This window comes from Bradyrhizobium sp. LB14.3 (assembly GCF_040547985.1).
Lineage (GTDB): Bacteria > Pseudomonadota > Alphaproteobacteria > Rhizobiales > Xanthobacteraceae > Bradyrhizobium.
The window spans coordinates 1-52,371 of record NZ_JBEPQT010000036.1; the positions used below are offsets into that span (position 1 = coordinate 1).

Below are 52,371 nucleotides of genomic sequence, written 5' to 3' on the forward strand. Positions count from 1 at the left end.
GGCTGGATTGGAGGTTGGTCCGCCCGGAAGAAGCGCGGCGTCCCCAGGCGGCTGGATAACTGCGGCAGAATGACTCGGAAGCTATTTTGAATGTGGCACGCGCGGCGGCGATGTGCTCGAAGTAGCGCATGAGCATCGCGGCGCTGCGCGACGAAAATGAACAACTGAAAGCGCTTTTGGCGCAAACGCAGGCGGCCTTGAGCGAACATCAGGCGGCGCTGGCGACGTCGGAAGAGGCGCGGCGTCGGTTGGAGGTCATTCTCGGCGAATTGCGACGCGAGAAGTTCGGCGCGACGTCCGAGAAGCTGCGGCCAGATCAGTATCACTTGCCGCTGGAAGACGTGGAGATCGCGCAAGGCATCCTGGACGCGGCGCAGGAGAGAGCCGAGGCTGTGATCAAGGGCCGATCGCGGAGCGCGCCGGATCAAGGTTCTCATCGCAATCGCGGCTGCCTGCCTGCCCATTTGCCGCGGGTGGAACGGATCATCGAGCCTGCGAGTACGCTTTGCCCGTGCGGTTGCGGCCCCAAAATACATCTGTCGCCGCTGCTCCGGCCCCGTCGTGCAGGCGCACGCACCGGAGCACGTCGTGCCCGGCGGGCTGCCGACCGAAGCGGCCATCGCGCATGTGATCGTCTCCAAATTTGGCGACCATACGCCATTTTACCGTCAGGCCGAGATCTATGCGCGCCAGGGCATCCGGCTTGATCGGGCGACACTGGGCAACTGGTCCGGCCGCGCCTGCTTCCATCTTCAGCCCATCGCGGAACACATGCGCCACCACCTGGCCATGGCGGATCGGCTGTTCATGGACGAGACCAAGGCGCCGGTACTCGATCCGGGGCGCGGCCAAACGAAGAAAGGCTACTTCTGGGCGATTGCCTCAGACGACCGCGGCCACAGCGGCCCAAGTCCGCCGATCGTGCTGTTCCGATATGCCCCCAGTCGCAGCGGTGCCTTCGCTGAGCAGTTCCTGGATGGCTTTGGCGGACGCTTCCTGCAATGCGATGCCTATGACGGTTATGATCGACTGACCGAAGTCGCTCGACTGCAAGGGCCTTGGACGCTCGTGCATTGCTGGAGCCACTTGCGCCGACGCTTCGTCAAATTGGCCCGCAATAGCAAATCGCCGATCGCCGAGGCCGCCATTCGGCACATCGCACAGCTTTACGCCATCGAAGCCATGGTCCGCGGTGCATCGCCGGACATCCGGCTCGCCGCACGAAAGGAGCATTCGTTGGCTCTCGTCGCCGCTTTGAAAATGTGGTTCGAGAAGCAGCTGTCGATGATCTCCAGCGGTTCGACGCTCGCCGAGGACATCCGCTACGCGCTCAATCACTGGCAAGATCTGACCCGCTTCCTCGAAGACGGGCGCCTCGAGCTCGACACGAACCCGGTCGAGAACGCCATCCGGCCAGTCTGCCTGACCAGAAAAAATGCGCTCTTCGCCGGTCATGAGGTCGGAGCCGAAAACTGGGCCTTGCTCGCCTCGATCGTCGCCACCTGCAAGCTCAACGACGTCAACCCGGCCGCCTACATCGCCGAAACACTCGAGTCGATCATCGACGGCCATCCCCATAGCCGCATCGAAGACCTCATGCCGTGGCGATTCCGCAAAACGTCAAGCCAGCCTCAATAGGGTTGCGGCTAAGCGCTTACGAGGAATTTCGCGGCGCGGGTTTTACGTCTTCAAGACCGCGGCCCGTCTGGAAGGATCTCGACGTAGGAAATGGGTGTTGAGTCGCACTGCGTGAGGTTGCAGATTGAGGAACTCAGACGGCGAAGTCCCGTATCGGCCAGTACTAGGAAAATTAGGCGCGCACCCTCGTTTAGGCCCCATCCTCAAGAGCTAGTTCTGAATGAAGAACATCGCCGAATGGGCTTCACACCTACCATAGCCACCTCGCTCCTAAAAGGTTTGCGGTATGTTGAGGAGGGTCTGATGCTCAGCTCCTTGAGCATCCGGCTAAATATGTTCGCAATGCCCGCCTCAACCTCATAGGCCAGGACACGTTCGCGGCGCCATTCCGCAGATGCGTCGTCAGAAGGTATGCAACCGCTTTGTGGCCGGTGACGTCTTCAAAGAGCTTGAAAAGCGGGAACGACAGCCGAGCCTGCGTGCTCAAAACAGCAGCCCGGCTCGAGCATCGCTTCCAAGTCCGCTGAGCACAAATGCATCTAGCCGATGCTTTGGCCATCAGTGTGAAGGCGCCGTTGGAGACCAGGAAGACATGGACCATAGAGGTGTGTTTTGGGTGCATCCGCCACCAATTCTGCCATGATTCGTCATCCCTTGAGGAAAGCGCGAGATGAGGCAAGGTGAATTCACCTTTGGCTTCGGTTGGACAGGTTCGGAACTTTTGCGCGGCGGCAGGCAGAACTGGCACCTTCAACGCTGTTTCGTATGCTAATCGCACGCCGCAGTGAACATCCATTTTGGCGTTTCTGATCGATATTGCCAAAACATCCGGCTTTTCGTCCAGCAAAAAGGCTGCAAAGTTTTGGAATATCCCGCTATTGGTCGCGCCGCGACTGACCAAGGAGCGTAAGGTTGCAACGTCGACGTCAATGGCATCGGCAAGCTAGCAAGCTTCTCGGCTACCAGCGCCGCCATGCCCATCGTCATGCTATTATTGACAAGTGTGAGCTTATGGCCCTGCCCAATATCACCCACATGGACGATGTTCTCGCAAATGCGGTAAGAACGCGAGCCGCGATAGGAAACGTGTTCTGATCCGATCCAACGATGGCGTTGAGGCGCCCTGCTCTGCTTGTTCAGGGGGGCGTGTTACGGGGCATCTATGAAGTGCAATGCATGCTTTTTGGCCTGTTCGGCTAAAGTGAGGGTGGAAGCAGGATAGGACGTGGTGTATCAAACTCTGTCGGGGCAAATTTGCAAATAGCCCATCTTGCCCAAGGCAGACTTCCTCGACCTCGCAACTTGCTGGCAGTGATAAAACGACGGCACTTACATGCCGGGCCAATTCAGAAACTGCGGTGTGCTCATGAGCACCCAAGCCAGTCAAGCGTTCCGCGCCAACATGGGTTCTGTTGACTTTGACATGCAATTCAGTGCCATGACGCAAAAGGACTGATTCCAATGCCTGTTCATGCGCCTTGCGCCGATTAGGCCGATTCGTTGTCTGACTTTCCCAGCCGTTGCAGTTGACGGAGTTTCAGTCATGCTCTGCGTCGTTATGAGTTTTGAAAAAGGCCACGCTCCTGCAGAATGGGCAGCAGCTTATGATGGTCCTCGATAAGATAATCCGGCTGCGCCGCTCGCAGACGCGTCTCGGAAACAAATCCGCCCGTAATGGCTATGCTGATCAAGCCAAGTTCGCGTGCAATATCCGTTTCGACAGGCATGTCCCCGACGATGAACGTTGAGCTGGGGTTCAGATTGTATGCTCGCATATACAGACGAAGCCGCTCTCCTTTGCTTATGCCTTTATATTGAGTAGCGCGGCTTTCAAAAGCCAGAACCTCCGAGACACAATCTTCGATTCCATGTCTTCGTAATTGGGTAATAAGGGGATCGACTATATGGTTACTGACAATAATGCTGGAAACCTCTTGTTGACGTGCCGTTTCCAAAATGCAACGCGCGCCTTCGCGCAGATCGGCTTTGCTCGCCAGCGGTTCGTAAGTGTCGTGAAAAATAGCGCTGTCATGGCTATCGACCGTTTCGATTTCACTCTCAGACATTCCTAGATTGCGGAAAAAAACCGTAAGTGGAACATCGAAATGATCCCGAAAAGTTTGCATGTCGATGGCAACCCGGCCGAAGCGGCCCAAAATGGTGTTCGTCGTTTGTAGCAGGGCGTCGGCGTCGTCGAGGAGAGTGCCGTTCCAATCGAATACAAGAGCAGGTTTCATCATGGCCTCATGCTGCAGACGTTTTCGTTGAGGTGAGATCGGCTATCAATCTGTTCGAAGTCTCGTCTGCGCGGTTTTGCCCCGCCAGGGGTCGGCATCTCGAACGTAAGCGCAGAAAGATCGATTCCCTCATGTCGCCGCGGCAGCATGGAAGGCAGATCTTCAAAGGGCACATACGCGCCGGTAGCAGCGTTGATCGATAGAGCAATTTTGCGTTCGATCACCCGGATCGTTTGCGGCGCGATCCTATGAAAGCGCAGGCTATGTTGCCGCGTTTCGGGTGCCAGGCGTTTCCATATTTTCCAGAACGCTAGCTCATCTATCGTCTCGATACCCCTGCCGTAGTAATTTGGTGCAACGATAGGCGGCGAACCGATTGCCCAATGCACAGCCTTTGCCCGAGCGGCAAGAAGCATCTCCGTCACTGCGCGGCTTGTATCGCCATGAATAAGAGCTTCGTCGCCTACGACGATGATTCTATCCGTGACGTCGTTCGTTGCGACGCGGTGCTTTTGCCAGATGAGCGATTTGCGCTCGCCAAGAGACCCGATAAGTGTGCGCCGAGAACGGTTTACTGCGATCACCTGGTGCCGTTGGACGAGCGCACGTTGCTGCTTGGCCAGCGTTGCAAATAGACCGTCGGCATACGGTGTCCCGGTGCGCGGAATGGAAGAAACGATTATGGTACCGGAGCTTGTTTCGACCGCTAATCGCGGCCAGACAATTCGGCCCGAGGTCATGCCTATATCATGACCAGTTGATAGATGAGATTGCGATTGCACCAACGACCTAGCATTTCCCAGATAAAGCGTCTCGTAGGCACAAAGCTTGGGACTGTGTCGAGCCTGGCCCACAAAGTGCTCAAGGCAGTCTCCCGTTCTGCCGTTCACATGCTTGATGTGACTTGGCCGAATTTTGCCGACTCGGCCTTGTAGCCCAGAGAAAGCACTGTTTTGTGAGGCAAAAAGTAGAAAACCATCTTCGGTTTGCATGAATTCCAAAGGCCGCAAACCCCCGCGATTGCGGAAGGCGGTCAGATTTCCTAGGCCATCCAACAAGAGTGCACTGACGGCTCCGTCAACACCCTTGTCAATGTCTTGGAAGACCTTTTCGTAGTTAACCGGCAGACCGTGCTGCCAATAATCTCTTTGACAAATGCTCTCGATAAGCTTGAGCAAGAGCTCCGCATCGGTTTTTCCGCTGATGGAATGACCTTCAGCGTGCAGTTCTTTCCTAAGTTCATCAGCGTTGACCAGAGCCCCGTTCAAACAAGCCGTCAAACGACGGCAGGAGGTTTTATGATTGTCAAAGGGCTGGAAGTCGGCGTCACTCCTCTCTCTGTGAGAGGGAGTGCGAACGTGTGCTATAGCTACATGCGGTCTGAAATCCGCGTCCTGCTCAGCAAAATCAACACCTGCTAGTGTGCCTGCTGGCTGGCATGACTTTGTATGTTGAAACCGTTCTTCATGCATAAACGCGGCAACGCCGAACCCCTCCTGTCCACGGTTTTCAAGCTTCGGCAGCATGTGCTTGAGCTCATCGTAAACCGTCCTTAGTGAGCGGCTTGAAGGCAACAGAAATGCGCCTGCAACACCGGACATGCTATCTCTCCTTGGCCGACGATTATGGATGTCGCCCGTTGCCTGTTGTTGTTTTCCACCCTGTCCGGTTGCAGACATCCAATGTCTGGAACCGACACCGAGCGGAGGTAATCCGTCGGCTCGCGCGAAGCACATGGTTTTGCGCCTCAGCAAGCAAGGCTCGTACCAAGTCCTCTTTCGCGGGCAGGAGGCTTCGCCGAGATTGGCAATCGAAGTGTGTGATTCAAAACAGCCGCCCTGATCCGGCTGCCCGACTTCCGAGAGTGCGGCCGCCAAAACTCAGCTTTGCTGGGCACGGTGCCTGATGGGCGCTATCCCGCGGTGCTTGCCTAGCAGCCGCAGCAAAGAGCGTTACGCGACTGTTGCCGCGACGGGAAGGTCTTTGTCCAATCCTCAAGCGGCCAGTCCCAACCGTAACGCTGGAGAACGAAGACGTTCAGTGAACTGGACGCCCCACCGAGGACCATCGGGCCCTGTTTGCTGACTGAATTCGTGCGCGCTCCGATCTCCTTGATGTCACGGAGCGAACAGCGCTGTCCGCCGTTGTTGCGGCTTGAAGGAGTAGACGCTCCGTGACGGCATCGATGCGCAAACTGAAGGCTATTGAAGCGTCACATAAATGAGGGCGTTTGTGAACGAAGCTCGCGCGATCGGGCTAAACTTCACTGAACGTAGTTTCAGGCACATGGCGCAGACGCGAGCGAGGTCGGCAAGGGGACTGGATCATGTTTTGACGTCTCTAGCAGTCTGCTGAAGAACCCCCTCGCCACGGAGGCGGCTTGATGATTCACTTTATCATCTCGAATCGCCGGGCGCGGCAGGTTTACGGATCAGGGCGGCCTGTTTTCGTACATCGCACCGGATAAGCGTGTGCCAGCGAACCATCCGCTGCGGAAGGTCCGGGAACTTGTCTGGGATGTTTTGAGTGATTTGAACTGCAGCCTTGGAAGGCTCTACGCCAGCGAGGGGCGTCCTTCGATCCCGCCGGAGCAATTGCTGAGCGCCTTGCTGCTGCAGGTATTCTACAGCATTCGGTCGGAACGCCAGTTGATGGAGCAACTGGACTACAATCTCTTGTACCGCTGGTTCGTGGGACTGTCGCCGGACGATCCGGTGTGGGACCCGACCACCTTCACCAAGAACCGGGAGCGGCTGCAGAACGGCGATGTGTTCACGAAGTTCATGACCAGGCTTCTGAACCATTCGCAGGTCAAACCACTATTGTCGGACGAGCATTGTTCGGTGGACGGAACGCTGATCGAAGCCTGGGCTTCGCAGAAGAGTTTTCGTCCCAAGGACGGCAGCGGCGACGATGATGATGGCGCCAACTTCCACCGCTAGAAGCGCAAGAACGACACCCATGCGAGTACCAGTGACGTGGACTGGCCATGACGGCAGGCCATTCGGCGCATGGATGACCCGCGTGGGATGACGCTGATCTTCGCAAGCGTGCTTGGTTGTGGATGCCGCCACTCGACCAATATGGAAGCGGTTTTTGGGCTTGGATTGCGACAGCCTAGTCGCCTGGGTTAACGGTATTGCTTGATGCAGCAAGACGAGCTCCTCCTGCGTGAATGGTCCAAGGCCAACGGCATCAACCCGCCGCTGAAGTCACGTGACGACCTGCCGCACGGCACCAACCCGCCCTTGCAAAAAACAAGCCCCGGCCAGGGCCGGGGCTTTCGATCCGCCGTTCGTACTGCTGATCAATATTTCAGAAGAAAGGGGCCGCCGAACTTATAGTTGATCCGTGCAGTCACAAGATCGAAATCCTGGCGGATGCGATCGATTCCGCCTGCGGGCGCGGGGAAGTGCACCGTTGCGGGCTGCATGAATAGGTGGTCGTACTCGAGGCTGACCGACCAGCTCGGTGCGAAGCCGTATTCGATGCCGGCTCCCAAAGCGCCCCCCCGAAGAACGTGCTGCCTGCTCCCAAGCTGCGCGCCGGTGAGGGTCGAGCTAATCTGATACGTGTTGCTCGTCACTGCGGCACCGCCTTTGGCGTAAAGCAGTACGTTGTCGAAGGCATAACCTATCTGCCCCGTTACCAGGCCGAACGCATCAATCTTGCTCTGGTTGTTATCCGCAAACGCGACGTTGTCATTCGACCCAATCAAATCAGCCCAGTTCCCCTGGCCTTCAACACCAAGCACGATCTGGCCGATCTGCCCTCGATAGCCGATCTGGCCACCCACGGTACCGCCGGTCGCATCATGGCAGCCCTCAGGCGTGCCGCCATTGAAGTCCCAGCAATTCGCGCTTGAGCCCAAGCCGCCGTTCAAGCCGACGTAGTAGCCGCTCCAGTCGTAGATCGTAGCCGCAACAGGCTGCGGAGCTCTGGCATAGAGAGGCTGGAAGGGCTGCGCAGCCAGATCCGCGCCGAATGCGGGCGCCACCGCGCCGAGTGCCACAATGCTTGCAGTCGCAAGCAACAAGTTCTTCATTTCTGCTCTCACGTCTTGAGTGCCCCGAGCCTCGCGCGTCTTAACAACATTCGCACGAATAGCTGTAGCTGCACGGCAACATTTGGGCCGAAAGGAATGCTTGAACCGAACCCTGCGTCAGGTTGCGGCGTTGCGGATCACGCCTAGCAATGCTCTTTCGCGTGCGAATTAGATTGCGGAGGCGACGGCGAAAAGCGTGCTGCTGATCTCACCGGATGAAGCGCACCGCAACCCAAATGACGTTCAGCCACACCGCAACCGAAAAGAGCAAAGCGCTTTGCAACGTCCTTGCTCTTATCCTGTGACGCCATCGAAGGAGCTGCGATGAGCAACCGGTGAAGCGCCGACCCCGTACAACAGCTATCACTTCATCGTAATCTGCGAACCCGAAGTGAGAGCGACGCTTCCGAATGTACGCCAGCCGCTCAGTGGGTGAGAGGCACTGCGCCCACACCTCCCACGCCTCATCATCAAAACACGCGCTATTCTCAAGGACCTTGGCGAGGCGCTCGTCAGGTTTCATGATGCATCCGCGGTACTGACTATCGGCGATCGAGTTCTAGGAGGGGAGCATAACCTTCGAAACCTCTCAGTTTAGGTAGGCGAGTTCAGGGATCTGAATTTGGCCAGGAAACATTTGTCACCGTCAATGCGGCGCTGATCCTGCGCGAGATGAAATTCGAAGTGGTGCGGTGGCTCTGGATCACCCTTCTGGCCCAGTGCAGATCGCCACGGGCATTGAAGCGGCGTAGATGCCGCAGGAGAGTGAAAGGTGCTCTTGTCGATGCTGTCGCAATCGTGCTCGCCGTCGCATTCAGTTCAAGCGCTGGCTCGCGTGCCAGACATATCTTCTCCGCAGTGTGCACCAGCGCTGATTAGATTTCGGTCCGGCAATGGCTTCCGCGCATGCTAAGATCACACAAAGATACGTTGAAAGTCCAGGGCCGGTTGCGAATACATGGCCGATCCGATCATCCGTGAACGGCCGGCTCGCAGTCTTCACCGTCTGTGTCTAGGGTCAAATCGGCCAGCAGTCACACGTTGCACCGCGCTGTTGGGACTGGCTGCACGCGAGCACGCGTGTGCCCTACACGCCGCCTCCCGATTCTGTGCTCGACGAACTGACGGCGCTCGGCCTTCGCCCTCTTGTGGCAGATCGGCAATTGCCTTGCTTGAGCAAGGCCGAATGCCGCATTAGGAACCACGGTGTGCGGGAACTCGGAGCGGCGGCGGAGCAGAACTGCCGGAAGCCTTGGCTTGCGAGAGACCTCAGGCACGCCGCCAGCGCGCGCGGGTCCCTCGTTGAAGCAGGGCACGATGACATCCACGCAGGGCAAAGCACCGTTGTCGGCCGGGTCGTACGGCGGCAGTGAGGCGCCGATCGCTGGAGCGGGTCATGCATCAAGGCATCTTGGGATGAGCGCTGCAGATGCCGACCTCGTTAAAAGGATCCTGAGGGCGCCGCGGTTCGCTGGTCATGAACATTTTCATTGCAAAGTCGAGCGACCTGTATGCTCGATCGCGGCCCGCCTGCGGCAAATCAGGAGTTGCGTCGATCGCAGCGCGCGCGTCGCTCATAATCTTATCTTTTGCGGAAAGAAGCTTTGCATCTAACATTACATGAAGCGTCTCTCGAATTTCAGGTGCGATCGCGCTATCGCCATCGATCAATTCTCGAAATTTCCAAAACATACGCTCGACTGCTACCGTCGACCCGAGGACTGACATCAGTCTTGGTGACATCATTGGCTATCTCCTTCTCCGGCCAAAATCTGGGACTATCCCAGCGAAATTAGACCTGTCCGCGTTTGGCACCGGCGCGCGAGGCGACCCTGAACAGCCGAATGACTGGGATGCATGTCCGTTGCTACGCCCTAGCGGGCGTGAGACGGACGTTCAAGATGTGCTCAGCGGAACTCGCAAGTGTGCGATTTGCGAGCACGGCATTTATTTTTCTGTGCTCCAAGCCGTAACCCGGTCGCGTGCGGTGGCTCACGTGCAAAACTGACATGGAGGGTGTGCGCCGCTTTCCCTTTGCCACAATACATGCAGCGGCATCGGAGTTGGACGTCTGCCACGCGTCCGTTCTTTTTCGCTTTCTCACCCGGTTCGCTCTGTTGACGAGGCCGAATCGACTGAGTGATCCCGGTTACGAAGGTGGGTCATCCGATATCCAGGTGCTCGGGGCGCCCACGCATTTTGTGATTGCCTGGGTGCATCGACATCGAGCCTCCCAATCCGGCGATGGTGTGTTGGTCGTGCGCCACGTTGACCTGGATCATCTCTTGATTCTCCATTGGTCGTCCGGTCGAGCTCAGAAAGAGCAGCATCTGAAACGCGCAGATCATTTCCATGTGCTGGATTCCGTATCTCGGATTGGTTCATTTCGGCTATCATAACTGTCCTCGCCACTGCACGGCTATGCTGTGCAAACCGTGCATTTCACCCACCAGCGGCCACCGCGCTTCTCCGCGCGCAGCTTGCCGCGGCGGATCCGAGAGAGCACGCCTTCGGGGCTTATGTGGTTCATCGCTGCGAATCGCTGAACAGTGAGGTAGTCCTCATGCAGAGGTGGAGGGGTGCTAATTCCGTGCGCAGCCAGCAGAATGCGCAGCGAAGCCAGCTCCGCCAGCACGATCTCGAGCTTACGCGCGATCTCCTCTATCTGGTCGGAGCGCTGCCGGGACCGCGTCACGACAGGCGCGCCCGTGCGATAAGCCACATCTTCGATTCGTGTGGAGTGCGATCGACGAAGTGGCGCGCCAAAGCGGGATGAGCGTGAGCCAACTCACCTGGCCAAGCGAACCACTGCGCGGCCAATGTCAACGCACGCAAAATGGGAGACAGGGCATTTATTGCCGTTGAGACTACGGTTTGGTGATGTAGTCGAAAGGGTCTCATGCGCGTAAGAGCCACTTGAGCCACAAGAGCGGCCTGACAAATGCATCCGGCTGCGGGTGCTCATGGGCCTCGGTGTTGCCATTTATTGCCTGGTCAAAGGGGAATTTATTGGGTCGCAGGCTCACCGTCAGTGCTCTGCCGCTATGAGTTCGGAGTGAATCGCAGTTGCTGTGTTGAGGCAGGCATCCAGTGACAGAGATCCAAAGGCGAGCTGACAAAGGAGATAGTTGGCGCCTGCCTCTTCCACGTGATCGAGAAGAGTTTGGCGCACCGAAGCGCGCGTTCCGACAACGCACAGTTCACTCTCAATTGCGGCATCCAAGGTTAGGGGCAGGTTGGATGGAGGCGGGATGTCATTGAGGTCGTACAGGAACTTAAAGCTCTTGAGCCAGGTTTCGTAGGCTGGCGCGGCGAGGGACCGGGCGGCTGCTTCAGAGCTGGCAATTACGACCATGCGCAGCAATGCGAGAAATGGTGCTGAACCGTTGGCGTCATGCTTGGCGTTTCGATGAGCGCGATATTGATCTGTTACCTTGCGAACGGCAGAAGAGGGCCCCATGCACGCCAGATTAGCGCCATTCGCCGCCGCCCAATGCGCGGACTCTGGCCGATTTGTAGCAATCCATGTCGGGGGACAAGGACTCTGATGAGGCGAAAGCGTCAAAGGAACGTCGCTCAGCACAAAATGTTGCCCCTGGTATGAGAGTGGGCCGCCATTCATCGCGTTAGCGAAGATTTGGGAAGCTTCCTCGTAACGGCTTGAGGCAACATCGGCTCCAACCCCAAAATAACTCAGTTCGATCGGTAGGGAGCCGCGACCAAGACCGACCTCGACCCTACCGCTGCTCAGGTGATCCAACATGCAGATCTCCTCGAATGCCCGCAACGGGTGGTAGAGGTTGAGGAGCATGACCAATGGACCAACGCGAAGTCGCCGTGTGCGTTGTATGACGCTTGACAGAAACAAGTTCGGCGATGGACCGCGTCCATGCGGGGTGCAATGATGCTCCGCCAAATGATAGGCATAGAAACCGAGCCGGTCGTAGGCCTCCGCCAGCGCGAGGCGGTCCCCGTATTGCCGGGCGATATCGGGGCCGTCCTCGTCAAGATGATCAAAGATGCCGCAGGTCAGGTTTGAGGGAAGAACGTTTCTCACTCAGTTATCTCCTATACAGAGGACCGGAGTCCGCCCGGCTTTGGGGTGCAAGAGGCGCTCGCTGGCACTGCGGTGCATATGCTGCGAAGCCGTTCTCAACAGCTCGTAATGCGCCGACCGAACAAAAATTGAATCTGGCTGCGTCCCGAAGCTGCATCATGTGTGGGTCCGGATCGATTATGAACGGGGATCTGTGACCTGAGTGGAAGGGGGTCACTCGCCACCGCGTCCCACTTTCTTAAGAATGCTGCCGACAGCCGCAAGGAACGAATCCATCTGACGCTTTGTACCGATGCTAACGCGAATGCACTCTTGCAGGCCGGCATCCGGAAAGAAGGCAACGAGGACGCTCTGGTCTTGCAACGCCGCCTGCCACCATCTGCCACACTGGCCTACCGGCACACGGGCGAGGAGGAAGTTCGCGTGGGAAGGCGTTACGGAGAACCCAAATTCTGAGAGGGCGGCCGCTACGCGCTGACGCTCAAACCTGACGTGGCGATGGTTCTCCTCGTAGGCGTCGCGATGCGCAAGGACGCTCATGCCTACGGCATGAGCGACCACATTCATGTTGAAAACATTCTGGATGTTGCGAAGCCGCCCAATCAGCTCGGGATGGCCGAAACCGAAGCCGACGCGAATGCCTGCGGCGGAATGACTCTTGGAAAGCGTGCGCAGGACCAGAAGATTCGAATGGCGCTCAATGAGGCGTAGGCCGTCCTCAGGTGCGAAATCGACATAAGCTTCGTCCAATACGATCAATCGGTCAGACCGTATAACGAGGCGCTCGATCTCAGCGACCGGAACAAAGGTTCCGGTCGGATTGTTCGGATTGGCCAGCAAAATGAACTTGGCATCTTTAGCCGGACCGAAAAGCAGCTCGTCCATCGGCAAGCAGTCGGGTTCAGACCAGGGAATTTCAATGAACCGGGCCCCTTGCAACATGGCAAGCTTGCGATTGAATGAGAAGCCGGGCGACATCATTGCGATGCCGTCGCCCGGGGCAAGAAAGGCTCTGTAAATGAGACTGAGGAGTTCAGACGATCCATTGCCAGCCATCACGCGATCAGTGGCAATCCCGTAGGCCGCTGCGGCCGCTTGCCTCAAGCTGATATTGTCGTCTTCTGGATAGCGGTATTGCACCTCAAGAGCTGCAATTGCGCTTCGCATCACGATGGCTGGCAAAGGAAATGGGTTCTCATTCGTATTCAGTTTCACGCAAGTATTGTCGGGGGTGGGCCGCCCGGACGGCAGAGCATCCAATTCGCGAGCCACCGGCGAGAGCGAGGAAAGCATATTTTGCAGTTTTGCATCCAATTTGATGTTCTCCCTTTTGTCGACGAGAGCAGTTGGCGGCCTTCATCGAGCCTACGTGATGCGCGCGCTGTGTTCGGAGCCGGGAAGCGCGAGGCGTGCATGAAAGTGAGGGTGGGGTGCCATAGGCGGGCTCAGATCTAAGCGCCGCACCGGATCAGAGTCCGGCTCAAAGTCCGGCAGCGATCAGTGCGGATCAGGAGGGCGCATGGCGTTATCCCAGCGAATACCTGTTTCACGAGGGGAGGGAACGCCACGTCCACTCGGCCGAACAGCGCTGCTAACGTGGCTTGAACTCGCGTAATCCGCAGACAGACTGCGCACCCCTGACATGTTGCCACAAGCTACGTTCCTTCTAAAGAGGTCCTGGCAGCTCACTCCCGAGAGCGAGGTGCGCATCAGTGTCACTAGGTGGAAAAAGCCACCGATGTTCGTCGGCCGTACGATTGTGGAAGTGATGCTCACTCCAGTGGTACCAGACGAATGGGAACGTACTCTTCGGGCGGCCGCTCGGGCGCGCACGACAGCCGTGATAGCATTGGCGCGAGGGCGAGAAATGCCGCGACTGCGGCGACTGCGACGCACGTGACCAGCGCGTAATCGCCAGGCCGACGATGGTTCATCATTCAACGCTCCGTGCGGTGTTGGTGCGGGCGCTCAGGTCTGCGCGACCCTTCGACGGTATTGTCGCGCCAGCGGTTAACGACGAAACCAGGAGGGGCATTGTCTCCCTTGAAGTCGAATCGAACCGTTGCAATGGCCCTTTCGACTGAGCCCGAGGTTCGGCCGCAGCGACCCGCCTGGCATCGAAGGTGCCCGCCCGTCTGACCGAGCCTGCCCATGCTTGAACTGCGGCATAAGCGTAGCGTGCAACCTGCGGCAGATTCGCTTGGACCCTTGAGCTTGGCGACAGCGGCTGCCCCTGCAGCATTCTTCGTCGAGTCCGGCATGAAGGTAAAGAGCGTGCCGTTTGCGGAGTCGCCGGCAATGGCCACAGACGATCATTCACCGACTTGTTCTCGCCCAGCGCTCTCACCGGGAAACTTCCGAAAGTGATGCAGATCATTGGAGTCTCCATCGGCCTAGCCGGCGCTCTGTCCGTCGCCGCCGCCGCTGCGTCGATGCTTTTAGAGGTACAATTAGACGCTACGTAGGAATCAAGTACTTCGTAGCGTGCTCGTCGAGGTTGGCAGGGCGAAAGTCCAAGAGTGCCGACAACGCACATTCGCAGGCGAATTGCTACGGGCCAACGATCCTCAGTCAGACAAGGATCAGCATCAGCTCATTGAGTTAGAGACATTCGAGCAACCGCGTCCGAGCAGCCGGGTGCGTCAACTCTTTCCGAGCTGGTTCTCCAGCGCGGCGAGGGCGAGATCCAGGTATCGCATGAGGCTCGCATCCCAGCCGGCGAGATTGTGTGGTTCGGTCAATCGCGTCAGCACCTTCAGTATCATCGAGACGGTCGAGTCAACTCCTGCGATCTCAGTCAGCAGCAAACGGGCCTGACGCGCGACCGCATTTGGTCGCTCACTGCATGGCGGCTCCCCCCGATCCATGCAGCTTCGTAGCTCGTCCCGAATCTTCCGCCACCGATCTTCGCGGCTAGCGTTAGAGGCGCACGTGCAGATGGCCGAGGGGGTACGCTCCTCAATCCGCGACATTGCATCTAACGTGGCTGGCAACTCGCCTACACTAACTTCTGTCTCACCTTGCGTCGTCATATTGCGCAATCGATCCCGTAATAGTGTCGCCCGCGCGACGTAACCTTCAATTCGCTCCAGATGGTTGCGCAATAGATCCGTGAGAGACGTCCGTCCCTCGATGGCTTTGCGGATCTCAGGAAGCGAGAAGCCGAGCTCACGTAGCGCCCGTATCTGAGAGACGCGTTGTAGGCTTTCACGATCGTACATGCGGTGACCGCCACCGGTACGTTCCGCGACCGTCAACAACCCGGTATGTTCGTAATGATGCAGAGTGCGTACCGTTACGCCGGTCGCCTCAGCAAGTTCTCCAATGCGCCATCGGCGCCGTCGTGGTGTGGCGTTTGTCATGGTCCTCAATTTGCAACCTACAACCTGACGTCACGTGAGAATCAAGCGATTTCAATGATCTAGATGATGGTCTCTTGCTGCGAACCCCAGAAGCACTGAGCGCATGCTGTTGATCAACCAGCCGAGACAAGTGCAAGCATCAAGTTCACCAGCGACGCCAATTCGTCCCTCGCTGCGCGTTGCATCACAAGTCTGGCGATCGCCGCGCGATTCTCGCTGGTTCGCATGCATGTCGGTAAAGACGCGATTGCTCGATCGAAAAGGTTTCCCAAGCTCGCGAGATCCTCGGGATCGTAGACTCCGCTCGGCTTCTCCAAGAGTAAGCTCCTTTGATTGCCACACCTTCGCTGCACGTGACGAAGCCGTTTGGCTGTGGTGGGGCAAAAAGGAGACGGAGCGGCGACGTGCGCGAAAGAATGTGACAGGTGCGTTCGTGTGGTGCCGTTGTGCAACACGGCCTTTGCTTCCCGTTTGTCCAACACTGCTCTAACCGAAACTGTGCAATTTCTGCTGGACGCCGCCCCAGCAGTGGCCATCTGCTATCTGATCGCCACGCGAAGCGAAAGCAGGTACATGCAGCCCGCTTGCTCTTGCGACACAGCTTCGCGAATCGCGGCCCGGACACGGTACTGATCTGATCAGATGGGCCTCTTTTGGTCGCAATCCTTGCTGTGATCTATCGTTGAGCCGAGCGTTGATTGATCAATCATCGCAGATTAGTCCTACCACCACATCGTGGCGTGGCCCCCCGCTCGGCGCCTAACAGCGTCTTCGACACGCTGCTAGTCCTGTTGAGATAGCTTTGTGGGCGCGAAGGCGTTGTTCGCGCGTGGCAACATCGGTTTTGGAATGCCAAAGATGATGGCTGCTCTTCAACGGCGCAAGTCTGCGACGCAAAGCGCCGGATAAGGCGCGCCGCAAAACCATTCCCGGCATGTATCTCAACGCAGGCGCCTGCTCGCGCGGCTGGCGAAACGCTACTCGCGATTGAGGACCAAGCCCCGAAGGATCGCTCCAGTATCCGTTGAACGTGGAGGCGCTCAAAACGGCTCAACGGGCCCCGGCGCCGCGCGGCCACGCCTGGGAAAACAAGGAGGTGCCATAGCTCCTACAGCAATAGCTCGCATATCACACGTGAGCCGGATCAGTGTTGCGCAGCGCCGCGCAGCTGTCGCGGGTAATGGCTTGCTCGTTCGGAAGCTCACTCAGTTTCATTCTCGAACAGTATCGCTTTGGTGTGCGAGCGCTGGACATAGATGCTTTGGATAAGAAAGGCAAATCATGTTACCGCACCGAAGTAGCTCTTCGGGGTCACCGGTAAGAGGCCGTAACTCGGGACAAACGGCGCGGCATCCCGCGCGCCACCCGCCACGACACTTTCGAAAATAACACGATTGTCGCGAGATCCGAAAGGATGTCCCACGGTCCGGTGTGGCTGGATTGACCATGTCGCCCGAAATGATCAAGAGCTGCAGGTGGAGCAGGGCTTGGCGAATGGGAGCGGCGAGCGCTTCCGTGCGCCGTACATTGGCACAGTTGCCGTCCTTTCATCATAAACACTCATCCTCCACGTACGCGCGCAGCGGAACAATTTCGCGAGCTCATGGCGAGTGGATCCAGGTTGATCCTGGCGCGATGGTCACGGCAGCGCGGGATCCATAGCGCCGCCGGCGCGATCAAACTACGCTCAAGCGCGCCAATGTCGACAGGCCGAACACCAGCGAGGACCGGAGCTTCGAGCCTGGCGTAGATCTGGTTAACGAAGAGTAGGTCGCAAACGGCCGAACAATCCTAGAAGTGACATTGGTTGGTCTCGGACGGAGAGATCATCATGGATGCCTGTTGCAAGAACATGTCGCGCATCCAAATGCTTGCAGGATCAGTATTATGAATGGCCGGCCATTGGACGGCCTCGGTGAATGTGAGAAGTCGCAGCGGAGGTTCGATGACCCGCAGGGGCATCGTGTTTGCGAAATGGCTGACCAGTCTTGAGGGCATGCTCGCGATACGGTTGGTGCCCAATAACATAGGCGGAATCATACCAAAACCTTGCACAGCCACCTCGGTGCGTATCTTGAAACCATGCTCGAGCAAGAGCCATTCGTGGAAGGAGGGCCTCAGGGAGCGCCCGAACTGGGCTTCCACGTGTCCGATCGACGTGTACATCTCGAACGTAAGTCGCGGAGCCAGCTGCTTGTTCATGGGGCAGCCCACGCAAACGAAAGTGTCCTCGAACAGCGCCGCCTTGGGATGCGCGCTCGACATGAACATCTCCGGATACACCAGAAAATCGACTTCACCGCGCCGGAGAAGTTCATCGGGTTCGTCTACGGGCGGCAGCAACTCGAAATTGATTGTCGGAGCTTCCCGCGCGACGCGGTCCACAATTCGTCGAAGAAACACGACAGTCATGAAGTCGGACAGGATAATCCTGAATCGCCGATTCGATTGAGACGGAGTGAAGCCGTCCGGAGAAATGATGGAGAGCTGAATGTGAGCGAGAGCCTCGCGAATCGGGAGTGCGAGCGCTTGAGCCCGCGGCGTTGGGACAAGCTTCCGGCCCCTCATCGTGAATAGCTCATCGCGAAAGTAAGTGCGAAGCCGCGCGACGGCAGCACTCATGGCAGGTTGACTGAGGTTGATGCTTCTCGCCGCCGCAGTGAGATTGCCTTGCGTTACCAGGGCGTCGAACGCGACGAGGAGATTCAGATCGAGGCCCTTGAAACGCATGATCTTGAGTGATCCACGGTATGAATGTGTACGATCGATACAATCGATTTTACCATTTGTACCGAATGAGGATAGCAAAGGATAGTTTCGCGAGAAGTCAGAACTATCAGAATGGTTACAAATCGTAGCGCGTCTCAACCCAGCGCCAGGGATCGATCAAGACATCTGGACCGTGCCGTCGCAGCTTCGCGCCTGTTGCGCAAGTCATATCTCGGCGAGCTAGCACGGTGGGGATCCGCAAATGTGCGTGGGCGTATAGGACGAGAAAACCTTCGTATGGCTTCGCCAACCCATTCTATACCGGCCGTGTACCGCCGTAGAATTGAGCGAACGCTCAAGCGCGCCGTATGTTTGCCTCCAGTCGGACCCCTTCGGTTGCGGGTACCAAACGTGTTTTGGTCGCATCCGATTGCGTCCTTGCTGCGGAGAAAGCGTGCGGAACATGCAAGCGAAGGCGTCCTTGGCGAATCTGATGCGAGTTGCGCACACGCTCGACGTCGTATCCATTGTGAATGCACATCGGTCAGTGCGTGAAGCTCTGACAGATGTGGTGTTTTCCGCGGGCTACGTACCCGAACCCTTCGAGAGCGCAGACGAGTTCTTGAAATCGGGCCGCCGTTTGATCACGTCGTGCTTGATCGCGGACATGCAGTCGAGCGCGATGAGTGGCTTTGAGCTTTTCCATCATCTGGCTGGATCCGGAGGCGTGATTCCCACCGTTCTGCTCACAGACAACTCCGAAGACGATATGAGTCGACCCCTGCAAGCTGGAGTCCAGTTCTTGAGCAAGCCTTTCGAGCGCAGCGAACTGTTGGCCTGCGTCAGGAGCCAGATAATGAACAGGAATTACTCTCTATGGAAATGATCGCGCCCGGATCCACACGAGGTGTTTCGGTGCGCCCTCCAGTTCGTTGGAGGCTGTGCTGGGAGAATGAGCTTCAACTTGCTGACCATATTGAATTGTCCGACTTCTTCCGGAAGACCTATGGTCCGACCGGGGCATTCAATGCAAAACCCTTTGAAGGTCATCGAAGCTGGGCCGGCGCAAGGCCTGAGATTCGGGCGATCGGCTACGATGATCGTGGTGTTGCGATTCACATCGGCGCACTTCGGCGCTTCATAAAAGTGGGTCAGGTCGATCTGCTTGTGGCTGAACTCGGATTGTACGGGGTGCGCCCGGACCTCGAGGGGCTCGGCATCAGCCACTCCATCCGCGCGATGTATCCCGTGTTGCGAGATCTTGGGGTGCCGTTCGGCTTTGGCACGGTCCGATCCGCCCTGCAGAAACATATTACCAGGCTGCTCGGGCGACAAGGATTGGCGACTGTTCTGCCAGGGCTCCGTGTCCGGTCCGCTCGTCCGGATATCTATCTCACTGTGCCTCCGACGCGCGTGGAGGAGGTGGTCGGCCTCGTTCTGCCGATTGCGAGGCCAATGAGCGAATGGCCGGCCGGTGAGATGATTGAACGGAACGGGCCAGAACTGTGACGTCTGCAGACAACGAGACTGAAGCGCGGAGCGACTACGCCGACTCCGGCGGAGAGCGCTGTGTCTATCTGACGTTTGATGATGGTCCCAACCCGCATTGCACGCCGGCTATCCTGGATGTGCTGGCGCAGCATCGGGCCCCCGCCACTTTCTGCGTGATTGGTGCATATGCAGCGAGCCAGCCGGAGCTGATCCAGCGCATCATTGCAGAAGGGCACGAACTCGCAAACCACACAATGACGCACCCGGATTTATCCAAATGCATGCCGGATGAGGTGGAATACGAGATCCTAACGACGAACAAGGTCATCGGAATGGCCTGCCCCCGAGCTTCTGTGCGGCTCATGCGTGCGCCTTATGGGAGTTGGACCAAGGAGGCCCTCGCCGCGTCGGCGAAGGCCGAACTGGCAGCCCTGCACTGGTCAGTAGACCCGCAAGACTGGTCTCGTCCTGGCGGCGAGGCGATTGTTGCCGCGGTGCTGGGCTCGGTCCGGCCGGGGGCAATCGTGCTCCTGCACGACGGGTGCCCTCCCGACGAGTTGAAACGCTGCCCTCGCTCTAGTCGGCGCGACCAGACTGTGACGGCGCTCGCCCAGCTCATTCCAGCACTGCATGACCTTGGATTTGCAATCCGGTCGCTTCCTCAAACTCACTGAATAGATCAATTCCCATGACCCTGCTTGCCACCATCAGCACCGCTGCTGTTGCATCCTACGCGTTGCTCTCCAGCGTCCATAAGAGCGCGCAGGCGCTTTATGCGCTGCGAACCGACGCCTCATTGACCTCGTACGACCTTGTCGACACCGCAGCTCTGCCCAGCGTGGATGTCATCGTGCCCTGCTTCAACGAAGATCCGCGGACGCTGGCGGCCTGCCTGAAATCTCTCGCAAGCCAGGATTACCCAGGGCGATTGCAGGTCTATGTGGTCGATGACGGCTCTGCAAATGTCGCTGCAGTGGCCCCGGTCCATGGGAGCTACGCATATGACCCGAGGTTCACCGTCATTCTGCTGCCAAGCAACGTTGGAAAGCGCAAGGCGCAGATCGCAGCGATACGCCGGTCGTTCGGCGATCTCGTGCTCAACGTCGATTCCGACACGGAAATCGCCAGCGACGTGGTCAGCAAGCTCGTACGTAAGATGCAAGATCCTGCCGTCGGAGCAGCCATGGGGCAATTGGTGGCCAGCAATCGCAACGACAGCTGGCTAACCCGATTGATCGACATGGAGTACTGGTTGGCTTGCAACGAGGAGCGCGCGGCGCAGACGCGCTTTGGCGCCGTCATGTGCTGCTGCGGGCCGTGTGCCATGTACCGTCGCTCCGCGCTGCTCTTGGTGCTCGACCAGTACGAGACGCAGTTCTTCCGGGGAAAGCCGAGCGACTTCGGTGAGGACCGCCATCTGACGATCCTCATGCTCAAGGCAGGGTTTCGAACCGAGTACGTTCCGGATGCCATCGCCGCCACGGTGGTCCCGGACAGGCTCTTGCCGTATCTGCGGCAACAGCTCCGCTGGGCGCGGAGCACCTACCGCGACACGCTGCTCGGTTTGCACCTGTTGCCCGGCCTGGACCGGTACCTTACGCTCGACGTGCTCGGACAGAACCTGGGGCCGCTGCTGCTCGCCATCTCATCGATTGCCGCGCTCGCTCTCGCGCTCACCGGCACCGTGCCCTGGTGGACCGGTCTGACAATTGTCGCGATGACCATGATTCGGTGCAGCGTAGCGGCCCTTCGTGCCGGCGAGCTTCGATTTATCGGCTTCTCGCTGCACACCCCGATTAACATCTTCCTCCTGCTCCCGATGAAAGTCTATGCGCTCTGTACCTTGAGCAACAGCGACTGGCTATCGCGCAAAGTAGCGCAATCGTCTGACGTCGATGGATCGAATGCCTCGATCGAAGACGTGACAACTGGATCAAGTCTTCACCAGGCATCGGAAACGCCCGGCTCAATTCGCGGGGCAGGTCTTTCACGCGCTCCCTCACAGCTGATCGCGTCTGATGGCATTGCGGCCGAGGCTGACTGACAGCTTTGTAGGGGTTTCACATGAGCATGGACAAGACATATCAATCGCTGCAACGGGAGCTGGTTGACGATGACCCGTGGCGGCTTGACAGCAATCCGTTCGAGCGTGAGCGTCACACCCAATTGCTACGGCTATCGCTGTCGAACGGTGCCGTCTCAACCGGCCTCGAGATCGGGTGCGCGGCCGGTGCATTCACAGAGAAACTTGCTCCTCACTGCAAACGGCTCACGGTCATCGATGTTATGCCGCGAGCGATCGGTCGAGCAGTCCAGCGGACCAAGAGATGGTCGCATATCAGCTGGGCGGCGACCGATATTCTGCAGTTCTCGACCGAAGAGCTGTTCGATCTGATCGTGGTCGCCGAAGTGCTCTACTATCTCGAAGACATGACACGGATGCGTACGGCAACCGACAAGATGGTGAAGATGCTTGCTCCAGGTGGGCATTTGGTCTTCGGATCTGCACGCGATGCCACCTGCAGGCGATGGGGGCATGTCGCTGGCGCCGAGACAGTCATCGCGATGTTGACTGAAGCGCTCATTGAGGTCGAACGCGTGCAGTGCCAGGGGCAGTCGACTGACGAAGACTGCTTGTTGGTCCGCTTTCACAATCCGGAGCGATCTTCGATCCCTCCCAACGGCCGAGCTTGAAAGGAGCCACTATGCGTATCTGCGGTATCAAACTGACGCATGACGGGGCAGTCGCTCTGATCGAGGACGGCCGGGTGGTGTTTTGTGTCGAACAGGAGAAGCTGAACAACAATCCGCGTTATCAAACCATCGACAACCTGGATGCCGTTGTTAGCACCTTGGCGGAGCACGGGCTGGATCCGAGCGATGTTGATCAGTTCGTCATTGATGGCTGGGATGGAGAGTTGGAGTCGCAGTTTGAAGTTCTTAGTGGGACGACGACCGTCAAGCTCAAGGGCGCGCCGTATGTCGAACGGCAAGGCGATAGCCCCCTGGCGTCCCGCGATCGGATCGGCCTCATGCTTGATGGGAAGCTATATCCCTATCAAAGCTATCCCCATGTCACGGGGCACGTAGCATCCGCATACTGCGCCAGCTCGTTTGCCAAATCCGCACAATCTGCGTTTTGCTTGGTGTGGGACGGCTGCATGTTTCCACGCCTCTACTATGTCGAGCCCCACGGCATTCGGTTCATCGAGTGCCTGTTTCCGATGATAGGTCACGCCTATGCGACGGCAGGACACCACTTTGGACCTTACAGGCGGACAGACCGGACCAGCTGGGATCTCGGTATTGCCGGCAAGCTGATGGCCTATATCGCGCTGGGATCGCCCGACGAGGACTGTATTAAGACGTTTCTTGAACTTTATGAGGCGCACTTTGCCACGGATGCTGAGGGCGCTTGTCCTGAGCTTGAAGAGATCAACAGCTCACAATCGCCACTTGAAGCTCTGCACGACTTCTTCGATGCGTGCACAATGCGACTGAAGGAAAAACAAGCCGAAGACGTCCTTGCATCATTTCACGTCTTTCTAGAGCGTCTGCTGGTTCGCACCATTGCTGACGTGGTGGAGCGGCATTCGGATCTTGCGGGGGCGCGTAACCTCTGCATAGCCGGCGGCTGCGGCCTGAATATTAAGTGGAATAGTGCATTTCGTGCGACTGGCCTGTTCGATGTCGTGTGGGTGCCGCCCTTTCCGAACGACAGCGGCTCAGCCATTGGTGCTGCTTGCTCTGCACTGGCGGCACAGCAAGGCTTTAGAGCTCTGGAATGGTCGGTCTACAGTGGACCGGCCGTTCGTCCCGGCGAAGTCCCGCCCGAATGGGAGGGCGCGCCCTGCACTATGGGCGAACTTGCGGCAATCCTCGCTTGCGACAAGCCCGTGGTCTTCCTTGCGGGGCGTGCCGAGCTTGGACCACGAGCCTTGGGTGGCAGAAGCATTCTCGCGGCTGCTAGCTGGGAAGGAATGAAGGATCATCTCAACGACATCAAACTTCGTGAGCATTTCAGGCCGGTAGCGCCGATATGCCTGGAGGATCGTGCGGCGGAGATTTTTAGCCCTGGAATACCCGATCCGTACATGCTGTTCGATCACCAGACGCGACCGGAATGGCGGGACAAAATTCCCGCCGTCGTGCATCTCGATGGATCTGCTCGTTTACAGACCATTTCCAGAACCTCTCAGCATAAAGTGGCCGAGCTTCTCGTTGAGTACGAGAAGCTCACAGCCATTCCGCTGCTTTGCAATACCAGCGCCAATCTGCATGGACGCGGCTTTTTCCCGGATGCTGCCGCTGCGTGCCAGTGGGGACGCGTCGATCACGTATGGTGTGACGGCCTGCTTTGGACAAAAAAGCGCGCGAGCGAGGAAGCGGCGCGAACAACTTCCGTTGCGATGGCGTAAGCAAATGTCAGCTGCGGCAGTCGACCTTTTCCAGGTGAGTAAGTTCTACGACGACAGGGTCGTCGTGGACGCTCTTTCGTTTACGGTCTCGCCGGGAGAGTGCTTCGGTCTGCTGGGACCAAACGGCGCGGGTAAAAGCACGCTTGCGCGTTTGATTCTGGGTGTTGCATCGCCCGACGCAGGTAAGATATGCGTGCTCGGCGAGCCGGTGCCGGCAAGGGCGCGCTTGGCGCGCCGGGGGATCGGGGTTGTCCCACAGTTCGATAACCTTGATCTTCAGCTCACGGTGCGCGAAAACTTGCTCGTTTTCGGGCGCTACTTCGCCATGAGCGCGGCTGAGGTGGAAGCGGTCACGCCGTCACTGCTCGAATTCGCGCGCCTGGAGAACAAGGCGGATGCCCGCGTTGCCGAACTGTCCGGCGGCATGAAGCGGCGCCTGACGTTGGCACGGGCCCTCATTAACGATCCGCAGCTCTTGGTGCTTGATGAGCCGACGACCGGCCTCGATCCGCACGGCCGTCACCTGATTTGGGAGCGCTTGCGCTCGTTATTAGGGCGCGGCAAAACGATCCTTCTCACCACCCACTTCATGGAAGAGGCGGAGCGATTGTGCGACCGCCTGTGCGTGCTCGAGCACGGCCGTAAGATCGCCGAAGGTCAGCCTCGCGCGCTGATCGAGCAGCAGATCGGCTGCCAAGTGATCGAGATTTACGGCGGTAACCCGCACGAACTGCTGCCGCTGGTCAGACCCCAAGTGCAGCGCGCTGAGGTGAGCGGGGAGACGCTGTTCTGCTATGTCACGGATCCAGAGCAGGTGCGCCTCCGGCTTGTCAACCGCACGGATCTGCGCTTTCTGCAGCGTCCTCCAAATCTCGAGGATGTGTTCTTGCGGCTAACCGGGCGAGAGATAAAGGACTGAACGATGTGGCAACGTTTTGCGCCGGCGCTCCCTGCTAATCCATGGAACTGGATGGCGGTATGGCGCCGCAATTTTCTGGTCTGGCGGAAAGTTGCTCTGGCGTCGGTCCTTGGGAATCTGGCCGAGCCAATGAGCTCTCTGTTCGGCCTCGGTTTTGGCCTTGGAATGATCATAGGTGGTGTTGAGGGCACCTCATACGTCTCGTTTCTGGCGGCTGGCATGGTTGCCACAAGCGCGATGGTCTCCGCAACCTTCGAAACGATCTATGCGGCTTACGCTCGCATGCAGACAAATTGCACTTGGGAGGCAGTGCTCTGTACGCCCCTTACGCTCGGCGATATTGTGCTCGGTGAAGTGGCATGGGCAGCGAGCAAGGCCTTGCTCGCCGGGACCGCAATCACGATTGTGGCCGTCGCGCTGGGTTACGCAGAGTGGTCATCCATCCCCTATGCGTTGCCAGCCATCGCCCTCACTGGCGTGACTTTCGCGAGCCTCGCAATGGTCGTTTCAGCACTTGCACCGAGCCACGACTATTTCATCTTCTACCAGTCGCTCATTCTTACGCCCATGATGTATTTGAGCGGGACGATCTTCCCAATGAGCCAGTTGCCCGGTCCATTGCAACGCATCGCGGCCTTATTGCCGCTGAGTCATTCGGTCGATCTCATTCGTCCAGCAATGCTTGGTCGTCCGGTTGACAGCGTCGGATTGCATGTGGGCGCACTTTGCATCTACGCAGCATTTCCCTTCCTCGTCTCGGCCGTGCTGCTTCGGCAGCGCCTGATGCGGTGAGAGGAATAAGATCTAAAGCGAAGCATCGCGTGTGCGAAATGAGATATCGGGCTTAGCGAACTTCCAATCGCGTGCGAAGCTTAAATGTCTCGTCAGCTAGCGATGCCTGATCGGCCCCGCCGGGACGTGCGGCCTACTCCAAAATCAAGCGACACGAAATAGGCCAACAGGCCTCTCAGGATTAACGGAGAACAAGATGCTGTGTCTAGGATTGAGTGGCGGCCTCGACAAGGTCTACGAAAACCCCCTTGGACTACCGGACACGTTTCTGCACGACGGCGCCGCGGTACTTGTCAAGGACGGGCGCGTGATCGCTGCCGTGGAGGAGGAGCGCCTCAACCGGATCAAACACTCAAACAAGCTCCCGAGCAGTGCGATCGAATACTGTCTTGCAGCCGCGGGTGTGGAGCTTCGCGACGTCGATCGTATTGCGTTCTACGCTACTGAAGCCTATTGCAATGCAATGCTGGAACGGTTGTTCATCTCACAACCGGAAATCTCAATTCCTCTAGATGCGAATCTGCTGCTGCGGCACCTTCTAGCCACGGAGTTCGGTACCCAAGTGGATTCTTCCCGGGTGTCATTCGTAGGCCACCATCAGGCCCACGCCGTGAGCGCTCTGGCCATGTCGGGTTTTGAAGAAAGCCTGGTCCTCGCGATCGACGGTTGTGGCGACTTCCTGTCGGGTCTCTTGGCTGTCGGGTCAGGCAGCGAAATGACCGAGCTTATGACGTTTCCAGAGAATAACTCTCTCGGACTGTTTTATCTGGAGACGATCCGATATCTCGGCTACGGCCTGTTCGACGAGTATAAGGTTATGGGACTGGCTCCTTACGGAGATGCCGCACGCTATCGCGAGCTCTTTTCGCAATTTTATGAGCTCTCCGCAAACGGACGCTACCGCGTTCACCTCGAACGTATCGGCCCGGCATTGCTGCGCAGTATCGAGGTTCGGCGAAGGGGAATGCCGTTCACCCAACAGCATCGAGACGTGAGCGCATCGTTGCAGGAGGCGCTGGAGCGGATCGTGTTTCATATTCTTCGGCATTACCGTGAGTCGACCGGAATGAAACGGTTGTGCCTCGCTGGGGGGGTGGCCCACAACTGCACGCTGAACGGAAAACTCCTGTATTCAGGCCTGTTCGACGACATCTTCGTGCAGCCGGCCGCGCATGACGCCGGATGCGCATTGGGCGCGGCACTGATGGTGTCGAACGAGGCCGGGCAACCGGCGCCCCGCGAGCGATTACAGTCGGTCTATTGGGGGCCAGATGTCGGCAGCGACGACAGCATCGAACAGGAACTGAAGGGATGGGCCGGACACCTCGAGATTGAGCGGACCGCTGACGTCGCAACCAGGGCAGCCGAGTGGATGGCTGATGGCGCCGTGATCGGGTGGGTACAGGGCCGGTCGGAGTTCGGCCCTCGTGCGCTCGGCAACCGCAGTATTCTTGCGGACCCGAGGCCCGCGGCGAACAAGGACCGGATCAATGCGATGGTCAAGAAGCGCGAGAGTTATCGACCATTTGCGCCATCGGTTCTGGAGGAGGATGCGGGCGCGTTCTTTGAGCTGCCGGATGGTCGCGCAGAATACCCCTTCATGAATTTCGTCGTTCGCGTGCGTGAATCCAAGCGTGCTTTGCTGGGCGCGATCACGCATATCGATGGTACGGCTCGGCTGCAAACGGTTTCCCGCACGAACAATGCCTCCTATTGGGAACTCATCAACGCGTTCAAGAGCCGGACCGGCGTCCCGATTTTGCTTAATACGTCGTTCAACAACAATGCCGAACCGATCGTAGATTCCGTTGCCGATGCGATTACGGCGTTTTTGTCGACCGAGCTTGATGGCCTTGTGGTCGGTTCATTCCTCGTCAAAAAGCGGGCGACAACGCTCGAAAGCTGGACTGCACTCGCAGTATCGCTGCCGCCCCATGTATCTCTTTACCGGGTTCGGGCTCATGCGGGCCGAGAACGCCAGGAGACGGTCTGCGAGATCCGCATGGGTCACTCCAGCCAGGACAGCGTGCGCATCTCGCATGACCTGTTCGACATGCTGATGCAAATTGAGAAGGAAGCTGTTCTTGCCGATCTTCTCGCCAGGGTCACCTCTGACAGGACTAGGCGAGAAGCTCTCGTGAACGAACTGCGCGGGCTCTGGGATCTGCGCCGTATTCGGCTGCATCCGTCACAGACTCCGTGATCGAAAAAAGGTGAGCAATGCGCAAGAGGGCTCTTTGGAGGCCTCTTGCATAACTTGCCAATCGCGGTGCCGTGGAGGAGGGCTTGCAGGTTGTTTGCCTTGCGTCTAGGTGACCAGCCGTCCATTGGCGTGGATCGGGATCGCAGATGCTAGGTGCGCCACACAAAACTGATCTTGCGCAACGAGAAGGGCTTGATAACTTGACCAAGGAACGCTTTGTTATTTCTCGGAGGCGTACCGGCTTTGGTGACTGCCTCTGGTCGCTGGCGTCAGCCTGGTCGTACGCGCAGCGGACCGGGCGGACGCTCGTCGTTGACTGGCGCGGTTCCTGCTACATCGACCGACCGTTCAGCAACGCCTTTCCGGTGTTCTTCGAGCCGGTTGAGGACATCGCTGGGGTACCGGTGATTTGCGACGACCGGATCAACCAGCTCTCGTTTCCCGGACCGTTCTTCCCGCGGTGGTGGAATAGGCCATCGATCGACTGCATCGATCGTCCGGATGAGCAGATCTTCCGGGAACGTGACGAACTGACCGAGTTGTTCCAGGCAAGAGAAGATAACGCAGCCAACACCATTGTCTGTGACGCCTGCCTGATGTGGCGTTGTGGCGAGGCAGCCGAACGACTGATCTTTCGGAGCATCAAGCTCAGGTCTGAGATTCAAGCGCGGATCGACGCCTTGTATGAGGAACACTTTAGCGGCCATAGCATCATTGGCGTTCATGTTCGGCACGGCAATGGCGAAGATATCATGGAGCATGCGCCGTACTGGGCCAATTCGGAGCTCGCCCTTCGTCAGGTTTGCATGGCAATCCGTAAAGCCAAGGCTTTGCCATATCCAAAGCCTGTAAAGGTCTTCCTTTGCACGGACAGTGCACAGGTGCTCGAGCGCCTATCGGGTCTGTTTCCCGATGTCTTCGCCGTACCAAAGCGTTTCCAGGCCGATCGGGCAGGGCCGTTGCATAGTGCGGAAATGGGAATTGAAGGTGGAGCTTCCGCTCTGATCGATATGTATCTTCTTGCGCGATGCGCTACCGTGATCCGCTTTCCCCCCACCAGCGCCTTCACGCGCTATGCCCGTCTGCTCGTGCCACGGATTATTGAATTCGACCAGAGCAATCCGGAGCGCTTGACCATGATCGATAATCCATACGAGCATTTCGCGGCTTCCTGAAGCGCCAGGATCTGCGCCTGAACAATGGTGGGCTAGATCATCGGTCTGATACTGTTGGCTTCGACACGATCGAGTTTCGCAACGTGTCGCGGGAACGTTGGATGGCGACTTCCGTCCCGCAAGCGACGGCTGACCGGCGTACTACCACAGATGCGGTGCGTGGGTGGGCGAACGCCTGAGAAGCGTAAGGCCAATGCCAGCGGGCGCCGGCGGCCTTGCCCCCCAATGCTTCGGGCCCTCCGGTGTAACTCGAGTCGCAAGGAAAGGTTATGGTTCTGTCATCCTCCCGCCGAGTCCGCCATCGTTAGCCAGACGGTGAAACGCACGCAATGGCGGTCCGGGTTGCCGAGGAAATCTGACGTAACAGACAGTCACGTCAGAATGTCCTAGCAGCAAGGAGGCGCGTCCGGTAGATGGATCGCCTTTGCTGGGCAACCCTTTTGCGGTCAGCTCGTTTTCTGGACGACGGCCTTGTTCATGCTCGCTCGCAGAGTCCTTTCGAACGGAGGTGTGATGAACGGCGCGGCCGGCGGCCAATCGATATTGCTCAAGAGCCGTATGTGCGGCCGCGCGTAACCAGGCCGAGAGCGACTTGGACGAACCGGTCATTGAATCCTGATCTCCGCCAAAGGCAGCTAATCTATCTTGTCCAGCGCGCATGACCCACAGACCACTCGTGGACTGGTGACGCAGTCAGCTCGCCATGGAAATCCCAGCCTCTCGGCTCGAAGACGTAGCGCACGCAGTGTGCAGCACCCGGGAGCTCGACGACAGCCATTGCTGCGGCGCTGCCGGTGTCGAAAAGCAAACAGGCCAGATGTTCGGAACCTGCCATTTGCGTCGTAAAAGCGCGTCACCTGTGCCCTGCATTGCTCTGGCCCAGATTTTGCTCTAGGTGCACAGGCGTGGGGAGCGGAAGGGAGTCGCGTGTGAATCTAGGTCTACCAGATGACAATGCGGTCGCAGCTCAATCGTCGGAAACGGGCCCTCGTGGTCCAATTCACGCCCATGGAGCGGGTCGTCCGCTGCGTGAGCGGAAGACGCTGGTATTGACCGGGGCATCGCGCGGTATCGGTCGCGCCACCGGAAGATTGTTTTCGGAAGCCGGTTGGCGCATCATTGCTTGCGCGCGCCAACCATTCGACGCGGTGCGCTGCCCATGGGACTCAGAGGGGGATAGCTATATCGAAGTCGACCTGAGCGATCATCGAACGCTACCGCGCGTGATTGCCCAGATAAAGGAGCGCCTTGCCGGCGCACCGCTGCAGGGACTGATAAACAATGCCGGAAACTCACCAAAAACGCCAAACGGTGCCCGGCTTACGTCGCTGGCGACCTCAGTCGATACCTGGATGAGCGTGTTCCACCTCAATCTGGTGGCGCCGATCCTGCTCGCTCAGGGTCTGTTCGATGAGCTAAAAGCGGCTTCAGGCTCGATCGTCAATGTGACTTCGATCGCCGGAGCGCGGGTGCATCCATTTGCAGGCACGGCATATGCCACGTCGAAAGCTGCGCTCGCTTGTCTCACGCGCGAAATGGCGCACGATTACGCCTCACATGGCATTCGCGTCAATGCGATCGCGCCCGGCGAAATCAAGACGGACATTTTGTCGCCTGACACGGAAGCGTATCTTGTGCCAAAGATTCCACTACGCCGGGTGGGTACACCCGAAGAGGTCGCCAAGGTCATTTTCTTCCTATGTTCAGATGCGGCAAGTTATGTCACTGGCGCCGAAGTGCCGATCAATGGCGGGCAACACTTGTGAGTGAATCCGTCCTGGCGAACCCGGCTAACTGAGCTTCATCGATGGAAGCCATGTTGGCCGGGGCGAATCCGCGAAGCGAGTTGGAAAGAATAAAGCGGAAAATCTAGTCACTGTAAGTGCTGCCGGCGTGCCATGACGAGGCGTCATCTCTCGCCCGCGCCCTGAGAACTGGATGTCAGATCGAGGCAGGCATGCAACACGAGTCTAACAAGTCCGATCGAGGTGATGGGGAGGATCCAGAAAAGAACGGAGAAGTCATTATGCTGGACAGCGTTTCCCTGCCCGAAAGACCAAACTCAACGTCCGACGCGGGCCCTTCCACTTCTGCGGGCCCCTCCGCTTCTATTCTGCCGTCGCAACAGAAATCGCTAAGCACGATCTTTGAAATAGTGCACACGCTCACTGGCCTATGCCGGCTCGAAGCCAAGCTGGCAAGCGTCATCGAGCGTCTGCCATCGCTTGTGCAGATGCGGCGCGGCATCGTATGTCTGTTCGAACATGACGGGGTGCCCGAGACCATCGTAGACGACGGCCGGAGCGAGGGGCGCGACGCGCGTCGCGGGGGGCGCTTGCCGCAAGGAGCAATTGATCAAATCGCGGCGACGGGGCGGCCGCTCATCGTCCAGAACGTAGCGCTGCATTCGATCTTCAGTTCTTCGGAAGTCGAGATGATGCTAGACGCCGCCGGTAATACGTGTGTTGCCTTCATCGGCGTTCCCATAGAGACCGACGAGAAAGTTGTGGGTACGCTGAGCATCGACCGCATCGCAGACAACGGGACGCATGCGCAGCTCGAGGACGACGTCCGCCTGCTGACGATGGTCGCAAGCCTTCTGGGCCAGACGGCGAAGCTACATTGCGTGCGCGATCGCGGGCGGCTTATGGACGAGGAGTTCCGGCTGCAGAAGCAGCCGTCGTCCGAGCTCAAGCCTCATGGGCCGGAGCGTAAGAAGGTCCACGTCGAGGGAATTATCGGCGATAGTCCGGCGTTGCGCGCGATGCTTGAGAAGATCGAGCTGATCGCAAAATCGAATAGCACGGTTCTGTTGCGTGGCGAATCGGGTACCGGCAAAGAGCTGGTCGCGAAGGCTATTCACGAGCGTTCAGCGCGCGCCAAACGCCCCTTTATCAAGCTGAATTGCGCAGCCCTCACCGAGACGGTGCTGGAATCCGAATTGTTCGGTCACGAGAAGGGGGCGTTTACGGGCGCATTCAACGCGCGCAAGGGTCGCTTCGAACTCGCGGACAGGGGAACGTTGTTTCTGGATGAGATTGGCGAGATCTCGGCGTCGTTCCAGGCGAAACTCCTGCGCGTGCTTCAGGAGCAGGAGTTCGAGCGCGTGGGCGGCAATCAGACGATCAAAGTCGATGTTCGCATGATTGCTGCCACCAACAAGAATCTTGAAGAGGCGGTGGCAAGCAAGGAGTTTCGTGCCGATCTCTATTATCGCATTAGCGTGGTTCCTCTGCTACTGCCGCCGCTGCGCAAAAGACGCACTGATATTCCGCTTCTGGCCGCTCGATTCTTGAAGAACTTCAACAATGAGAACGGCCGTGCTCTGGTCTTCGATTCGAGTGCGATTCACGTTCTTATGAATTGCGGATTTCCCGGTAATGTCCGTGAGCTGGAGAACTGTGTGCAGCGGACCGCGACCCTGGCGCACGGATCGTCAATCGCAAGAGACGATTTTGCCTGCTGGCACGGGCAATGCCTGTCGGCCACGCTATGGAAGTGCGGGCCGGAGCAAGTGGCGCGACAGCCGAGCCCGATAATCTCACTTCCCGCGAGGCTGAGCATGCCGCCGACACAAGCTGTGGCACACGTTCAGCCGGTCGGTAGCGAACTGACCCCGCTAGAGCCACCCGGCCGACCTAACATAGGTGCCGCCAAGGTCACAGATCGCGAGCGCGTAGTCGCGGCGATGGAAAGGTCCGGGTGGGTACAGGCCAAGGCGGCGCGCTTGCTTGGACTGACGCCGCGCCAGATTGGCTATGCCTTGAGAAGGCACGGTATCGAGATCAAGCGCTTCTGAATAAAGAGTCGGCTCGCCTCTCTCTCGATCGCCGGGCGCGGTAGGAGAGCGTGCGGAAGAGGCGGTACTCTGGTCCATGAAGCGGATACGAAACCGATGTGCGCTGCTTGGGGGGGGCATGCCGGGAGCGTAAGCCATCTTCGCGTCAGCCGCGTGCTGGTTATCGTCTGCTTGCAATGTATTCGCCCTATGAGAAATGATTAGATGTCGAAGTAGCGCAAGCGCGCCGTTTATGGCGCGACTCAGATGAGAGAGCTCACGTCCGCTTTACGCAGCTCGTCGCAGTCCCAACGGTCTCACCGTCAGTCGCCAGCCGTTGCATCCGTCTCTCATCGGCGAAATGCCTGGGGTGGTATGACAGTTGCTATTCGTGGGGAGCCTACTCAACATCTTAGGAGAAGCATATGCACAGCGTCGTCTGCATCAAACAGGTCCCCGACTCCGCACAAATCCGCGTGCATCCCGTCACGAATACGATCATGCGTCAGGGGGTACCGACAATCATCAACCCATATGATCTGTTCGCACTGGAAGCTGCGCTCGAGCTACGAGACAAGTTCGGCGGCGAAATCACTGTTCTGACAATGGGGCCGCCGTCGGCCGAAGAATCTCTTCGAAAGGCGCTGACATTTGGTGCCAATCGTGCTGTCCTGCTCACTGATCGTAGTTTCGCGGGCTCCGATACGCTGGCGACGAGTTACGCGCTGGCGTGCGCGATTCGCAATATCGGGAAGGAATATGGCCCAGCAGACGTCATATTTACTGGCAAGCAGACTATCGACGGCGATACAGCGCAGGTGGGACCTGGCATTGCAAAGAGGCTCGGGGTCCAGCAGCTTACTTATGTTTCCACAATCAAAGCGTTGGACTTCAAAGAACGCACGATCGATGCGGAACGGCGCTGCGAAGGAGGAGTCCAGGTGCTGCGTTCCAAGCTTCCTTGTCTCATCAGCTTGTTAGAGGCAAGCAATCAAATTCGTCGCGGTGCGATGATCGACGCTTTGCGTGCGGCCCGTGCCTCAATCGTAAAATGGAGCGCTCAAACTGCCGGCGTGGATGACATGGGCAAATGCGGTCTGAGGGGGTCGCCGACCGTGGTCAAGCGTGTCTTCGCGCCCTCCGCACGAGCGGAGAAGGCCACGTGGGTGGAAGCGGCCGAGCAGCCGGCGCAAGCGTTGATCGACGCCATGTTCAAGCGCAACCCTACGCTCGAGACGGAGCTCGCACAGCTTGCGCGCGGTACCTCATCCGCGCAAACTAGGGTCTGTACCTAATTAGCGAGTTCTGATTCCCTCGTGCCAAGTTGATTCGGCACGGGGGACTTCGATGCGCAAAGGACTGTTCTGGCTCAACGACAAGCAGTGGGCTCAGATAGAGCCGCATCTGCCAACGAACCAGACCGGCCCGGCGCGCGAAGACGATCGACGCATTATCAGCGGTATCATTCACATGCTCCAGTGCGGCGCACGCTGGCGCGATTGCCCGTCCGACTATGGCCCTTACACGACGATCTACAATCGGTTCAATCGCTGGGCGAAGCGCGGAGATTGGCAGGCGATCTTTGAAGCGCTCGCGCGCTGCGGCAAGGACCGAGTGGCTTTGTCGATCGACTCCACCTCGATCAAAGCGCATCGCTCGGCGAGCGGCGGAAAAGGGGGGAGTGTGAACAGGCGATCGGCCGCTCGCGCGGTGGGCGGACCACGAAAATCCACGCGCTGAGCGACCCTGATTGCAAACCTTGCGCATTTCATCTCACTCCGGGACAAGCCGCAGACATTGCCGCAGGGCCGGCCCTTTTGAAGCTCGCGCCGCCCATGTCTTCCCTCATTGGGGACAAAGGCTACGATGGCGACGGCTTTCGCGCCAAAATCGTCAATCGCGGCGCGAAACCCGTCATTCCAAACAAATCCAACCGGGTAACCCTCCACAGCTTCAGCAAGCGCCTCTATAAAGGGCGCAATGTTATCGAGCGCTGTTTCTGCCGGCTCAAGGATTTCAGGCGTGTTGCTACTCGCTACGACAAACTTGCCAGAAACTTCTTGGCCGCCGTCCACCTCGCCGCTTATTGGATCAATTGAGTCTGAACCCTAGTGGTGCGTGAAGTCGCCGCTGATCGAGCGGAGCCGGCGATGGCCTGGGTCGTGGTCATGCATTGGCCCGTCGCTCGGTGCACCAGGCACGATCAAGCTTTTCGATCGCTCGCTAAGGTTTTGCGAGCTGCGATACACCTGTCCACTGGGGAAATTCATGCAGCCTCAAGACGTGCCCCGGTAAGTTTGCTTGACAGCGCACGTGGAGCTCGCGCGAGGGATGTATCTCCCTCGCGCGAGCTCTGCCGTATTTCAAGTAACCGCAAAGTGCGAGCGTTATCATCGCGCCGCTCGACCACAGAACGAATCGAGCGTGGCGGTAGTGCTCAGCCATTCCCGATCAACATCAGCGCCGGGTCGTCCCGATACTGCTCGATGTTGCATAGGAAGAACCGTGACTCACAAAGTGACACGCGCACCACCGTGAGATCACCGCAAGCACCGCCACGCACCCCGTTCAGTTCAGTCTTGGACGTGAAGAACCCGGTGGGCGCGCTGCTAATGCGGGGTAAATTGCGGGCTTATGGCCCGGTTAGACCGCTCGGGTCGCGACAGCTTCGCAACTCTCTTGGTGTTTCCTGGATAAATCAGGAGTGCGGCGATAATGCCGAGAAAAGCTGCAAACATCAACCAAAAACCCGGTGAAGCCTTGTCGCCAGTCCGATCGATGAGCCAAGTCGATGCGAGCGGCGTAAAGGTGCCAAAGAGAGCTGCGGCGAGTGCGAAGGCCAAAGAAAAGCAGGTTGTGCGAACGTGCTTCGGCACGATTTCGACCAGAGCGCCCAACATGGCGCCGCTATAGGTGCCAAAGTAGAACGAGAACATCATTTCCACCAGCAGCATCCTGCCAAAGCTTGGGTCGGTCACAAGCCAAGACAACGCCGGATATACAGTCACCAAGGCAAGGCCGGCAATGGTCAGCAAGACCGGCTTCCGACCAATTCTGTCAGAAATCGCGCCGCCAATTGGGTTCCAGATGAAGTTGGTCACGGCGACCAAAAGCGTCACCAAGAGCGTGTTCTGCGAGGACAGCTGCAATACGTGCTTGCCAAACGTAGGCGTGTACACTGTGACGAAATAGAAGGCCGTGGTCGTCAGCATCGCGATCATCATGCCGAGAATGACGATGCGCCAGTTCGCAACTGTGGAGGCCAAGACTTCGCGGGCCGTTGGGTGGGTCTTCATGACCAGAAACTCCGGAGTCTCCTCCAGCGTCCGGCGCAGGAAGAAGATAAGCGGAACGATCAAGCAGCCAAGGAAGAATGGGATCCGCCAGCCCCAGGCAGCAACCATTTCGGCCGGAAGTGCTTCGCTCAAAAAATATCCGATAAGAGCCGCGACAAAGATCGCAACCTGCTGGCTTGAGGACTGAAACGATGTGTAAAAGCCGCGGTTGCCCGGAGTGGCAATCTCGGAGAGGTAGACGGAAACGCCGCCAACCTCAACGCCGGCAGAAAAGCCCTGCAACAGCCGTCCGAACAGCACGATCGCGGGTGCGGCAATGCCGATGGTTGCATAGCCCGGACAAAACGCGATGATGACGGTGCCAATAGCCATGATCGAAAGCGTGATGATCAGGCCTTGCCGACGGCCAATCTGGTCAATATAGGCTCCAAGCACAATCGCGCCAACAGGTCGCATCAAGGCCCCCAGCCAGAACACACCGAAAGTGTTAAGCAGTGAAGCGGTTTCGCTTCCTGATGGAAAGAACGCGTTCCCGATGGCACTGGCGTAGAACCCGAACAAGAAGAAGTCGAACTGCTCGAGGAAGTTGCCGCTCGTCGCACGTAAGATGGCGCCAATGCGCGATTTGGCATTTGACGCTTGCGCGATGGACGCTGGTGACATGGTGAGTTTCCTCTCGGTTTGAAATGGCCGGTTTCGGAGAAAATCTCACGCCAGCCGAGTGCAGTTTCACGGCCGCGAATCTGCCATCAGGGCACTATCGACCAACCCGTAAGCGCCTGACGTTTCCGGCATATTTTCGGCAACTGCCGCAAAACTTGCACAGGTTTTCGGGCGTTATTCCGCTCGCGCCGCAGGAGTGACTCTCAAGCTCCTGAAACGTCGGGCAATTCTCGGTGACAAGGTTGTTGTCTGTGGCGTGGCAAAATTTCTCATCGAGCGCACCGACATGCAATGAAAGGAAGGGCGAGATGCGTGGCATACGAGCGGCAGGGAAGAGCTCCGTGAGATGTCGTGCTAGAACAGCTCGCGAGCCTGCGATTTGGGCCGAGGTGCGTTTTTGACAGAGGCTTGTGCGCATTCGGTATCTGACCTCGACAAATGCAGGTCGCGTCACCTTGCCTCATTCGACGGTTACCGATTTCGCGAGATTTCGGGGTTGGTCGACGTCCGTGCCCATCAGGGTGGCCGTGTGGTAGGCCAAAAGCTGCACCGGAATGGCATAGACAATCGACGCAAATGTCGTACCCATCTCCGGCAGCACAATCGTCGCGAGTGAATCCATGGATACCTCTGCGGCTCCCCGGGCGTCCGTTATCAGGATAATCTTGCCGCCGCGTGCGGCGACCTCCTGCATGTTAGAGATGGTCTTTTCGAACACCCGGTCGCAGGGAGCAATGACGACTACGGGAACGCTCTCGTCGATCAAGGCGATCGGGCCGTGCTTGAGCTCTCCGGCCGCATAGCCCTCGGCGTGAATGTAGGAGATCTCCTTCAGCTTCAGCGCCCCCTCCAAGGCCAGTGGAAACGACGTGCCGCGACCAAGATATAGCACGTCACGCGATTTGGCGATGTCGCGTGCGAGCTTCTCGATCTGCGGCTCGCTGGCAAGCGCCACTGTAACTAGTCGCGGAATTTCGATCAGCGCTCGCACGAGATCGACCTCGTCGCTCCCCTGCAATTCACCGCGCGCCTTGCCCGCAGCGACCGCCAGCGCGGCCAGGACCACGAGCTGGCATGTGAACGCCTTGGTCGAGGCAACGCCGATTTCAGGTCCGGCGAATGTCTGCAACACCGTCCCGCTTTCGCGCGCAATGGTCGAACTCAGTACGTTCACGATCGAGAGGGTATGCAGGCCTTGCGATTTGGCATACCGGAGCGCGGCCAGCGTATCGGCCGTCTCGCCCGACTGCGAGATGAAGATGGCAAGATTTCCCTTGCGCATCGGCGCCTCACGATACCGAAATTCGGAGGCGACATCGAGCTCGACCGGAATACGAGCCAGCCGCTCGAACCAGTATTTGGCGATATGGCCGGCGTAGGCTGCCGTACCACAAGCAGCGATCGAGATATGTCCGATCTCGTTGAAGTCGAACGGAAGCTCCTGCGGCAGTGCCACGCTCTCGGTGGCGATATCGACGTAATGCGCCAGCGTCTGCCCGATCACCTCTGGCTGTTCGTGGATTTCCTTCGCCATGAAGTGGCGGTAGTTTGCTTTGTCGACGAGAACCGACGACGCGCCAGATTTCATCACCTCCCGGCGGACAACCGTGCCTTGTGCGTCGTAGACCACGCTGAAGTTGCGGTTGAGCACAGCCCAATCGCCGTCCTCAAGGTAGGTGATCAAGCCGGTCAGGGGCGCGAGCGCGATGGCATCCGATCCGAGATACATTTCGCCTTCGCCATGCCCGATCGCGAGTGGTGAGCCCTTGCGCGCACCGATCATGAGGTCGTGTTGACCCTTGAACAGGATTGCAAGCGCAAATGCGCCGACTAGCCGCGGCAGCGACGCTTTTACTGCCTCCTGCGGCGAGCAGCCATCTTTCAGATAAAAGTCGATGAGATGCGTCACCACCTCGGTGTCTGTTTCAGAGGCGAAACAGGCACCATGCTGTTTTAGCTCCGCTCGCAGCTCGCGAAAATTCTCGATTATGCCGTTATGGACGACTGCAACATTGTCCGTTGCATGCGGATGAGCATTGTGCTCCGTCGGCTTGCCATGAGTAGCCCAGCGCGTGTGCCCAATCCCGACATGGCCTGAGAGCGGATGGCAGCGAACGCGTGTCTCAAGGTTCCTCAGCTTGCCCTCGGCGCGTCGAAGCTCGATATGATTTCCTTTGAGCGTCCCGATGCCCGCTGAGTCATAGCCGCGATATTCCAGTCGCTTCAGTGAATCGATGAGACGATCTGCGACCGGACCGCGCCCCAAGATGCCGACAATTCCGCACATTGATCAGTTTACCTCAAGTTCAAAACAGACCGTCGCGCAAAGGCGCGCGTGACCAATTCGCTCGCTATAGTTATCGGCCAGTCTAGCCGTGCCTGCCCTTCATCGGGCACGCGGCACCCCGAGGTGCGCGAGCTCCAAGCAACACGTGGAGCCCTGTCGAATTCACCGGAAGATCCTAAAGCAACTTTCTGGCAATCGCACAGTGAGCGCCGTCAGCAGTTAGCAGCTGCATGAGTGTCTCGTTTTGTCCGATGTACCCGATACCGCCAAGAAGGCCTGGTAGGTCTGCCGCATTCCATCTACAAGCGATGTCCTGGCGCGCCAGCCGAGGCTGGCGAGACGACTGACGTCGAGCAGCTTGCGCGGCGTGCCGTCGGGGCGCGAGGTGTCGAAGGCGATCTCGCCGCCGTAACCGACGACCTCAGCCACGACCCGCGCGAACTCGGCGATAGTGATGTCCTCGCCGGTGCCGATATTGACAAGGTCCGCGCTCGAATAGCTCTTCATCAGGTGCACGCAGGCATCCGCCATGTCGTCGACATAGAGGAGCTCGCGCCGCGGCGTGCCGGTGCCCCACACGGCAACGCTCGTTGCGCCCGCGACCTTGGCCTCGTGGAAGCGGCGGATCAGCGCGGCAACGACATGGCTCAATTCGGGATGATAATTATCGCCGGGACCATAGAGATTGGTCGGCATCACATTGATAAAGTCGCTGCCATACTGGCTGCGATAGGCCTCCGCCATCTTGATCCCGGCGATTTTTGCAATTGCATAAGGCTCGTTAGTCGGCTCCAGCGGGCCGGTCAGTACGCAGTCCTCACGCAAGGGCTGGGGGGCGTGCTTCGGGTAGATGCAGGACGAGCCCAGAAACATCAGCTTCTCGGCGCCGTTCTGATGCGCGGCCTGGATCACGTTGGCCGCGATCGCGATGTTGTCGTAGATGAATTCGGCGCGCAGCGTGTTGTTGGCAGCGATGCCGCCCACCTTTGCCGCGGCGAGGAAGATCACCTGCGGCCGCGTCTTCGCGAACCAGTCGAACACTGCCGCCTGGTTGCACAGATCGACCTCGCGCCGGTCCACGGTGACGAGCCTGACGTCCTCCCGCGCCAGCCGACGCGCAATCGCGCTGCCGACCATGCCACGATGGCCAGCGACGTAGACGCTCTTGCCCTTCAGCTCAAACAGTGCGCTTGCCATGGGCCGCCTCCCGTTGTGCTTCCGCCAGATCGCTTGCCATCATCTCCTCGACGAGCTGGGCAAAGCTGCGCTTCGGCTTCCAGCTGAGCACCTGATGCGCCTTGCGGGCGTCGCCGACCAGGAGATCGACCTCGGTCGGACGGAAATAGGTCTGATCGATCTTCACCACCGTCTTGCCGCTCTTGGTATCGATGCCGGTCTCGTCGACACCGGCGCCGCGCCATTCGATCCGGCGGCCAACCTGCGCAAAGGACAGCTCGACCATCTCGCGCACCGAGTGCATCTCGCCGGTCGCCAGCACGAAGTCGTCGGGCTTGTCGGCCTGAAGGATCATGTGCATGCCCTCGACATAATCCCTGGCATGGCCCCAGTCGCGCTTGGCCGAGAGATTGCCGAGATAGAGCGTCTCCTCCAGCCCGACCTCGATACGGGCGACAGCGCGCGTGATCTTGCGGGTCACAAACGTCTCGCCGCGGATCGGGCTCTCGTGGTTGAACAGGATGCCGTTACTGGCGAACATGCCGTAGGCTTCGCGGTAGTTCACCGTGATCCAGTAGCCGTAGAGCTTCGCCACGCCATAGGGCGAGCGCGGATAGAACGGCGTGGTCTCCTTCTGCGGGATCTCCTGAACGAGGCCGTAGAGCTCGGAGGTCGAGGCCTGGTAGAACCGGGTCTCCTTCTCCATGCCGAGGATGCGGATCGCCTCGAGCAGCCGCAGTACGCCGATCCCATCGGCATTGGCGGTGTATTCGGGGCTCTCGAAACTCACGGCGACATGGCTCTGGGCGGCGAGATTGTAGATCTCGGTCGGCTGGATCTGCTGCACCAGGCGGATCACATTGGTCGAGTCCGTCATGTCGCCGTAGTGCATCAGGAACGGCACGTCCCCGAGATGCGGGTCCTGGTAGAGATGGTCGACCCGCGCAGTGTTGAACGAGGACGAGCGCCGCTTGATGCCGTGCACGACATAGCCGAGCGACAGCAGATGTTCGGCGAGATAGGCGCCGTCCTGTCCAGTCACGCCGGTGATTAGAGCGACCCGTCGTTTGCTCTCTTGGTTTGACAAATTGTTGCTCTGCGCAGGCTAATGTCGGTTCCCGATCGACGACGTCAATCGCGTCTGGCCTCTTCGAATGCGGAAGCGTCACGCTCTCGAACTGCCCAGTTCTGGACTCTGTATAGGCATTGCATCAATCGCTCAACTGTACGGAGGTAACCTTCCACATCGAAAGGGTTTTGAAGGACTATACGAAAGTTTGTTGTCTGGAAAATTGCGCTCAGGCTTCGTCAAGCGTTTCTCTATTGCGTGGGTGCGACTAATGAAATTGCGGCGCGGATGGGAGGTAAGCAGACCCGTTTGGCCAAGAAGCGTTCCACAGTCCCTGCGTGGTCAACTCGCGCGTTGAGCCAGCGAGTTTCCCTCATTTCCTGTCCTTGCGTAAGAGTTTTCCAGTCTTGCTGTTCATCCAGTGCAATCGCGAGCAAAGCCGGGCAAACAAAGCGTTGAGATTCGTTCTCTGTCGCGCAGTACTTATCATCATCGATCCATCTCTGGACAATCAACTTGATGATCTGGCAGACAAAAGTGAAGGCGCATACTGTCTCTGTGCTGTTTGAGTTCACAGAAAAGCGCTGCATGAACGAGGCCAGTGCTATATGGGATCTCAAGGGGTTTATCGCGACGATCACTGTGCCCTGTGCCCCCGAAGGACGAATTCAGGCGAAAAGCATCTGCGGTTCATTGCTCGCGAGTGGCCACGGACCAACAACAATGGTGCGTCTAGCGCGCGGACGATATGGCTCTGAAGGTCAGTGCTCGGTTCGGCGACCATTCCGCCGGGGTCTTTTCCGCGCTCGCAAGCATGTCTTTGGACCGGCGGCACTATGACCAGGCAAAGCCCGCATGTGCGTGAACAAGCCGCCTTGAACACGTGCCGCTGTCATTGAAACTGGCGGTTTGCTGGTCCCGAGCGCCCCTTCTCTAATCGATGCCCGCGGCAAAGTCCCGGTTCTTGAGCAAGCTTTGGGGACACCAGCCTGAGCTGACGGATCAACTGCGTTCTACTTCGATTATCACATTTGAGTTGCAGCCTCTCGGCAGAAACAAGTCGGATGAGCTGCTCGTGGAGAGGTCGATCCGGGCCTTTAAACCACGTGCTCCCCGCTCGAATGCGCCGAAAGCAGCGTAAGTTTTAGAGGCGCGCCCTCGAAATGGATCGCCGGCTTATCGGGTTCGAACGCGGGTGTTGCCCTCAATCGAGGTGCCGAGATCAATCTTCAGTCGCTCGCGGGTCTAAACTTTCACATCATTTCTGTTCCAAGGCGCTCACATGAGCTTCTCAATACTCGTTCGTCAGTGTCTTGATGGGCCTCATTGCCTGGATCGGCGTTCCACCCCAGGGGCAATCGTCAGGCCTGCACGTCGAGCAGATCCAACTCGCGGATCTATCGGCAGCTCTCTTGCTCCCGCGTTGGCCACTGCCCATGCCTAGCAATTGCGCGCGCTCGTCTCGAATTACTGCTGGTCATCTAGTCTGCTTTCCTTCAACGACGCTGCGTCCGTCCGACCATGGCCTGACGTGCATTCGGGAATGGTGCTAAGCGCACCATGATGACAGCTTTTGGCGAGGTCTCGTCACAAAGGGTTCGCCGCACATATATGCGGTTGCAGGATCGCCATTCTTGAAGCCAACAATGGCCCGGCATTGGCCCTCACAGTGATCGACGAGCAAGACCCTGTTGGATCCAGCGGGTCCTCTCACATGACCGCTCCCGAGATAGCGCATCCATCTCGCGGCGGCTGGTTGGGCACTCAGTGCCCGCAAACGTATTTCGAAGCCTCCAAGGCTGGATTGGTGCTTCTTACATGTGGGCGATCTTGTCTTCATACGGGCCGGTGATCTGCGTGGACAGAACAGAAAGAGCGTTCTTCGGACCGAGGCGCGATCCTCAGCCGCTTTGGCAGAAAACCTCTCATCGCAAGCGACCGGCCTGCTCCGCTTTTAGCACAGGAATTCTTGAAGCGACCGAACATTGGTGCTTCCTAGCTGGGCACTCTACAATCTGACGCTACGTACGATTCAATCCCCCTGCGGGCTTATCGCGTGAATATGTCGAACTCGTATTCGTTTGCCAGGAGCCAGCCGCAAGGCGAGGAGGGCGGGCGGCGCTTCACCAAGGCAGTTGGCTTTCGGTATTCGTCGTCTGCGGAACGCGCAGCTCGGGTCCGCTCGAGTGTGCACGCATAGCTACGCCCAGTTGTGAGGCTGCTCGTCGTTGGCCACGAGTGATCAAGCGAATCAATCGAGCTTACTTGAATGTGTGGATAGTAGCTGCCTCGGCGCCGGAATCCATCGTCCATGGCTAGATGCTCTGTCGAGTCTGTGCGAATTGGCTTTGTCTATCCAGCCGAGCTCTCCCGCTGTCACCATCACAATGGGGCTGCTTCCCGGGAGTTGTCGGTGCTGCGGCGGCTGAACAGAATAGGAAACGAGATCAATCGGCCGCGCGTCTGGTCAATGAGCCAAACTCCCGTCAAGCCACCCAGCAGTGACTTCACCGTTCTAGATAACTTTGAACTATGGACCTCGAAAGGCGCCGTCAGGTGCAGGCCACGCCGGGTTGATCATCGCGGGTTCGATACTTGTGGGAAGATCTGCCGGGCGTCACGTTGGAAGCCCGCGCCTAAGCCGTACCCAGCCCTGGTCCGTTGAGAGCATGGCGGCTCGGGTCCAGATTGGCGCGTTTGCTACAATCGTTGTTGGTATCAAAGAGTTGCTATGGCGACTACTCCAGGTCGGCCGGGGGAAAGACGGCGGTTTTGCCGGCAATCAAATGGCTGTTGGAACGAGCGGCGCAGTTGGCCATGCTCTCCGATGGGCGGGCGGGGCCTTGTAGCGGCGCCGGTCGGCGTTCCTCCCATTCATCTCGAGGCGCGAGCGATTGTTAGGCCGGCATTCTCCAGCGCATCCAAAATCCTGTCAGCCACCGCCCGCGGATCGCGCTGGTCCTCTATGCTCACGTCACAGGCCAAGGTAGCTGCGATGATCGCGTGCGCTGTTTTGCGCTGGAGGCAATCGTACTCGGCATACTCACCGCAAGTATTGCACTTGATCACTGGTCGGCCGCTCCAGGGATCGTGCATTGCGATCTCGCACCAGTTATCTGTGTGACATTTCGGACAGAGCATAGATCGAGATTTCCTTGTGGTCTGACCTCGCGCTGGTCATCAGTTGAACGACTGCTTGGTAGCCAAAGCTGCAGAAGTCATTGCTACTCCGGAGGCCGTGTTGCCCGGTCTTTGGATACGAAAAACATGATGGAGGCGGCGACGGAGGCAATCCAGGCACCCGAAGGGGGCTCCGGCATGAGCGACCAGTTGACGCATCTCTGGCGAGAATGCTGGCAGCCGTGTATGCCTACAGCTACCTGTTTCGGCGTGAGCAAGCTATTGCAGGTTCGCCGCGGCCGTATCACGGCTACGGGAGATGAGTATGGCCTCCCTTCATTCTACTCTGAGCTGCGAGGCCCCGATCTCCGGACTGCGACCTCTGCGTGAGTAATCTGTCAAGTCGGGCAATGGCCACGCGACGATGCTGCTGCGATCTTAGAATCCGGTTCTCCTGCAGCTGGCTCATCGCGACACGTTGCAATGATTCGCCGAGGCGGCCTCACTGCGGCGTCCGGGACAACGCGGGCGTTCTGCAATCTGGGCGCCAAATGACACACTTGAAATTGTGTCGCCCGGAAGCTGTTGTACGCCACACGCTCGCCAGCTGTAAGAAGACCCTACAATCTGACGCTACGTACGATTCAAGCCCTTATGTCGAGAGTCGCGCATTTCGCGCCCCTCGCCGCGCTTGCTGCGAGCGGCTTGTCGCATCTCAGACATCAGCAGAGCGGTCGGCAGATAACGGCAAATGAGGTGCTTTTGCGAAAGCCAACCTACGGTATCTTACGTAGGGCATGTGTCGCATTTTCTTGATCTAAAAATTGCATTGTCTTCCGTATGAAGCAAAAAAAGCTGTTCTCAGACGCCAAACACTGGCGAAGCCGTGCTGAAGTGACGCGAAGAAAAGCGGAGTCGCTCGAGGACGACACATCCAGATGCAGGCTCATCAAGGTCGCTGAGGAATATGATAAGCTGGCTCGCCTCGCGGAGGAGCGGCAAAGAAATGAGGTTGACGGGCAGTTCTGATCGCCACCGGACGGACGGTTGCACCGATCGTCAACGCGTTGGACCGCGGCGCGGGTGTCTCTGCGTTGGAGCTCATAGCCCGCTAGGGCTGAACTGCGAAACTGCGTCATGCGGTAAAAAGGCCAATGAGCGAGGCTGCTGAACGAGTGCGGTCCGTGCGTGCGAGCCTCTGAGCATGAATCCATTCTGAGTCACGGTTGCCGGCCACATAGATGACGCATTGACGGTGTCTCAGGCGGCAAGCCGGCTAACCGCTAGACATGAGAAGGAATGAGATGAAAGCCTACCGTCAGATCGTCTAATTAAAAGCCTCTCGCTCGATGAACTGGCGTGGCATTGGCGTCGCTATGCATCATGTACTGAAGCCAGCGACGTGTATTTGGGTGACAAAGTAGCCGGTTCGCCGGATCATGCCACGCGAATTGGCTTCCGCCGCCATTTTGGCTGTGAGGTGTTTCAGTCGAATTCTGGTATCTTGCACCAACCACGGTTAGCTCAACGCTATACGTTGCGGACTTGTTTAGGCTAAGAGGCGAGCAGAAGCTCCTGCTGGCACGGCTTGCCAAGACATGCCATCGTAGATGTCTGCGCAGATTGTCTGCATGAGCCTCAGTTGCAACGAAGGCGCGAATGACGAGAAAATTGAAGACAGATCAGATGTCGAAGGACAAACCCAAGAGAACTCCCCGGTGAACGATGCGGACAGACCGATGTTCTTCATCAAACTAAGTTCGGTGCAGATGATCAGCGGTAGTTGGGCCTGCCCATGCCAGGGTACCAGTCTTTCGATATACGAATCGGACAAAACCAGTGCTGCCGGATGCAAATCTATGGGCCAAAAGAAGAAGGAGGACGCATGAGGAAGCAAAGTGTAGAAAGACTCGAAGCCGGGCGCGTCCGCGATGGCCGATTCGCCACCGCACCAGGGTCTGGTCCTTCCGGTCTCTTCTTCGTGCAGGGCCTTGTGGCTGCCAACTCAAGATCGTCGGCTTCGTCCGTCCGGGATGGGAGCATGTCTCTGTGTCGACGCCACGGCGATCTCCGAACTGGGAGGAGATGTGCCTCGCCAAAGATATGTTTTGGGATGAAGAGGAATGCGTGATGCAGCTGCATCCTCCTCATTCGCAGTATGTGAACAATAGTCGCTACTGCCTGCATCTCTGGAGGCCGACCCGTCAGGTCACTCCGATGCCTCCGGCAGCGTTCGTGGGCATCGTCGGGCTCGGGCCGTCTGAAGCGGCAACTCTGTTTGCGCAGATGAGCGCGACGTCTTAGCGGATCTCGCCGCGTCGATGCCAAGTCGGGCGGCGGCGACGTGATCGGGATTCCAGCAGAGTTGCTCATCATAGTCAGGGGTCACGAGCGCAGCGGCGAGCGAGCCTAGGTGGCCACAGGCCCGAAGGGCGCACCGGCCGCTACTCTGCGCCCAGAGCCCAACCCGCTGCGCTTCTGAAGGCGGCGGGAGGCAACGCTCGCAGAGTCCGCTCGTCCGGACCACCGTTTATTGTGCGGAATGTGACGCGCATAACCACACCATCGAGGAATCGGCCAGGTGAGCAGATTCGTCGATCCGTTATCCACGACGGGCGGCCAAATACATTTGGATCAGGAGAGGCTCCCTACGGGGCGCAACTACTGTACGCACCGGCTAGTTACCTGAGTGAGGCGCGTCGAGGAGTGTTGTTGCGCTTGCCTCGACCTGCGGGGAAAAATCCTGCATGAGGGGGCGGCGATTAGTCTGAAATGAGCGCCATGCCCGCGCAACTCGGCGATATTTCTCGTTCAATACCGGGCAAGAGTGTTGCTTTGCGAAGCCCGCACGACGGTATCGTCTGTATGATCGAGCGAAAATCTTGGGGGCTGTTGAAGTCGAAGGCAATAGCGGCCGCAGCGGCGCGCCGATCCCGCCGCGACTGGGAACGTGCCGAGGCGGAAGGGGTTTACGCGCAGCCGTTTGCCGAGCCCTTATTTCAGGCTCAAACTGTTCATCGCGGCAATTGTGACCCAAACTACGTCGAAACCGCAAGCCTGCTCAGCATCAAGACCGGCGGCTGTCCTGAAGACTGCGCCTACTGCGCACAGAGCGTGCATTACGACACTGGCCTCAAGGCGACTCGCTCGATGGATCGCGCTGATGAGGTCGCCGCCGCGCAGCGCGCCAAGGCGGCCGGGGCGAGTCGCTTTTGGATGGCCGCGGCTTGGCGCAGTCCAAAGGACCGCGACCTCGATCAGGTCTGCGACATCATTGCCGCCGTTAAACGTGTTGGCATGGAGACGTGCGTAACGCTCGGCATGCTCACGCCAAAGCAAGCCGCACGGCTCGCCGACGTCGGCGTCGACTTCTACAATCATCACGTGGACACTTCGCCGGAGTTCTACCGCAGCATCATCACTACCCGACCTTGCAAGATCGGCTCGACACTCTTACGCGCGTGCGCGAGGTGGCGGTCACAGTCTGCTGCGGCGGCATTATTTGGCATGGGTGAGCACGTCGATGACCGTCTCGGCATGCTGGTTCTGCTCGCCAATCTTCCAAACCATTCGGAAAGCGTACCGATCAACCTGTGGAACGAGGTGAATGGCGTGCCGGTGAAGGTCTCGGCGGAGCGTCCCGATCCGATTGCACTGGTGCGCCTGGTGGCGACCGCGCGGGTCATGATGCCCAAGAGTGTCGTACGGTTGGCCGCCGGGCGCCAGTACATGACTGATGTACTCCAAGCCCTATGCTTCTTGGCGAGTGCGAATTCCATCTTTGTCGGCGATGTGTTGCTGACCACCAAAAACCCGCAACTTGACCGTGATGCAAGTTTGCTAGCCCGGCTCGGCATTACGTCTGGGGTCGCTCAAGCCATCAGAACACAGGCGTGCTGCGCGCAAGCCATCAGCGGAAGTAAGAAATGCAGATTGTCTTGATGAAGGGACAGATTCATTGCGCCACGGTAACTGAATCCGACCTGCACTTTGAAGGCTCGATCTCGATTGATCGCGCGCTGCTGGACGCGGCCGGTATCCTGATTAACGAACGCGTCGAACTCTACAACCTGGAGACGGGGGCACGCTTTGCAACGTTTGTGACGGAAGCGCCACAAGGGTCCGGCACGGTAGACGTGAACGGTGCGGCGGCGCGACTGGCGATGCCCGGAGATAAATTAAGCATCGTTGCATACGCCTCAATTGACGAGGCGGATGCAAGACTCTTCAAACCGCGCATTGTGCTGGTTGATCGAGAAAATCGCATCGTACCGGTTTGAATCCAACAAGCTAACGTAAGACCCTGTCCTTGGCGGCCAGTTGGGAGTTTTGCCGCGCCCATCCTTGCTCAGCGAGTGAAGAATGAACTTCATCATTGCGGGTAAAGTCGCCAGCTATGCAGGAGGCTTAGATGCGCTTAAAGACGACGACCGCCTGCGGCATCTCGGGCCGCGCACCGGGATTGACTTTTCATCCAACGATTATTTGGCGCTGGCGAGCGCGCCGCACATGAAAAAAGCCATCGTCACCGCGCTCGAAGCCGGTACTCCGATCGGAGCCGGCCGATCACGGCTTCTGCGCGGCAACTGCGAGGAGCGCGGCTGCCTCGAAGCAGCAGCGGCGCGGTTCTTCGGCGTGCAGACCGTGCCCTTCTTCGGCCGTGGTTATATCGCAAATTTTGCGGTGCTGACAACGTTGCCGCACGCGACGACCTTCTCGTCCTTGATTCTCTGGTTCACGCCAGCTTTCAAGAAGGAGCACGAGCTGGCCGAGCCGCGTTTCGAATCAGCGCCCGTGACGACCCGCAGGTTATCGAAAGCGCAATTTGCGACTGGCGTGCCGCGGGCGGAGCGAGGCGGGTCTGGATCGTAGTAGTCGAGAGCCTCTATAGCATGGATGGCGATTTCAAGCTGCTTGAAGACCTGCTCGCGATCCCCGACCGGCACGATGCCTTCTTGGTTGTGGACGAAGCTCATGCCACCGGCGTTTACGGCGAGCAGGGGTAGGGCTCACAGCGCCCTATGAAGGACACGCAAATCTCCTGGCTATTCATACCTGCGGCAAGGCGTTGGGAGCTGCCGGCGCGCTTGTTACCGCTTCTGGCGTGCTGCGCGACCTCATAATCAATCGCTGTCGCCCGTTTATCTTTGCGACCGGCCCTTAGCCGTTAATGGGGTGGCCGTACGGGAGGCACCGTTGATCCTGCAGGAGGAGCCGGAGCGCCAACAGCCGCTGGCGAAGCTTGTCGCGTTTACGCATCGGGAGATGGTCGCGCGAGACGAGAGAAGTCCTTCGAACTCGCAGATCCTACCTATATCGTTCGCGAGAATGCCCGGGCCATGAGGCTAGCGTCCGCGCTCCAGGCTCGCGGATTTGACATCCGAGGAATGAGACCGCCAACGGGCCCGGCCGGCACGAGCGCCGTCAGTTGCTGCAGGAGAGCCTCTCGCGCTGGGCAGCTGATGTCCGTAGCGCAGCATTTCCTGCGCCGCAGGAATGTATCGACTTGCGGAACACGCCTTGCGCGACTCGATCGTAAACTGGACGCCTTCCAAGTCAACGTAGTGCATGGGCAACAGCGGGCCGAGACGGAGATTCGAACGACTGGGACGTCCCGGATTCAGTACGGCACTTGAAGAAACATTTCGCCGAGTGTGATCGGATTCCGTTCGATCGCCAGATCTTGGTCGAAACCCGGCGGCTAGACGACTGGTACAGCGAAGCTCATCTCACGACAGTCGATTGGATTGACGCAACGGGCTGAGTTCGCCGGTGCCATACAACCCTGAGCAATAGACGCTTCGATGGGGGTTGCACTTATGCCGATCACCGGCTCGACCGGCCGACGACGTCCCAGCCGGATCTGGGTTCGAAGGCTATGCCGGCCGCGTCACAAGTCAACGCTATCGCAATACCCTGCCGTACTCAAACAATCAAATGCATACAGCTAGTTCATTGTAGGTTTGGCTTGCGGAAGCCGTGAGCGTGGCGGCATTCCAAGGACGAGCTGAGACAGATATGGAACGCCGCGAACAATCGAGCGCACCGTTAGCGCGATCGCAACAATCGTGGCACCGAGCATACCCGCGATGACCAACCGGGTCGTGAGATCCCAAAGTTCTCCGAACTGTACGAAATCCATGAGACGGAACACGGTACCCTGGACCAGGTAGAGCAGCAGCGTGGTCTGGCCCAACTCCACAGCGATAAAGCGGGCCATCCGATTTGAATGGCCAACGCTCCAGCATTGCAGCAGGAGTTCGATAGCGATTGCTGAGGCAGCTGCAGAGCCAACAAACATCAGAAGCACGTCTTTAGCCGACCGAAAATCGTGAATTACACCAAGATTATTGTAGACATAGGTGTCCTTGCCCCAAGCTAGAAAGCATACGCAAGTCACTATCGAGAGAAATAAAATCAGGAGCGGCTTGTGATATCGAGACGTACTCGTCCATCGTTCTCTTGATCGAGCAAGCAAGAAGCCGAAGCAGAAGAATGGGTAAGTGAATCTGATTAGGGGCGATATGGAGAATGTCAGAGGCGCGAGTGCGACCAGTATGGCTAAGCCAGATATGACCCAAGATCGCTGGTTGAGCCGGCAAGAAATCTTGATGACAAGGTAGGAAACAAACGTGGCCCAGATGAACCAGTATGTGCCAGCGAAATCGTCTACAAGTTCCAAAAGTCCGCTCGTTAGGCTGGTCGCGCGCCACAATGCCGCCAGCTTAACTGTCTCCATGAACGTCCACCAAAACAGCATCGGCAGCAAGAGCTGCTTCGCACGGTCGCTGGCGCCTCGAGTGAACGATTTTTGCAGCAGCGATCGAGAAGAAAGATAGCCGCTTATCGCCATAAAGAGTGGCATGTGAAACATATAGATCGATTTGTAGTACGGCGAATACCAAAACCCGTCGCCTCGGTAGATGACATACTGGATCAGGTGCCCAACGATCACCAAAACAATGAGCGCACCTTTCGCGAAGTCTAAGCTTAGATCTCGATCGTTTGCCTCTGTCGTGCGCGAGCTCGGGGCGATCGTTCCAGTCACGCGTAGCAATGTATCAAACACCTAGATATCTGTTGTTGATGAGCCGGCGGCCCGTTGTCCGCTTCTTCTGCCTCATTTTTGATCCAGATGAAAGGTGATGGCGGGACTTTTTGGAAGGGGAATAAGCTCAGCTTGTTAGGCCTTGAAGAACGAGCTTTGGGCCGAGCGTCTCTGAATGTCTCGCGGAACTTCGCGGCAGAGCACATATCTAATTTGAGGTATTGGTGTAGCAGTACGGCGGCATACTATTTGCAGACGCGGTTCTGGGAGGAAGACTGTCGCGATCAGTCTCCCACTCAGCCCGACGCATCTCAGACCCGGCAGATGCGTCGGGCGTCTTCCGTTCGCCCAGCATAGTTGACATTTGGTCCATCACCTTCGCTTGCCGCCGAGGCGCTCACGCCAATAGGGGCTTCTGATAGTGATCGGGCACGTCAACAATGGGGTTGCGGCAGTGTGCTAGTGGTCTGATTCATTCGGAGATTCCCAAATCGACCGAAGCAGTTCAAGCTCTGGGCATGAGAGCAGGAACTATCGTAAAGGTCACCCGGGCGGACCGCCATCGGCTTGAGGCGATCGTCTCGGATCGCAGCGCACCTCAGAAGCATGTGTGGCGGGCCAACATCATTCTTGCCACTGCCGACGGCTGTGGCACGCCGAGATCATGCGCCGCTCGGGCAAATCCAAGCCCGTGGTGTGGAGATGGCAGGCCCGGTTCATGGCGGAGGGTGTCGAAGGGCTAACGCGCGACAAGACGCGAAAGCCCGGCAAACCACCGCTGCCGACGGGCACCTGCAGAGAGTGGTCGACCTGGCGCTCGGGCCGCCGTCGGGAGAAACAACCCACTGGACCGGCCGGATGCTGGCGAAAGCCGCAGGGGTGAGCCTG

General features: G+C 58.2%; 34 protein-coding genes and 4 pseudogenes. 21 read left to right on the forward strand and 17 right to left on the reverse strand.

The features are described from left to right. Positions 1-128 precede the first annotated feature (128 nt). Positions 129-1,638, forward strand: a pseudogene (tnpC, locus tag ABIB00_RS34880) (IS66 family transposase). A gap of 1,027 nt (positions 1,639-2,665) precedes the next feature. Here tnpC and ABIB00_RS34885 read toward each other — a convergent pair. The 3 genes from ABIB00_RS34885 to ABIB00_RS34895 all read right to left on the reverse strand — a co-directional run bounded on the left by ABIB00_RS34885 (position 2,666) and on the right by ABIB00_RS34895 (position 5,476). Then, positions 2,666-3,100, reverse strand: a complete 435-nt coding sequence (locus ABIB00_RS34885; protein WP_354107477.1) for an NAD(P)-binding domain-containing protein — start codon at positions 3,098-3,100, stop codon at positions 2,666-2,668. A gap of 94 nt (positions 3,101-3,194) precedes the next feature. Then, a complete protein-coding gene (locus ABIB00_RS34890; RefSeq protein ID WP_354107478.1) occupies positions 3,195-3,878 on the reverse strand; it encodes an HAD family hydrolase in 684 nt (227 codons plus the stop codon). Continuing rightward, complete coding sequence (locus tag ABIB00_RS34895; RefSeq protein WP_354107479.1) at positions 3,875-5,476, reverse strand: amidophosphoribosyltransferase; 1,602 nt, start codon at positions 5,474-5,476, stop codon at positions 3,875-3,877. The genes ABIB00_RS34890 and ABIB00_RS34895 overlap by 4 nt, the downstream gene beginning before the upstream one ends. Positions 5,477-6,280: 804 nt before the next feature. On the opposite strand from ABIB00_RS34895, the pseudogene ABIB00_RS34900 reads away from it, so the two are divergent. After that, positions 6,281-6,814 (forward strand): annotated as a pseudogene (locus ABIB00_RS34900) (transposase); the annotation flags it as partial. A gap of 368 nt (positions 6,815-7,182) precedes the next feature. Here ABIB00_RS34900 and ABIB00_RS34905 read toward each other — a convergent pair. From ABIB00_RS34905 to ABIB00_RS34940, 8 genes are all read right to left on the reverse strand, one after another. After that, on the reverse strand, positions 7,183-7,920 hold the full coding sequence (locus tag ABIB00_RS34905; RefSeq protein ID WP_354107480.1) for an outer membrane protein: 738 nt from the start codon (positions 7,918-7,920) through the stop codon (positions 7,183-7,185). A 1,401-nt stretch (positions 7,921-9,321) separates the two neighbouring features. Continuing rightward, complete coding sequence (locus tag ABIB00_RS34910) at positions 9,322-9,666, reverse strand: hypothetical protein (protein ID WP_354107481.1); 345 nt, start codon at positions 9,664-9,666, stop codon at positions 9,322-9,324. Positions 9,667-10,082: 416 nt separating this feature from the next. Then, entirely contained in the window at positions 10,083-10,274 is a 192-nt protein-coding gene (locus ABIB00_RS34915; RefSeq protein ID WP_354107482.1) for a hypothetical protein, read from the reverse strand. A gap of 65 nt (positions 10,275-10,339) precedes the next feature. Further along, the gene (locus ABIB00_RS34920) at positions 10,340-10,642 is read right to left on the reverse strand and encodes a hypothetical protein (protein WP_354107483.1); all 303 of its coding nucleotides are present in this window, start codon (positions 10,640-10,642) and stop codon (positions 10,340-10,342) included. Between the two features lie 306 nt (positions 10,643-10,948). Next, positions 10,949-11,977, reverse strand: a complete 1,029-nt coding sequence (locus ABIB00_RS34925; RefSeq protein ID WP_354107484.1) for an LLM class flavin-dependent oxidoreductase — start codon at positions 11,975-11,977, stop codon at positions 10,949-10,951. Between the two features lie 213 nt (positions 11,978-12,190). Next, positions 12,191-13,270, reverse strand: coding sequence for a histidinol-phosphate transaminase (hisC, locus tag ABIB00_RS34930; RefSeq protein ID WP_354107507.1), 1,080 nt, complete (start codon positions 13,268-13,270; stop codon positions 12,191-12,193). Positions 13,271-14,619: 1,349 nt separating this feature from the next. After that, positions 14,620-15,339 (reverse strand): MerR family transcriptional regulator, encoded by a 720-nt coding sequence (locus ABIB00_RS34935; protein ID WP_354107485.1) that lies wholly within the window; start codon positions 15,337-15,339, stop codon positions 14,620-14,622. A gap of 1,791 nt (positions 15,340-17,130) precedes the next feature. Beyond that, positions 17,131-18,069 (reverse strand): LysR family transcriptional regulator, encoded by a 939-nt coding sequence (locus ABIB00_RS34940; RefSeq protein WP_354107486.1) that lies wholly within the window; start codon positions 18,067-18,069, stop codon positions 17,131-17,133. A 460-nt stretch (positions 18,070-18,529) separates the two neighbouring features. Here ABIB00_RS34940 and ABIB00_RS34945 point away from each other — a divergent pair, with 460 nt between their 5' ends. The 14 genes and pseudogenes from ABIB00_RS34945 (at position 18,530) to ABIB00_RS35010 (ending at position 34,923) form a co-directional block, all read left to right on the forward strand. Beyond that, positions 18,530-18,934 (forward strand): response regulator transcription factor, encoded by a 405-nt coding sequence (locus ABIB00_RS34945; protein ID WP_354107487.1) that lies wholly within the window; start codon positions 18,530-18,532, stop codon positions 18,932-18,934. Beyond that, positions 18,925-19,557 carry a NodA family N-acyltransferase gene (locus tag ABIB00_RS34950; protein WP_354107488.1) on the forward strand — a complete coding sequence of 211 codons (633 nt, stop codon included), beginning with the start codon at positions 18,925-18,927 and terminating at the stop codon, positions 19,555-19,557. The genes ABIB00_RS34945 and ABIB00_RS34950 overlap by 10 nt, the downstream gene beginning before the upstream one ends. Continuing rightward, positions 19,554-20,213: a chitooligosaccharide deacetylase NodB gene (nodB, locus tag ABIB00_RS34955; RefSeq protein ID WP_354107489.1), complete on the forward strand. Its 660-nt coding sequence runs from the start codon at positions 19,554-19,556 to the stop codon at positions 20,211-20,213. Before ABIB00_RS34950 ends, nodB begins: the two co-directional genes overlap by 4 nt. Positions 20,214-20,227: 14 nt before the next feature. Continuing rightward, on the forward strand, positions 20,228-21,583 hold the full coding sequence (nodC, locus tag ABIB00_RS34960) for a chitooligosaccharide synthase NodC (RefSeq protein WP_354107490.1): 1,356 nt from the start codon (positions 20,228-20,230) through the stop codon (positions 21,581-21,583). A 20-nt stretch (positions 21,584-21,603) separates the two neighbouring features. Continuing rightward, complete coding sequence (gene nodS / locus ABIB00_RS34965) at positions 21,604-22,233, forward strand: nodulation methyltransferase NodS (protein WP_354107491.1); 630 nt, start codon at positions 21,604-21,606, stop codon at positions 22,231-22,233. Between the two features lie 11 nt (positions 22,234-22,244). After that, positions 22,245-23,957, forward strand: coding sequence for a nodulation protein NodU (gene nodU / locus ABIB00_RS34970; RefSeq protein ID WP_354107492.1), 1,713 nt, complete (start codon positions 22,245-22,247; stop codon positions 23,955-23,957). A 4-nt stretch (positions 23,958-23,961) separates the two neighbouring features. Further along, positions 23,962-24,876 carry a nodulation factor ABC transporter ATP-binding protein NodI gene (gene nodI, locus ABIB00_RS34975; RefSeq protein ID WP_247822188.1) on the forward strand — a complete coding sequence of 305 codons (915 nt, stop codon included), beginning with the start codon at positions 23,962-23,964 and terminating at the stop codon, positions 24,874-24,876. 3 nt (positions 24,877-24,879) lie between these two features. After that, positions 24,880-25,668 carry an ABC transporter permease gene (locus ABIB00_RS34980; RefSeq protein ID WP_354107493.1) on the forward strand — a complete coding sequence of 263 codons (789 nt, stop codon included), beginning with the start codon at positions 24,880-24,882 and terminating at the stop codon, positions 25,666-25,668. A gap of 196 nt (positions 25,669-25,864) precedes the next feature. Next, positions 25,865-27,871: a carbamoyltransferase family protein gene (locus tag ABIB00_RS34985; RefSeq protein ID WP_354107494.1), complete on the forward strand. Its 2,007-nt coding sequence runs from the start codon at positions 25,865-25,867 to the stop codon at positions 27,869-27,871. 146 nt (positions 27,872-28,017) lie between these two features. Continuing rightward, positions 28,018-29,046 carry a nodulation protein NodZ gene (locus tag ABIB00_RS34990; RefSeq protein ID WP_502917926.1) on the forward strand — a complete coding sequence of 343 codons (1,029 nt, stop codon included), beginning with the start codon at positions 28,018-28,020 and terminating at the stop codon, positions 29,044-29,046. A gap of 998 nt (positions 29,047-30,044) precedes the next feature. Then, positions 30,045-30,812, forward strand: a complete 768-nt coding sequence (locus tag ABIB00_RS34995; RefSeq protein ID WP_354107508.1) for an SDR family NAD(P)-dependent oxidoreductase — start codon at positions 30,045-30,047, stop codon at positions 30,810-30,812. 191 nt (positions 30,813-31,003) lie between these two features. Continuing rightward, positions 31,004-32,845 (forward strand): nif-specific transcriptional activator NifA, encoded by a 1,842-nt coding sequence (gene nifA, locus ABIB00_RS35000; protein WP_354107496.1) that lies wholly within the window; start codon positions 31,004-31,006, stop codon positions 32,843-32,845. Positions 32,846-33,249: 404 nt separating this feature from the next. Next, positions 33,250-34,119: an electron transfer flavoprotein subunit beta/FixA family protein gene (locus ABIB00_RS35005; RefSeq protein ID WP_354107497.1), complete on the forward strand. Its 870-nt coding sequence runs from the start codon at positions 33,250-33,252 to the stop codon at positions 34,117-34,119. A gap of 52 nt (positions 34,120-34,171) precedes the next feature. After that, a pseudogene (locus ABIB00_RS35010) lies at positions 34,172-34,923 on the forward strand (IS5 family transposase). 510 nt (positions 34,924-35,433) lie between these two features. Here the strand turns inward: ABIB00_RS35010 and ABIB00_RS35015 are convergent. The 5 genes from ABIB00_RS35015 to ABIB00_RS35035 form a co-directional block, all read right to left on the reverse strand. Then, positions 35,434-36,783, reverse strand: a complete 1,350-nt coding sequence (locus tag ABIB00_RS35015) for an MFS transporter (RefSeq protein ID WP_354107498.1) — start codon at positions 36,781-36,783, stop codon at positions 35,434-35,436. 460 nt (positions 36,784-37,243) lie between these two features. Beyond that, positions 37,244-39,070 carry a glutamine--fructose-6-phosphate transaminase (isomerizing) gene (glmS, locus tag ABIB00_RS35020; RefSeq protein ID WP_354107499.1) on the reverse strand — a complete coding sequence of 609 codons (1,827 nt, stop codon included), beginning with the start codon at positions 39,068-39,070 and terminating at the stop codon, positions 37,244-37,246. A 219-nt stretch (positions 39,071-39,289) separates the two neighbouring features. After that, entirely contained in the window at positions 39,290-40,267 is a 978-nt protein-coding gene (gene fcl / locus ABIB00_RS35025) for a GDP-L-fucose synthase (RefSeq protein WP_354107500.1), read from the reverse strand. After that, complete coding sequence (gene gmd / locus ABIB00_RS35030; RefSeq protein ID WP_354107501.1) at positions 40,248-41,333, reverse strand: GDP-mannose 4,6-dehydratase; 1,086 nt, start codon at positions 41,331-41,333, stop codon at positions 40,248-40,250. Before gmd ends, fcl begins: the two co-directional genes overlap by 20 nt. A 233-nt stretch (positions 41,334-41,566) precedes the next feature. Beyond that, entirely contained in the window at positions 41,567-41,905 is a 339-nt protein-coding gene (locus tag ABIB00_RS35035; protein WP_354107502.1) for a hypothetical protein, read from the reverse strand. Between the two features lie 4,140 nt (positions 41,906-46,045). Here ABIB00_RS35035 and ABIB00_RS35040 point away from each other — a divergent pair. From ABIB00_RS35040 to ABIB00_RS35055, 5 genes and pseudogenes are all read left to right on the forward strand, one after another. Then, the gene (locus tag ABIB00_RS35040) at positions 46,046-46,324 is read left to right on the forward strand and encodes a hypothetical protein (protein ID WP_354107503.1); all 279 of its coding nucleotides are present in this window, start codon (positions 46,046-46,048) and stop codon (positions 46,322-46,324) included. Continuing rightward, positions 46,275-46,739, forward strand: a complete 465-nt coding sequence (locus tag ABIB00_RS39215; protein ID WP_502917927.1) for a DUF7694 domain-containing protein — start codon at positions 46,275-46,277, stop codon at positions 46,737-46,739. Before ABIB00_RS35040 ends, ABIB00_RS39215 begins: the two co-directional genes overlap by 50 nt. 468 nt (positions 46,740-47,207) lie before the next feature. Continuing rightward, positions 47,208-48,377, forward strand: coding sequence for a biotin synthase BioB (gene bioB, locus ABIB00_RS35045; RefSeq protein WP_354107504.1), 1,170 nt, complete (start codon positions 47,208-47,210; stop codon positions 48,375-48,377). Then, the gene (panD, locus tag ABIB00_RS35050; RefSeq protein WP_354107505.1) at positions 48,362-48,715 is read left to right on the forward strand and encodes an aspartate 1-decarboxylase; all 354 of its coding nucleotides are present in this window, start codon (positions 48,362-48,364) and stop codon (positions 48,713-48,715) included. The genes bioB and panD overlap by 16 nt, the downstream gene beginning before the upstream one ends. Before the next feature lie 82 nt (positions 48,716-48,797). Then, positions 48,798-49,855 (forward strand): annotated as a pseudogene (locus ABIB00_RS35055) (8-amino-7-oxononanoate synthase); the annotation flags it as partial. 527 nt (positions 49,856-50,382) lie between these two features. On the opposite strand, the gene nolL reads toward ABIB00_RS35055, so the two are convergent. Next, positions 50,383-51,504 carry a nodulation factor fucose acetyltransferase NolL gene (gene nolL, locus ABIB00_RS35060; RefSeq protein WP_354107506.1) on the reverse strand — a complete coding sequence of 374 codons (1,122 nt, stop codon included), beginning with the start codon at positions 51,502-51,504 and terminating at the stop codon, positions 50,383-50,385. Positions 51,505-52,371 lie beyond the last annotated feature (867 nt).

What these genes read in the sequence shown, in the direction of transcription:
- ABIB00_RS34890 (WP_354107478.1), bottom strand. Translation starts at nt 3,878, where the DNA reads ATGATGAAACCTGCTCTTGTATTCGATTGGAACGGCACTCTCCTCGAC.
- ABIB00_RS34895 (WP_354107479.1), bottom strand. Translation starts at nt 5,476, where the DNA reads ATGTCCGGTGTTGCAGGCGCATTTCTGTTGCCTTCAAGCCGCTCACTA.
- ABIB00_RS34905 (WP_354107480.1), bottom strand. Translation starts at nt 7,920, where the DNA reads ATGAAGAACTTGTTGCTTGCGACTGCAAGCATTGTGGCACTCGGCGCG.
- ABIB00_RS34910 (WP_354107481.1), bottom strand. Translation starts at nt 9,666, where the DNA reads ATGATGTCACCAAGACTGATGTCAGTCCTCGGGTCGACGGTAGCAGTC.
- ABIB00_RS34915 (WP_354107482.1), bottom strand. Translation starts at nt 10,274, where the DNA reads ATGGAAATGATCTGCGCGTTTCAGATGCTGCTCTTTCTGAGCTCGACC.
- hisC (WP_354107507.1), bottom strand. Translation starts at nt 13,270, where the DNA reads ATGCTTTCCTCGCTCTCGCCGGTGGCTCGCGAATTGGATGCTCTGCCG.
- ABIB00_RS34935 (WP_354107485.1), bottom strand. Translation starts at nt 15,339, where the DNA reads ATGACAAACGCCACACCACGACGGCGCCGATGGCGCATTGGAGAACTT.
- ABIB00_RS34940 (WP_354107486.1), bottom strand. Translation starts at nt 18,069, where the DNA reads ATGCGTTTCAAGGGCCTCGATCTGAATCTCCTCGTCGCGTTCGACGCC.
- ABIB00_RS34950 (WP_354107488.1), top strand. Translation starts at nt 18,925, where the DNA reads ATGGAAATGATCGCGCCCGGATCCACACGAGGTGTTTCGGTGCGCCCT.
- nodC (WP_354107490.1), top strand. Translation starts at nt 20,228, where the DNA reads ATGACCCTGCTTGCCACCATCAGCACCGCTGCTGTTGCATCCTACGCG.
- nodS (WP_354107491.1), top strand. Translation starts at nt 21,604, where the DNA reads ATGAGCATGGACAAGACATATCAATCGCTGCAACGGGAGCTGGTTGAC.
- nodU (WP_354107492.1), top strand. Translation starts at nt 22,245, where the DNA reads ATGCGTATCTGCGGTATCAAACTGACGCATGACGGGGCAGTCGCTCTG.
- nodI (WP_247822188.1), top strand. Translation starts at nt 23,962, where the DNA reads ATGTCAGCTGCGGCAGTCGACCTTTTCCAGGTGAGTAAGTTCTACGAC.
- ABIB00_RS34980 (WP_354107493.1), top strand. Translation starts at nt 24,880, where the DNA reads ATGTGGCAACGTTTTGCGCCGGCGCTCCCTGCTAATCCATGGAACTGG.
- ABIB00_RS34985 (WP_354107494.1), top strand. Translation starts at nt 25,865, where the DNA reads ATGCTGTGTCTAGGATTGAGTGGCGGCCTCGACAAGGTCTACGAAAAC.
- ABIB00_RS34990 (WP_502917926.1), top strand. Translation starts at nt 28,018, where the DNA reads ATGCTAGGTGCGCCACACAAAACTGATCTTGCGCAACGAGAAGGGCTT.
- nifA (WP_354107496.1), top strand. Translation starts at nt 31,004, where the DNA reads ATGCAACACGAGTCTAACAAGTCCGATCGAGGTGATGGGGAGGATCCA.
- ABIB00_RS35005 (WP_354107497.1), top strand. Translation starts at nt 33,250, where the DNA reads ATGCACAGCGTCGTCTGCATCAAACAGGTCCCCGACTCCGCACAAATC.
- ABIB00_RS35015 (WP_354107498.1), bottom strand. Translation starts at nt 36,783, where the DNA reads ATGTCACCAGCGTCCATCGCGCAAGCGTCAAATGCCAAATCGCGCATT.
- glmS (WP_354107499.1), bottom strand. Translation starts at nt 39,070, where the DNA reads ATGTGCGGAATTGTCGGCATCTTGGGGCGCGGTCCGGTCGCAGATCGT.
- fcl (WP_354107500.1), bottom strand. Translation starts at nt 40,267, where the DNA reads ATGGCAAGCGCACTGTTTGAGCTGAAGGGCAAGAGCGTCTACGTCGCT.
- ABIB00_RS35035 (WP_354107502.1), bottom strand. Translation starts at nt 41,905, where the DNA reads ATGCAGCGCTTTTCTGTGAACTCAAACAGCACAGAGACAGTATGCGCC.
- ABIB00_RS35040 (WP_354107503.1), top strand. Translation starts at nt 46,046, where the DNA reads ATGTCTGCGCAGATTGTCTGCATGAGCCTCAGTTGCAACGAAGGCGCG.
- bioB (WP_354107504.1), top strand. Translation starts at nt 47,208, where the DNA reads ATGAGCGCCATGCCCGCGCAACTCGGCGATATTTCTCGTTCAATACCG.
- panD (WP_354107505.1), top strand. Translation starts at nt 48,362, where the DNA reads ATGCAGATTGTCTTGATGAAGGGACAGATTCATTGCGCCACGGTAACT.